The 50,768-nt window shown below is 67.8% G+C and carries 45 protein-coding genes (1 of these 45 running past the window's edge); 25 read left to right on the top strand and 20 right to left on the bottom strand.

The features are described from left to right. Nucleotides 1–899: 899 nt before the first annotated feature. Nucleotides 900–1,037: a hypothetical protein gene (locus K2R93_14840; GenBank protein ID MBY0491117.1), complete on the bottom strand. Its 138-nt coding sequence runs from the start codon at nucleotides 1,035–1,037 to the stop codon at nucleotides 900–902. A 989-nt stretch (nucleotides 1,038–2,026) separates the two neighbouring features. Between K2R93_14840 and K2R93_14835 the strand changes: the two genes are divergently transcribed. Further along, nucleotides 2,027–4,192 carry a recombinase family protein gene (locus K2R93_14835; GenBank protein ID MBY0491116.1) on the top strand — a complete coding sequence of 722 codons (2,166 nt, stop codon included), beginning with the start codon at nucleotides 2,027–2,029 and terminating at the stop codon, nucleotides 4,190–4,192. 47 nt (nucleotides 4,193–4,239) lie between these two features. Continuing rightward, nucleotides 4,240–4,875: a hypothetical protein gene (locus K2R93_14830; protein MBY0491115.1), complete on the top strand. Its 636-nt coding sequence runs from the start codon at nucleotides 4,240–4,242 to the stop codon at nucleotides 4,873–4,875. 28 nt (nucleotides 4,876–4,903) lie between these two features. Here K2R93_14830 and K2R93_14825 read toward each other — a convergent pair whose 3' ends face one another. Then, nucleotides 4,904–5,152, bottom strand: a complete 249-nt coding sequence (locus K2R93_14825; protein ID MBY0491114.1) for a hypothetical protein — start codon at nucleotides 5,150–5,152, stop codon at nucleotides 4,904–4,906. A 137-nt stretch (nucleotides 5,153–5,289) separates the two neighbouring features. Between K2R93_14825 and K2R93_14820 the strand changes: the two genes are divergently transcribed. From K2R93_14820 to K2R93_14805, 4 genes are read left to right on the top strand one after another with little or no spacing between them, the layout of a single operon-like run. Then, the gene (locus tag K2R93_14820) at nucleotides 5,290–8,520 is read left to right on the top strand and encodes a response regulator (GenBank protein MBY0491113.1); all 3,231 of its coding nucleotides are present in this window, start codon (nucleotides 5,290–5,292) and stop codon (nucleotides 8,518–8,520) included. Beyond that, nucleotides 8,517–10,298 (top strand): EAL domain-containing protein, encoded by a 1,782-nt coding sequence (locus K2R93_14815; GenBank protein MBY0491112.1) that lies wholly within the window; start codon nucleotides 8,517–8,519, stop codon nucleotides 10,296–10,298. The genes K2R93_14820 and K2R93_14815 overlap by 4 nt, the downstream gene beginning before the upstream one ends. Further along, the gene (locus tag K2R93_14810; GenBank protein MBY0491111.1) at nucleotides 10,295–11,152 is read left to right on the top strand and encodes an HDOD domain-containing protein; all 858 of its coding nucleotides are present in this window, start codon (nucleotides 10,295–10,297) and stop codon (nucleotides 11,150–11,152) included. Before K2R93_14815 ends, K2R93_14810 begins: the two co-directional genes overlap by 4 nt. 19 nt (nucleotides 11,153–11,171) lie before the next feature. Continuing rightward, the gene (locus tag K2R93_14805; protein ID MBY0491110.1) at nucleotides 11,172–11,498 is read left to right on the top strand and encodes a nucleoside triphosphate pyrophosphohydrolase family protein; all 327 of its coding nucleotides are present in this window, start codon (nucleotides 11,172–11,174) and stop codon (nucleotides 11,496–11,498) included. A 150-nt stretch (nucleotides 11,499–11,648) separates the two neighbouring features. On the opposite strand, the gene K2R93_14800 is transcribed toward K2R93_14805, so the two are convergent. The 3 genes from K2R93_14800 to K2R93_14790 form a co-directional block, all read right to left on the bottom strand. Further along, nucleotides 11,649–12,839 carry a hypothetical protein gene (locus K2R93_14800; GenBank protein MBY0491109.1) on the bottom strand — a complete coding sequence of 397 codons (1,191 nt, stop codon included), beginning with the start codon at nucleotides 12,837–12,839 and terminating at the stop codon, nucleotides 11,649–11,651. 4 nt (nucleotides 12,840–12,843) lie between these two features. Beyond that, nucleotides 12,844–13,680, bottom strand: coding sequence for an alpha/beta hydrolase (locus tag K2R93_14795; protein ID MBY0491108.1), 837 nt, complete (start codon nucleotides 13,678–13,680; stop codon nucleotides 12,844–12,846). Nucleotides 13,681–13,784: 104 nt separating this feature from the next. Beyond that, nucleotides 13,785–15,260, bottom strand: coding sequence for an alkaline phosphatase family protein (locus K2R93_14790; GenBank protein MBY0491107.1), 1,476 nt, complete (start codon nucleotides 15,258–15,260; stop codon nucleotides 13,785–13,787). A gap of 272 nt (nucleotides 15,261–15,532) precedes the next feature. Here K2R93_14790 and K2R93_14785 point away from each other — a divergent pair, with 272 nt between their 5' ends. Further along, nucleotides 15,533–16,285 (top strand): TIGR00730 family Rossman fold protein, encoded by a 753-nt coding sequence (locus K2R93_14785; protein ID MBY0491106.1) that lies wholly within the window; start codon nucleotides 15,533–15,535, stop codon nucleotides 16,283–16,285. Nucleotides 16,286–16,295: 10 nt separating this feature from the next. Here K2R93_14785 and K2R93_14780 read toward each other — a convergent pair whose 3' ends face one another. Continuing rightward, nucleotides 16,296–18,326, bottom strand: a complete 2,031-nt coding sequence (locus K2R93_14780; protein MBY0491105.1) for a response regulator — start codon at nucleotides 18,324–18,326, stop codon at nucleotides 16,296–16,298. Nucleotides 18,327–18,641: 315 nt separating this feature from the next. On the opposite strand from K2R93_14780, the gene K2R93_14775 reads away from it, so the two are divergent. The 3 genes from K2R93_14775 (at nucleotide 18,642) to K2R93_14765 (ending at nucleotide 22,338) form a co-directional block, all read left to right on the top strand. Continuing rightward, nucleotides 18,642–20,735 carry a TonB-dependent siderophore receptor gene (locus tag K2R93_14775; protein ID MBY0491104.1) on the top strand — a complete coding sequence of 698 codons (2,094 nt, stop codon included), beginning with the start codon at nucleotides 18,642–18,644 and terminating at the stop codon, nucleotides 20,733–20,735. A gap of 128 nt (nucleotides 20,736–20,863) precedes the next feature. Further along, a complete protein-coding gene (locus tag K2R93_14770; protein MBY0491103.1) occupies nucleotides 20,864–21,349 on the top strand; it encodes a GreA/GreB family elongation factor in 486 nt (161 codons plus the stop codon). A gap of 8 nt (nucleotides 21,350–21,357) precedes the next feature. Continuing rightward, nucleotides 21,358–22,338 carry a zinc-dependent alcohol dehydrogenase family protein gene (locus tag K2R93_14765; protein MBY0491102.1) on the top strand — a complete coding sequence of 327 codons (981 nt, stop codon included), beginning with the start codon at nucleotides 21,358–21,360 and terminating at the stop codon, nucleotides 22,336–22,338. A 126-nt stretch (nucleotides 22,339–22,464) separates the two neighbouring features. Here the strand turns inward: K2R93_14765 and K2R93_14760 are convergent, their stop codons facing one another. Further along, nucleotides 22,465–23,208 (bottom strand): SDR family oxidoreductase, encoded by a 744-nt coding sequence (locus K2R93_14760; GenBank protein ID MBY0491101.1) that lies wholly within the window; start codon nucleotides 23,206–23,208, stop codon nucleotides 22,465–22,467. Between the two features lie 2 nt (nucleotides 23,209–23,210). Then, nucleotides 23,211–24,872, bottom strand: a complete 1,662-nt coding sequence (locus tag K2R93_14755) for a glycerol-3-phosphate dehydrogenase/oxidase (GenBank protein ID MBY0491100.1) — start codon at nucleotides 24,870–24,872, stop codon at nucleotides 23,211–23,213. Between the two features lie 60 nt (nucleotides 24,873–24,932). On the opposite strand from K2R93_14755, the gene fadI reads away from it, so the two are divergent. The 7 genes from fadI (at nucleotide 24,933) to K2R93_14720 (ending at nucleotide 32,106) form a co-directional block, all read left to right on the top strand. Further along, on the top strand, nucleotides 24,933–26,228 hold the full coding sequence (gene fadI, locus K2R93_14750; protein ID MBY0491099.1) for an acetyl-CoA C-acyltransferase FadI: 1,296 nt from the start codon (nucleotides 24,933–24,935) through the stop codon (nucleotides 26,226–26,228). After that, nucleotides 26,225–28,396, top strand: a complete 2,172-nt coding sequence (fadJ, locus tag K2R93_14745) for a fatty acid oxidation complex subunit alpha FadJ (GenBank protein ID MBY0491098.1) — start codon at nucleotides 26,225–26,227, stop codon at nucleotides 28,394–28,396. The genes fadI and fadJ overlap by 4 nt, the downstream gene beginning before the upstream one ends. Nucleotides 28,397–28,461: 65 nt before the next feature. Continuing rightward, nucleotides 28,462–28,995, top strand: a complete 534-nt coding sequence (locus K2R93_14740; protein ID MBY0491097.1) for a DinB family protein — start codon at nucleotides 28,462–28,464, stop codon at nucleotides 28,993–28,995. 83 nt (nucleotides 28,996–29,078) lie between these two features. Then, the gene (locus K2R93_14735) at nucleotides 29,079–30,008 is read left to right on the top strand and encodes a proline dehydrogenase family protein (GenBank protein ID MBY0491096.1); all 930 of its coding nucleotides are present in this window, start codon (nucleotides 29,079–29,081) and stop codon (nucleotides 30,006–30,008) included. A 79-nt stretch (nucleotides 30,009–30,087) separates the two neighbouring features. Next, nucleotides 30,088–30,378: a hypothetical protein gene (locus tag K2R93_14730; protein MBY0491095.1), complete on the top strand. Its 291-nt coding sequence runs from the start codon at nucleotides 30,088–30,090 to the stop codon at nucleotides 30,376–30,378. Beyond that, nucleotides 30,375–31,322 (top strand): ribosome small subunit-dependent GTPase A, encoded by a 948-nt coding sequence (gene rsgA, locus K2R93_14725; GenBank protein MBY0491094.1) that lies wholly within the window; start codon nucleotides 30,375–30,377, stop codon nucleotides 31,320–31,322. The genes K2R93_14730 and rsgA overlap by 4 nt, the downstream gene beginning before the upstream one ends. 40 nt (nucleotides 31,323–31,362) lie before the next feature. Beyond that, nucleotides 31,363–32,106: an SDR family oxidoreductase gene (locus K2R93_14720; protein ID MBY0491093.1), complete on the top strand. Its 744-nt coding sequence runs from the start codon at nucleotides 31,363–31,365 to the stop codon at nucleotides 32,104–32,106. A gap of 26 nt (nucleotides 32,107–32,132) precedes the next feature. Here K2R93_14720 and K2R93_14715 read toward each other — a convergent pair whose 3' ends face one another. The 4 genes from K2R93_14715 to pdxH all read right to left on the bottom strand — a co-directional run bounded on the left by K2R93_14715 (nucleotide 32,133) and on the right by pdxH (nucleotide 34,695). Then, nucleotides 32,133–32,798 (bottom strand): hypothetical protein, encoded by a 666-nt coding sequence (locus K2R93_14715; protein ID MBY0491092.1) that lies wholly within the window; start codon nucleotides 32,796–32,798, stop codon nucleotides 32,133–32,135. Nucleotides 32,799–32,912: 114 nt separating this feature from the next. Further along, nucleotides 32,913–33,056 carry a hypothetical protein gene (locus K2R93_14710; GenBank protein ID MBY0491091.1) on the bottom strand — a complete coding sequence of 48 codons (144 nt, stop codon included), beginning with the start codon at nucleotides 33,054–33,056 and terminating at the stop codon, nucleotides 32,913–32,915. A 131-nt stretch (nucleotides 33,057–33,187) separates the two neighbouring features. Next, nucleotides 33,188–34,060 (bottom strand): phosphodiester glycosidase family protein, encoded by an 873-nt coding sequence (locus K2R93_14705; protein MBY0491090.1) that lies wholly within the window; start codon nucleotides 34,058–34,060, stop codon nucleotides 33,188–33,190. Further along, complete coding sequence (gene pdxH / locus K2R93_14700; GenBank protein ID MBY0491089.1) at nucleotides 34,057–34,695, bottom strand: pyridoxamine 5'-phosphate oxidase; 639 nt, start codon at nucleotides 34,693–34,695, stop codon at nucleotides 34,057–34,059. Before pdxH ends, K2R93_14705 begins: the two co-directional genes overlap by 4 nt. 148 nt (nucleotides 34,696–34,843) lie before the next feature. Here pdxH and K2R93_14695 point away from each other — a divergent pair, with 148 nt between their 5' ends. Continuing rightward, a complete protein-coding gene (locus K2R93_14695) occupies nucleotides 34,844–35,494 on the top strand; it encodes a DsbA family oxidoreductase (GenBank protein ID MBY0491088.1) in 651 nt (216 codons plus the stop codon). A 30-nt stretch (nucleotides 35,495–35,524) separates the two neighbouring features. Here the strand turns inward: K2R93_14695 and bioB are convergent, their stop codons facing one another. From bioB to K2R93_14665, 6 genes are all read right to left on the bottom strand, one after another. Then, the gene (bioB, locus tag K2R93_14690) at nucleotides 35,525–36,586 is read right to left on the bottom strand and encodes a biotin synthase BioB (GenBank protein MBY0491087.1); all 1,062 of its coding nucleotides are present in this window, start codon (nucleotides 36,584–36,586) and stop codon (nucleotides 35,525–35,527) included. A gap of 219 nt (nucleotides 36,587–36,805) precedes the next feature. Continuing rightward, the gene (gene bioD, locus K2R93_14685) at nucleotides 36,806–37,555 is read right to left on the bottom strand and encodes a dethiobiotin synthase (protein ID MBY0491086.1); all 750 of its coding nucleotides are present in this window, start codon (nucleotides 37,553–37,555) and stop codon (nucleotides 36,806–36,808) included. Beyond that, a complete protein-coding gene (locus K2R93_14680) occupies nucleotides 37,548–38,852 on the bottom strand; it encodes an adenosylmethionine--8-amino-7-oxononanoate transaminase (protein MBY0491085.1) in 1,305 nt (434 codons plus the stop codon). Before K2R93_14680 ends, bioD begins: the two co-directional genes overlap by 8 nt. Nucleotides 38,853–38,895: 43 nt before the next feature. Further along, nucleotides 38,896–40,095, bottom strand: coding sequence for an 8-amino-7-oxononanoate synthase (gene bioF, locus K2R93_14675; protein MBY0491084.1), 1,200 nt, complete (start codon nucleotides 40,093–40,095; stop codon nucleotides 38,896–38,898). A gap of 10 nt (nucleotides 40,096–40,105) precedes the next feature. Beyond that, entirely contained in the window at nucleotides 40,106–40,744 is a 639-nt protein-coding gene (locus K2R93_14670; protein MBY0491083.1) for an SCO family protein, read from the bottom strand. Beyond that, the gene (locus tag K2R93_14665; GenBank protein ID MBY0491082.1) at nucleotides 40,741–41,121 is read right to left on the bottom strand and encodes a transcriptional repressor; all 381 of its coding nucleotides are present in this window, start codon (nucleotides 41,119–41,121) and stop codon (nucleotides 40,741–40,743) included. Before K2R93_14665 ends, K2R93_14670 begins: the two co-directional genes overlap by 4 nt. Nucleotides 41,122–41,148: 27 nt before the next feature. Between K2R93_14665 and K2R93_14660 the strand changes: the two genes are divergently transcribed. The 7 genes from K2R93_14660 to K2R93_14630 all read left to right on the top strand — a co-directional run bounded on the left by K2R93_14660 (nucleotide 41,149) and on the right by K2R93_14630 (nucleotide 49,625). Then, complete coding sequence (locus tag K2R93_14660; protein MBY0491081.1) at nucleotides 41,149–41,787, top strand: phosphatase PAP2 family protein; 639 nt, start codon at nucleotides 41,149–41,151, stop codon at nucleotides 41,785–41,787. Nucleotides 41,788–41,806: 19 nt separating this feature from the next. After that, on the top strand, nucleotides 41,807–43,657 hold the full coding sequence (locus K2R93_14655) for a permease (protein MBY0491080.1): 1,851 nt from the start codon (nucleotides 41,807–41,809) through the stop codon (nucleotides 43,655–43,657). Nucleotides 43,658–43,661: 4 nt separating this feature from the next. Further along, nucleotides 43,662–44,597 (top strand): GTP-binding protein, encoded by a 936-nt coding sequence (locus tag K2R93_14650; protein MBY0491079.1) that lies wholly within the window; start codon nucleotides 43,662–43,664, stop codon nucleotides 44,595–44,597. Continuing rightward, entirely contained in the window at nucleotides 44,594–45,718 is a 1,125-nt protein-coding gene (locus K2R93_14645; GenBank protein MBY0491078.1) for a DUF2911 domain-containing protein, read from the top strand. The genes K2R93_14650 and K2R93_14645 overlap by 4 nt, the downstream gene beginning before the upstream one ends. 8 nt (nucleotides 45,719–45,726) lie before the next feature. After that, on the top strand, nucleotides 45,727–46,143 hold the full coding sequence (locus K2R93_14640; GenBank protein ID MBY0491077.1) for a copper resistance protein CopC: 417 nt from the start codon (nucleotides 45,727–45,729) through the stop codon (nucleotides 46,141–46,143). Nucleotides 46,144–46,378: 235 nt separating this feature from the next. Beyond that, nucleotides 46,379–48,280, top strand: a complete 1,902-nt coding sequence (locus tag K2R93_14635) for a serine/threonine protein kinase (GenBank protein MBY0491076.1) — start codon at nucleotides 46,379–46,381, stop codon at nucleotides 48,278–48,280. Nucleotides 48,281–48,284: 4 nt separating this feature from the next. Beyond that, a complete protein-coding gene (locus K2R93_14630) occupies nucleotides 48,285–49,625 on the top strand; it encodes a hypothetical protein (protein MBY0491075.1) in 1,341 nt (446 codons plus the stop codon). A gap of 82 nt (nucleotides 49,626–49,707) precedes the next feature. Here K2R93_14630 and K2R93_14625 read toward each other — a convergent pair whose 3' ends face one another. Together K2R93_14625 and K2R93_14620 are read right to left on the bottom strand one after the other, a co-directional pair. Further along, a complete protein-coding gene (locus K2R93_14625; GenBank protein ID MBY0491074.1) occupies nucleotides 49,708–49,953 on the bottom strand; it encodes a type B 50S ribosomal protein L31 in 246 nt (81 codons plus the stop codon). A 351-nt stretch (nucleotides 49,954–50,304) separates the two neighbouring features. Further along, nucleotides 50,305–50,768 carry the end of a hypothetical protein gene (locus tag K2R93_14620; protein MBY0491073.1) on the bottom strand. It continues 766 nt past the right edge of the window, so 464 of the gene's 1,230 nt are visible here — the last part of the coding sequence; its start codon lies off the right edge, out of view; the stop codon is at nucleotides 50,305–50,307.

The raw sequence follows: 50,768 nt of genomic DNA, 5'->3' as shown, positions 1-50,768 counted from the left end.
CTTGGGATCGGTCGGATCCGGGCGGTGGCGCCCAAAGTGAAACGGAGCGACGACAGGTCTGCTGCCCAAGGCCCCGACCCACACGCGTGTGGATGGGTATTTGAGCACTTGGGATCGGTCGGATCCGGGCGGTGGCGCCCAAAGTGAAACGGAGCGACGACAGGTCTGCTGCCCAAGGCCCCGATCCACACGCGTGTGGATGGGTATTTGAGCACTTGGGATCGGTCGGATCCCGTCGGTGGCGCCCAAAGTGAAACGGAGCGACGACAGGTCTGCTGCCCGAGGCCCGATCCACAGGCGTGTGGATGGGTATTTGAGCACTTGGGGCTCCGGCCGGAGCTCAGGGTGCCAAAGTGAATCGGAGCGACGACAGGTTTCCGAGTTCGGGCCGTAAGTCACCTTCGTGATGCTCCGCTTCAGGAAGCGGCAGGAGCCACCACGACCATTGAAACGCCACTTGGCATGAATCGCGTCGACGTCCACCTGTACGCCTGGAGGCGGCACCGGCGGGCGTTTGGGGACTTGGCCGAGCGCCGTCATGGTGTCAAGGCGGAGCGCCGAAGTTGATCCGGCGCTACCGACCTAACTCACTTGATCCTGGAGATTGAACGGTGCCCGGCGAAAACAAACGGTGCGGTCGACCGCCTAAGGTGAATGCTGAGATGCTCGCCAAGGTGGCGTCAACGCTCAGCGAGGTGACGGTTTCGGAGCTGAAGCGAGTAGCGAGGATCCATTACGGTCACGAGGGGAGTGCGACTCTCGTCGCGGAAGTTGCGCGTGCAGAGAAGATCCGGCGAAACACTCTCGGTTCAACGGCGGTGACCCTGCTTCGGGCAAGTATCAGCAATGCCGATGTGCGCACGAGCTTCCTGCCCCGGATTGAGTCGTACCCCGAAACCTCAAGCGGTCGGATTCCAGAGCCACTCTCTGAGGCGGCGGCTCGTATCGGCGAGAACGTGCGATGTGAAATTCTGAGGGCCATCGATATCGCGCATCGCGAGTTCGTCGATCGTCTCGTCTCCGAGCGTGACCGTCACCGGAAGGAAGTCGAAACTGCTCGTCAGTTAATCGTTGATCTTCGAGACGAGCTTAACTCCGTTCGTGCGATTCACACTAGCGCGAAGGTGGCTGCCTCAGCACCCTCACCTGCGCAGCAATCTTCCGCTCGCGAGAAGAATATCCTGTGTCGGTGCAACACGCAGCACGCCACTTTTCTATCGGGGAAATCCGTGGGAGAGGTCCATCGCTCTTCGGGAGAGCGTTTCCGCGATCCGCGAAAGACTAAAAAGCGGGACGTGCACCGGCGGGGCAAGCGCGGTGCTCGCAAGTCGGGGCGACGACGGTGTCGCTGATTCGTTGAGTTGGCTGGATATCGGCGTATCCGAAGGATCCGCGACCAAAGCCTTTCGGCCAGCTCTGGTCAGTAGAAGCAAATGTTTAGAAACGCTCAATTTCGAAACGGTCAGTTTCGAATCGATTTGGTTCTGATCTCGGTGTGTTCGCGGCGAGGTCCGCAAATAGCCTCGATTTCCTCAGCCTAACGGGATTTGAATGGCTCCATTTCGAAACGCAATGATTCCAAATGCATGTTTCGAATTGATGTGAGTCTTCGCTCCTCGAATGAAACGAGGCAACGAATTTGGCTCTTGGCTAGGTGCGTCAATTAGGATGGCTCGGCGCCCCCTACTCGCCGGCAATCATCTCATCCACCTGCAGTCAGTCCCCCGATGTATCGGACTGCAGAGTTGGAGCAGAGATGGCCGAGAAGAACGAAGCTGGTGTGCGCGATATGAAAAGTGTTGGACGGCATCGTGTGTTCGATCGTGTGAGTGAGCGTGCTCTAACGTTGCGAGCGGAATCGATCAACAAGCGTCGTTCGCATTCGAACCCGTACCTGGAGCTTGACGTCCTAAAGGCATTGGCGAATGCCCTAATGTCCATGACATAAGTCGGGGACTTGGCGTCGAGGATGAGCACCGATATGGTGTCCGCGAATCCAACCACTGCCCCTCTGGAGAGATCGAACATGGCCCGTGCGCTTGAAATCACTTGGCAGCAGCGCCTCGCAGCGGCGAGCGGCGAATTGCCTGCGCGAATTCGTTACACCCGTAAGTCCTCGGAGCAGGAGGATCGGCAGGTGACATCCTTCGGGCAGCAGATCGAGGCGATGGACAAGCGCTGGGGGTCGCTCTCAAGTAACTGGTGCTGGCAGGACAGCAAGAGCGGCAAGAACCTGAATCGACCGGCGCTAACGGATCTCCGCGCCTTCTGTCGCGCCAACCCACGCCCCAAGCAGTCGCCAGGTCACGTGGAGATTTACGATGTCTCTCGACTGGGACGACCGCTTGGTGACGACGGCAAGCCTGATACGCGGGCGCTAATCGTGCTCGAGGCTGAGCTCGAGGCATTCAATTGGAAGGTCCGCTACGTAACGACCGAAAAGAGCGGCAACTCGCTGCACGATACCGTCAACCTCATCTTCGAGACGCACGGAGCGAGCAGCTACCTAGCGCAGCTCAAGTCAAACATTCGACGGGGCAAGCGCTCGCGAGCCGCGAACGGGTTCTGGACCCATAGTCACTCCCCCTTCGGAACGAATCGCGCGGAGGTCGGCACTGGCCGCATCATTCCGACGGGGCAGAAGGCGACACCGGGAAGCGGCGGTCTGAAGCTGGTGCCGAATGAGGAGCAGCTCGCGGTGTGGGAGAAGGCTGCGCGGCAGGTGGTCGCCGGCAACTCGCTGAAGCGCGTATGCGAGATGCTATACGATCAGGGCGTGCGGGCGCCGCGAGGCGCTGGCACGAAGGGGTTCGGGCACAGTTCCCTCAAAAAGCTGCTCACCAATCGGGCGCTCATCGGCGAGGTCTTGCTGCAGACGGGGGACGGTGACGTCGCTGAGGGGTCCAGCGAGAAGTGGGTAAAGGCTCAGTGGTCGCCGATGGTAGACATGGAGCTGTTCAACAAGGTCTGCGAGGTGCTCGCGGAGCGCGGGGCGTCGCTGAAAGCAGGCTCCAATCGCAAGCGTTCCGACATCTTTCCACTTCGACCGATCTGTGCGCACTGCGGCCTTCCATACACCGGTGGACGCTACAGCCGTCGGCAGGGCGGCGCGCGGGCGTATACGCATCCGCGGCCCGGGATCACCCATCCCGAGGCGCGGCAAGCCTACGACGAAGCCGGATGTAAGGTGCGTTACATTGTAGCCGAGGACCTCGAGACACGAGTAAAGGATGCGATCTGCTCTCACCGCCTGACTCCGGAGTTTATGCAGTCACTGCGTGAGGTAGCGCTGAAGCAGTCCACCGGGGCCAACCGAGACGTCGCTCTCGCCGCCGTCTCGAAGCAGGTCACTGATACAACTCGCAGGTATCAGAACTGTTACAAGCTCGTGATGCTCCAGTTCGATCACGGCGAGGTTCCCGCTGACGATCCGATGCACGACGAGCTTCGCAAGCTGCGCGCAGAGCTCAGTGCGGCGAAGGACAAGCTCAAGGCGCTGGAGGCCTCATCAACAGCGAAATCGCCGGAGCAGAAGAGTGCCCGCATTGAGGAGCTCCTTCAGTCCAGCTCCTTCCTAGAACGCGCATGGAGCAAGATGTCGATCGAGCGGCAGAAGGCCTTGTTCGACTATTGGGTAGATCACGTCCTGATCGTGGTTGACGAGATCCCCGGTTACAAGCGCGCAAATCTGAAAACAGCGATCGTTGACCTCGCCATTCTTCCCAACGATCCGGTTCAGCTGAACCTCGAAACCGGCGCCCGCTATTTACGGAGCGCGGCTTCGATCTCCTCCAGCACCTCCGGAGATTCCTCGTCCAACCGTCGGTGTTTCAAAAAGGCTTCGGCCTCTGGAGAGCCAATCCTCCCCAGTGACCATGCCAAGTGCCGGCGTAACAAGACGTCCGCATCAGACCATGCGGCGACCAAAGCGGGAACGTCTCCAGCCGAGCCGGTATTACCGAGCACGATGGCTGCGTTGCGGCGGAGTCCGGAGCGCTTCGCGCGCTTCATGGCTGACCCGCGAAACAATTCGGTGTACTCGGAGACGTCCATTCCTAGTAAGCGGAGCGCTAATTCCCGAGGCGGAACGCCGTCCAAGAACGGTCGCGGACGGAAGGGCGAACCCTCCTCGAGTTCTCTGGAGAACTTACGGTTGTACGGGCACACATCGTTGCACACATCGCAGCCGTAGAGCCACGAGCCCATCGCCTCGCGCAGCGCTTCGGGAATGGCCTCGCGATGCTCGATGGTGAGATAGCTGATGCACCGGTTTGCATCGAGCACGCGCGGCGCCGGGAGGGCGCCGGTGGGGCAGGCGTCGAGGCAGCGGGTGCAGGTGCCGCAGCGATCGGCGTCGAAGGGGGCACTGACCTCGAGCGCGAACTCGAGCAGCAGCGAGGCGAGAAAGAGATGGGAGCCGGCCCGCGGCGTGATGAGCATCGTGTTCTTGCCGAACCAGCCGAGCCCCGCGCGCTGGGCGAGATCGCGCTCCAGAATGGGGCCGCTATCCACGTACGGCCGGGCATTGATGGGATGCCCCACTTCGGCTTCCAGCCACCGATGCAGGTCGCGCACGCGTTCGCGAAGCACGGTGTGGTAGTCGTCGCCACGCGCATAGCGCGCCACCGGACCGGCCGGCGCGCGCCCGCCGTACGAGGCCGCCACGACCACGGCGTGGGTGGCCCCGGGGTGCGGCCGGCGCGCATCCGCGCGGAGCGCCGCCCCGTCTCCGGCGAGATAGTGCATGGTGCCGTGGAGGCCCGCGTCGAGCCACGCGGTGAACGGCGCGAGCGACTCGGGCACGCCCAAGGCCGCGACGCCCACAGCATCGAATCCCAGGCCGTACGCGTGCGCCACCAGCCGGCGCGTGAGTGAGTGCTCCACCGGAACGCGGGCGGCCGACCTAGGGCTGCCGCCCCACCCAGCGCGCGAAGTTGATCAGATCGTCGGCGGGCGGCACCGCATCTTCACTCCCGTACGCCGTGTACATGCGCCACCGCAGGTAGCTCACGGCCGGCAGCGGCAGAAACGGAAACCGCCGGTACCAGTGCCGGTGCCGAAAGCGCCACGCCACGCGCAACAGGTCTACCGCGAGAAACGGATTGACCAGCGCGCGACCGGCGAGCGTGAGCGAAAGGGAGAGCCAAGGCATGACAAAATCTACATCGCTTTTGCCGCCGGATCGGCTCAAGGTTGCCCGGCGGCGAGGCGATACTCTCAGCCGGCTGCCGACGCGGGTGCCATTTCGCCTTTCGGACCGCGTCCGTGTCAGAGCCCGATCGCCCCTCCGTGTCCCATTTCCCTGAACAGCAGGCGCGCCGTCGCCTCTGGGCCTGGTGGCGCGATTCGGTGGGCATCACCGTGGCCCTCCTGCTCGCCACGCTGGCGCTCTACGAAGCCGTCTCCAGCGCCCCAGGCCTCCCCTCGGCCGTGCGCGGCTGGCTCGACGCCGTTGGCGTCGCCCTGATCGTCGGACCGCTGTTCTCGTTCACGTTATACCGGCGTCATGTCGACGGCAAAGTGCGGGAGGTGGAGGCGCGCACCACCGGTCGCGCCTCTGGAAGTCCGCACCGAAAGGTCCGCTGGGCGATCCTTGGGGCCCTGGCGGTCATGGCGGTCATCACGGGGCTCATGACGGCCGTAGAGCGTCACGCGACGCTTGGCATCTATGACATTGGCAACGCCCTGAACATGGCGGGGCGTCAAAGGACCTACAGTCAGCAGCTGATTCGATTGGCGCCGCTGGTCCGACGGTCACGAATCGACTCTACCGAGTTCTCGAGCGTGGCGCAGCACATGCGGAGCGAGTCCGACTCGCTCGATCGGCTCGTCGCACGGATGCTCTCCTTCGAGGACGCCGAAGCCCGCATTGCCGAGGCGGCGCGGCGGGAGTCGAGTGCCGAACGCGACGCCCTACTGGCGGCCAGCGTAGCGTTCCTGTCCGGGGCGACGACCGCCGAGCGGGTGGACGAGCGGGCCGATGCCATGCTCGTGGCACAGGAACAGTTCGTCTCACGGCTGGCGGACCTGGCCTCAGTGAACATCCGCCGGATGCAGCGCGCGCAATGGACCTTTGGGCTGCTGCTGCTGGCCATGCTCATCGGCGTGGCGGGGTTGGTGGTGGAGCCGGTCGTGCGCCTCCTCAAGCGTCAGCATCTGGCGGTCTCGGCACGCAGTCTGGAGTTCGAGCGGCTGGCGATGGTGGCTCAGCGCACCAGCACGGCCGTCGTGATCACGGACGCCAGGCGGCGCATTGTCTGGGTCAACGCGGCCTTCTCCCGACTCACGGGATGGTCGCCCGAGGAGGCATACGGAAAAACGCCCGGCAGCCTGCTGCAGGGACCGGACACCGACCCGACGACCATTGCACTCCTCCGAGAACGATTGAACGCTGGGCTCTCCGTGCGCACGACGATTCTGAACCGCTCGAGAGACGGGCGGCCGTACTGGCTCGATCTGAGCATCGAGCCGTTGCGCGAGCGCGGGGAGCTCACGGGCTTTCTGGCCGTCGAGTCCGACGTCACCGACGCGATCGAGGCCCGAGATGCCCTGAGTCGCGAACGGGAGGCGCTCACGCGCACCACCGAACTCCTCGAGGAAGCGCAGACGGTCGCGCGCATGGGGAATTGGTCGGTCGCACGCGATAGCGATGTGGTGGAGTGGTCGCCGGGTACCTACGCGCTCTTCGGGCGCCCGGTGTTCGCCGGTCCGCCGTCGCTCCGAGATGCCCTCGAGCGCTACGCGCCCGAGTCCGTACCGCCGATGCTCGCCGCTCTCGAGACGGCCCGGCGCTCCGGCACTCCGTTCTCGCTGATCTTGCGAACGGCCGATCACAACCCGGCCGTGCGCTGGATTCGCGCGGACGGGCGCGCACGCATCGATGACACCGGGGCGATCGTCGGCGTGTACGGTATTCTGGTGGACGTCACCGAGAGCGTGGAGCGCGAAGCGGCGCTGACCGACGCGCAGAGGCGCGCCGAGGCCGCCAATCGCAGCAAGAGCGAGTTCCTCGCCAACATGAGTCACGAAATCCGTACACCGCTGACGGCCATCATCGGATACGCGGACTGGCTGCGCGACGAGGCGGCCCACGTGCCCAGCCTCGAGCAACAACACGCCCTCTCTACGATTCACCGGGCCAGTACCCATCTCCTGTCGGTCATCAATGACATTCTGGACCTGTCCAAGATCGAGGCGGGCAAGGTGGTGGCCGAACAGGTCGAGACCGTGCTGCCGTCGGTGCTCCTCGATGTCGAGAGCATCGCGCGAGCCCGGGCGGCCGCGAAGGGGGTGTCGCTCGAGACGCGTCTGCTCACCCCGATTCCTGAGCGAGTTCTGACGGATCCGACACGGATGCGGCAGATCCTGATGAATCTGGTGGGCAATGCCATCAAGTTCACAGAGCGCGGTCGGGTGCGGGTCGAGGTCGGCGTGCTGGTCGACGCTGGATCGCCACGCCTGCGCATCACCATCGATGACACCGGGGTCGGCATGACAGCCGAGCAGGTGCGCGAGCTCTTCCAACCGTTTCATCAGGCCGATGCGACGGTCACCCGTCGATTCGGCGGTACGGGCCTCGGCCTGTCCATTTCGCGGCGCCTCGCGCTGCTCCTCGGCGGCGATGTCTCGGTCGTCTGGTCGACGCCGGGGCAAGGATCGCGCTTTGCCGTGGAACTCCCGCTGCACGCGGTCGACGATGCGCGGTTGATCGAGCGCCTCGAGGCGATCGAGCCGGCGCGCGTCGATACGCCACGTCCGAACGCCTTGGCGGGAGTTCGCCTGCTCCTCGCCGAGGACGGTGAAGACAATCAGCGGCTGCTGCGCGTGCTGCTCGAAGCCGCCGGCGCGAACGTGACCGTGGTTGGGAATGGTCGCCTCGCGCTGGAGGCCCTGGACTGGGCGGCCGCGGCGGCGGCGCCGTACGACGTGCTCCTCTCGGACATGCAGATGCCCGAGATGGACGGGTATACGTTGGCCGCCGCATTGCGGGCGCGTGGCAGCCGTCTTCCCATCATCGCGCTCACGGCCCACGCCATGGCCGACGATCGGCGCCAATGTCTGGAGGCGGGGTGCAGTGATTATGCCGTCAAGCCGATCGATCGGGCGGCCCTCATTGCCACGATCGCGCGGTGGACGCGTCGTACGCCCCGCTCGGTTCCGGCGCTGGTGGCATCGACGACGGCCATGCACCGCGCGGCGACCGACGAGCCGGACCACCTCATCAGCGATCTCGCCGACGATCCGGATCTCGGACCGCTCGCTGAGGCGTTCGCCCAAGTCCTGCCCGATCGGATCGAGGCGATTGCCCTGCAGCGCCAGCAATCAGATTCGAGCGGTGGACGCCGTCTGCTGCACCAACTCAAGGGCGCTGCCGGTAGTTACGGATTCCCGACGATCAGTGAGACCGCCGGTGCCTTGGAGCTGGTCTGGGAATCCGAGGAGAACGCCGCTCCACTGCTGGAGCGACTGAGTACGCTCGCCGCGCAGGCCGGCCGGAGCGCCGGGCAGGGAGTGTCATGATGATCCTCGATCGACGTCAGGCAAATCATCACGCGTCGCAGCCGGTGGCGCAGCGGGTGCTCCTGATCGATGACGATGCGGATCTGCATCCGCTGGTCATGGGCATGCTGCGGGCCATCGGCGTGGAGACGGCGGGGGCGTTCGATGGCGAGGGGGGACTGCTCGTCGCGCGCGAACGGTTGCCCGACCTGATTCTCCTCGACCACGATCTCCCCGACTGCAGCGGCTTGGAGATCCTTGCGCAGATTCGGGCCGACAACCGACTGAGTGCCATCCCCGTGGTGATGGTGACCGGCACCGATAATCGTGATCTGCTGACGGCGTGCTTCAACGGGGGCGCGTCGGACTACCTACACAAGCCGTTTCACGGTGCGGAATTGCGCGGGCGCGTGCGTTCGGTGCTCGAGCGACAGCGGCTCCTGGCGGAGCTTGGACGCGCCGCGCACCTCGATACGTTGACGGGGCTGCCCAATCGCGCCCTGCTGCAGGCGCGGGTCTCCGCACAGCTCGACGCGCTGCGGGAGGGGCGGGCGCGTCCGTTTGCGCTGATGTTTCTCGATTTTGATCGCTTCAAGCTCATCAACGACAGCCTTGGGCATGATGTCGGTGACGAGTTCCTGCGTACCATCGCGCAACGATTGCGGAGCAACCTGCGGGCGGACGATACGATTGCGCGCGACGTGGACGGCTCCACAGTGGCCCGACTCGGCGGTGATGAGTTTGTCGTCCTCCTGCACGACGTAGACGACGCGGGGGCGCTGCTGGTGGCGGAGCGCCTGCGCGGTGCGCTGGAGCAGCCGTACGACCTGGGGGGACACCGTGTGCAGTCGAGCGCGAGCGTCGGCGTGGTCCACGTCACTCCGGCGTACGCCTCGACCGAGGCGCTGCTGCGCGACGCGGATATCGCGATGTACGAGGCCAAGGCGCGCGGGCGTAATTGCGTCGTGATGTTCACCGCCGCGATGCGCGAAGCGGTGCACGCGCGTGTCAATCTCGAGAACGCGCTGCGGGAGGCGGTTGGTACCGAACAGATCCGCCTCGTCTTCCAGCCGATCGTGTCACTGGAGACGGGCGAAATGATGAGCATGGAAGCCCTCGCGCGCTGGCGGCATCCCGTCCTGGGCGATATTGCGCCCGGGACCTTCATCCCTATCGCTGAAGAGACGCGGCTGATCGTGCCGCTTTCTGAGCAGGTGCTGCGCGAGGCCTGTCGACAGTTCGCCGAATGGCGACGGTCGATCCCGGGCTTCACCGCGCAGTACGTCAGTGTGAATCTTTCCCGCATCGAACTGACGGATGAGGGGCTGGTCGATCGGGTCCTCCGCATCCTCGAGGCCCACGGCCTTGAACCGGGGGCCTTGCAGCTCGAGGTCACCGAGTCACAGCTCATGCCGCAACGGCTCCTCGCGAGCGTGTACCTCGAGCGACTCAAGGCGGCCGGCATTCGCCTCGCCATGGACGATTTCGGCACCGGCTACTCGTCGCTCTCCTGTCTTCAGGAGTTTCCATTTGACGTGCTCAAGCTCGACCGCGCCCTCACCGAGAATGTCAGTCGCGGCCGCGGGTATGCCGCCTTGCTGCAGGCGGTCACGACTCTTGGCGAAAACCTTGGTCTGGAAGTGGTGGCCGAAGGCATTGAAAGCGCGGAGCAACTCGCGCTCCTGCAAGCACTGGGCTGTACCTATGGCCAAGGGTATCTGATCTGTCGGCCCATCGCGCCCTCGGCGCTGGTTGAATGGATGCGGCAATCGGCTCCTCCGATGTCGAGGCCTCTGTGACGACCCTCCTCGTACGTTCCGCGATTTCCCGACTGAAAGGGCTGGGGACCATCCCCACCGCGGCCATGCGACTGCTGTCCATCGCCGATGATCCGGCGGTCACGGAGGACCGTTTGAATGAGGCCATCGAGCTGGACCCGACGCTCAGCGCGCGCGTACTCAAGGTCGTGAACTCGGCGTTCTATCGTCGGCAGCGCGAGATTGCGTCGACGCGCGAAGCGACCCGCCTGCTGGGCCTTGCCGCCGTTCGCAACATCGCCATCGCGTCCGGCCTTCACCGGCTCTTCCGCGGGAATCGTTCGGTGCTGGGCTTCGACGCGGTCGAACTCTGGTCCCATGCCCTGGGCGTGGCCGCGCTCTCCCGGGAACTGGCTGTGGCCACGCGTCGCGTAGCGCCGGAGGAGGCGTTGTTGGCTGGGCTGTTGCACGATCTCGGTATCATTGCCGAGGCGCAGCTCTGGCCAGCGGAGTTTGCGCACGTGATTCAACGGATGACGGAAGGGGCGGTGACCACCTTCCGCGACGCTGAGCGGGACGCGTTGGGGATGTCGCACGATGAGACCGGTGCCCTGTTGTGCGAGGCGTGGAACCTCCCGGAGCGATTTGTTCACGTGTGTCGCTATCACCACGATGTCGGTCCGGCGGTCGCGGAAGGACTCGTGCTTCCCCTCATCGTGCACGTCGCCGACGTGCTGGCCGCGCGTGCCGGGCTGGGATTCTTGACGACCGCCGAGACGGCCGCGCCGGACCCGGCCGCGTTGGCGGCACTCGGTCTCTCGGAGGCTGATCTGACGCGTATCCTGGAGGTCGCGCAGGAGAGCGCCGATGTGCTGGCGGCCACCCTCGCGGACTAGTTGCGTGTAAATTGGCGCCATGGACTTCGCCGAATACCAGGAGCTGGCCGCCCGCACGCTCGGCCGCGACCGTACCCACGAACAGCAGCTGGCCAATGCCGCCCTCGGCCTCACCGGCGAGGCCGGCGAGACCGCCGAGATCATCAAGAAGCACCTCTTTCACGCCACGCCGCTCGATCAGGATGCGCTCGTGAAGGAACTCGGCGACTGCCTCTGGTACATCGCCGCCTTTGCCACGAACCTCGGTCTCTCCATGGACGACATCGCCCAGCGCAACATCGACAAACTGCGCAAGCGATATCCGGACGGGTTCTCGGCGGAGCGCAGCCGGAATAGAACGGAGTAGCGTATATGTGGGGCGCACACGTGTTGCGCATACATGCTGCGCATACGTACCGCGGGCACCGCGACACGTCTGCGCTCTACGTCTGCGCCCCACGTATGCGCGCCACGTATGCGCGCCACGTGTGCGCAACTCGTATACGCCGTTCCCCGCTCACCCCTCCGCCCCCGGCAACTCCACACTCACCTGCGTCCCCGCTCCCGGCGTACTGGCGAGTCGGGTGTTGCCGCCGAGCGCGTTGATGGCGCCGTAGACCATCGAGAGCCCCAGGCCAGAGCCGCGACCGGGGCCCTTGGTCGTGAAGAACGGATCAATGGCCCGCGCGAGCACGTCCGCGGGCATACCGCAGCCCGTGTCGCTGATCACGAGGCGCACGCCGGGGCGGGCGTCGGGGGCGATGCGGATGCTGCTCGTGGAAATGGAGATCAGCCCCGGTCCCCCGCTCTCGCGGATGGCGTCGCGGGCGTTGAGCACCAGTTCGGCGAGGATGTGCTGCAGCTGGTCACGCCCCGCGAACACGCGCGGGATCGTGGGGCAGAGGCGTTGCTGCCAGGTGATATCGCGCCCGAGCGCGGGGCGGAGCATGGCGTCGGCCTGCGCAATCACCTCGTTGAGATCGAGCGCTTCGCGCGCCACGATCTTGCGGCCGGTGAAGGCGAGCAACTGCGCCACGAGCGCGACGGCACGGTCGGTGGCGGTAAGCACGTTCGTGAGGTCGGCGCTGATGCGCGCGCCCCCGGCCAGTTCGTCCGCGTCCTGCTGGGCGAACACGACGTTGCCGCGGATGATGGCGAGCAGATTGTTGAACTCGTGCGCAACGCCGGCCGCCATCTGCCCGACGGCCTGCATCTTCTGCGCATGTGCCGACGCGACGACGGCGGTCAGGGCCGCTTCGGCCTCCTCCTGCGCCGTGCGCAACTGCCGCTCGTACTGTTCGCGTTCGCGCACGTTGAGCAGCGCCATCTCAATGGGCGCGCGCCCCGCACGCTGGATCGCGTTCATGACGACCGGAATGGTCGTGCCATCCACATGGCGCAACGTGAGAAATGCGCCGTCGATGCTGCGCCCCAGCGCGAGCACCGGGCGTAGCTGCGTTTCGAAGAGCAACTGGCTGGGCGCCGTGAGCAGGTCGGGGAGCGCCGCTGGTGGCGGTCCCTCCTCGCGCCCCACCCACTGCTGCAAGGTGGCGTTGATCGCGAGGATCTGGCCGTTAAGGGCGCAGGAGAGCAAGCCGCAGGGCGCCTGCTGCCACGCCAGATCGGTCGTCGCCGGCGTCTCGGCGGATGGCGCGCCAACGGTCGTGGATTCCGCCAGGCGCCGATCGCGAAAGAGGCTGAGCGGCATGGGGCTATCCTGCCGCGGCGAGATCGAGCAGCGGCGCACCGGCCGGGCTGTCGAGGTAGGCGCGGATGGCCGCGATCGTCTCCGCCGGTTCGGTGAGCTGCGGGCAGTGCCCCGTGGCCGCCATCGCATGATAGGTGCTCTGCGGCAGATGCCGTGCGAGCCAATGCCCCACGGCTTCGGGGGCGATGGCGTCGTCGGCGCATTGCAGGATGAGCGACGGCACGGGCACGAGTGGGACGTCATCGCGATGATCGGAGAGGAAGGTCACCTCGGCGAAGCGTCGCGCGATGACGGGATCGGTGGCACAGAAGCGCGCTTCCAGCTCCGCCGCGTGCTCCGGCCGATCCAGATTGCCCACGACCAGAGGCGCCAGCGCCTGCGCCCAGCCGCGATAGTTCTGCTCCATCATGTCGAGGAGCCCCACGATGTCCGCGCGCGACATGCCGCCGGCGTACGTGGGCGGATCATTCAGATAGCAGGGCGACGGCCCTACGTGCACCAGCCGCGCAAAGCGCGACGGGCGCCGCGCCGCGGCGAGCATGCCGATCGTGGCCGCCACCGAGTGGCCGACGAACACCGCGCTCCGCGCGCCGACCGCCTCGAGTACCTCGAGCAGATCGGTCGCATAGCCCTGGAGCGTGCCGTACCGCGCCGGGTCGTACGCGCGCACATCGGAGCCACCGGCGCCGACGAAATCGAAGCGCACCACGCGGTGCGTGGGCTCAAAGGCGGGCGCCACGAAGCGCCACATCGCCTGATCACATCCGAAGCCGTGTCCGAAGACGAGCACGGGCTCGCCGCTGCCGGACACGCGGACGTTGTTGCGGAAGAGAATCGACATGCACCACACCAGCCGAAACCACGGGAACGCAACCCCGGGCCATCGTCGGTCCGAATGCCGCCGACACCACTCGTCCGCGCATCGCGCGCCAGGCGCGACGCGGCCTACGTCAGGAACGAACGGCCGTCATAGGGAGTATCGGCCGCCACGCCAAGAAGCTGCAGTGCGCTGGGCACGACATCCGTCGTTCGTTGTGGCAGTTGTGCCGGTGGTGTATCGATGAGGAGCGGCACGAGCATCTGATCCCGCAGGAGCGCGCCGTGGGTCGATACGTGTTCCACCGGTTCAAAACGCGCCCGGAGGTCCCAGTCCGGCGCCGCCGACACGATGCAATCCCCGGCGCGCGACGAAATCGCCAGCCAGCTCAATTGCACCACGGCGTCGGGATACGGTGAGGCTTGCGTCACCTCCCATGCGGCCTGGAGGTCGAGCCGGTCGTGCCGCCCGCCGAGGCAGAGCGGATCGCCACTGGTGGGCTCATACGTCCAGCGCGTCGTGGCGCGGTCGCCGTGTCCGTCTTCATGCAGATGGACATGCGCCGAGCCCCGCGTGGCATGGCGCACCTCGACATCATGGGCACTGTGGGCGACCATCAGCAGATCCACCGACGCGCGCTGCAGCAGCCGGTCGGCGAGCCCGGACCAGCGCGGGGCCAGTTCCCCCCACCAGCGCCGCGTGCGCTCGGCGGGCGCGAGATACAGGTGCGCCATGGCATTGCCGCCCACCATGAGCGCCACGTCGGGGCGTCGCGTCCCAAGCTGCGGATGCGCCAGCACGCGCAATCCTTCCCGCTCGAGCCAGCCGTGCAGGTCGTCGTGCTGCGAGACCGGCGCATGGCCGTGATCCCCGACCACCCACACATGCAATGCGTCGCCCCAGCCGTCCCGCTCGGCGAGGGCGAACGCCTGCGCGGCCGCGGCGTCGACATCGCCGATCGCACTACGCACCGCCGCCGAGCGACAGCCGAACTTGTGCGCGAACTTGTCGGGGCTGGTAATCGCCAGCACCGAAAAGCGTGGACGCACGCGGGCGAACCGCTTGAGGAAGCTGGCACTCGCTTCGCGCTCCACGCGCTGCCACCCGTGCAGATCGCCGCGGAAGTGGGCGGGCGAGGCGCGGCACATCCAGTAGACGGAGCGACCAATGCGGCCGTGCGTCGCGCCGCGGCCGATCATGCTCATCCCGGCCAGCGAGGGCGTGGCCAGCTCGAGCAGGGTCGGGGCGGTGGCCGTGACGTCCCCGTCGATGTGCCAGATGTCGATACCCGCGTAGCTGCGCGCCTGGTACGGCGACCAGCGGAGCGAGCGCGCGCGGTCGTACCAGCGGAGTCCGGGGAGCCCGACGTTGGCCGGGTGCCGCCCCATGAGGAACGGGACGTAGGCCGGGCCGGTGACTGACGGAAACGAGGACGACACCGCGTGCAGCCCACCGCGCTCCCGCAGGCGCTGCAGGGTGGGCGTGTTGCCGGCGTCCATCTCTTCCTGCATCACGTCGGGGCGTACCCCGTCGGCCACGATCAGCAGGAGCCGACGGTGCAGTGACTGCGCCTCGGTGATATCATGCGGGGACTCAGGCGACACGGGCGCGCGTCCTGACATGAGCCGCTCTCCGCCGTGTGCCACGCGTCGTCGTCGCTGTCCTGTCTCCCACCGTGTTCCTCATGGCGAAGTCCCGTCGCGCTCCCCGTACCGCTACCGGCAAGCAGGCCTCGCCCGTTACCCGGGCCGAAGCGGAGCACCAGTCGCTCGAAGGCCTCATTGAACGTACTCAGGAAGGCCATCGCAAGGCGGGGCGTGAGCCCGCCAGCGACAAGGGGATGATCTCGAGTGGCGCCCGTGTGGTGCGCCGCCGGATGGATCCCCGGAAGGTGGATCAGGCCATCCGTGACGTGCCAATGCTCACGGAAGACGAAAAGTTGCTGCAGATGCCGCGCGGCGAAGCGTCGGCCTTCACCCGTAGCGACCCGTGGCGCGTCATGCGCATCACGTCGGAGTTTGTGGAAGGGTTCGACGCGCTGGCCGATATCCAGAAAGGGGTCACGATCTTCGGGTCGGCGCGCACGGGGCCGGATGACCCCCAGTATCAGGCCGCGCGCGAGGTGGCCCGCTTGCTCGGGCAGCACGGTTTCTCGATCATCACCGGCGCGGGCCCCGGCATCATGGAAGCCGCCAACCGCGGCGCCAAGGAAGGCGGGGGGCATTCGGTCGGGTGCAACATCGAACTCCCCTTCGAACAGGGGGCCAACCCGTACGTCGATACGCTGGTGAATTTCCGCTACTTCTTCGTGCGGAAAACGATGTTCATCAAGTACTCGAACGCGTTCATCATCTTCCCGGGCGGGTTCGGGACGCTCGACGAGCTGTTCGAAGCGCTGACGCTCATTCAGACCGGGAAGATCTATCAGTTCCCCGTCATTCTCTTCGGGCGCCACTACTGGGCCGGTCTCGTGCGGTGGATCAGCTCGCGGCTGCTGGCCGAAGGGAAGATCTCGCCGGGCGATCTCGATCTGCTACTGATGACGGATGATCCGGCGGAGGCGGCGCAGGCGGTGATCGACGCGCACGCCGCGCAGACGGCGGCGCAAACGCTGCGCAACGACGGCTGACGCGCGCGGCTCAGTCGGCCGCGCGCTGCAGCAACGCGCGCACTTCGCGCAGCAGTTCTCGGCGCGTGAAGGGCTTGCCGAGGAACCGCGTGGGACCCGTCAGGTCCTTGTCGGTGAGCCCGCCTTCGACATAGCCGCTCATGAAGATGGCCGGCAACGCCGGCGCTTCGGCACGCAGGAGCTCCAGCATCCGGCGGCCGCCAAGCGTCGGCATCACCACGTCGCTGATCACGAGATCGATGCCTTGCCCGGCGGACGCGCACTCGCGCCAGCAGCGGAGCCCGTCCTGTCCGTTGGTAGCCACGAGGACGTCGTAGCCCGCATCGCGCAGAATACGCTGGGCAATCTGCCGCACGCCCTCTTCGTCCTCGACAAGTAGCACGGTCCCCGCGCCGGTGGCGGGCACCTCATCGGCGACCGACACCGGCTCCGTTGCTGCACCGCTGGCGAGCGGGAAGGCGATCGTGACCGTCGTGCCGACCCCCACCGCACTGTCGAGCCAGAGGCAGCCACCGTTGGCCTGCACGATCTCCTGCACGGTGGCGAGTCCGATGCCCGTCCCCTGGCCCTCGGCCTTGGTCGTGAAGAACGGCTCGCACGCCCGTGCGAGCGTATCGGCGTCCATACCGGCGCCGGTGTCCTGCACGATCACGCGGGCATGCGTGCCGCGCGTCACGCACTGCCCCTGGGCCGCGGGCGGCACGGGCTCCTGCGAGATCTCCGTGCGGATCGAGAGCCGCCCGCCGTCGGGCATCGCATCGCGAGCGTTCACCGAAAGGTTCACCAGCACCTGCTCCAGCTGACCCCCGTCGATCTCCACCGTACTCGTGCCGAGTCCGGTGTGCACCTCGAGGGCGATCTGCTCGCCAATCACACGGCGGAGCAATTGTTGCACGCCGCGCACGATCTGGTCCGGCTCCACCAGATGGCGTTGCAGGACTTCGCGACGGCTGAAGTGCAGCAGCTGCCGCGTGAGATCGGCCGCCCGCTGCACGGCCGCCCGCACTTCTTCGGCGTCGGCGTGCGCCTGGGTCGTGGGCGGTAGCTCGGCCAGCAGCAGCTCCGTATTGCCACCGATCACGGTGAGCAGGTTGTTGAAATCGTGCGCCACGCCGCCGGTGAGTCGCCCCATGGCTTCCATCTTCTGCGACTGCTGCAGCTGGCCCAGCAGCCCCGTCAGATGCGCGCGCTCGCGTTCGAGCTGCCGCATCAACCGGATCTGCTCCGCCTCGGCCGCCTGCAGTGCGGTGACATCGTGAAAGGACCAGAGGCGGCCGCGATGCCGTGGCGAGCGCACCGGGCGCGTATTGACCAGTAACGTGCGGCGTCGCGGGTGCAGCACATCCCACACCCAGTTCAGGCGCACGCCATCGCTGCTCGAAAAGAGCTGCTCCGCCTCCTGCTCCACATCGCGCGCGTTGCTCATGCGCTCGTGCAGCCCGCGCATGCCCTGGGCAATCGTGGCCGCCGGCACCACGCCGCTGGGAATGTCGAGCAACTCGCTGGCCGCTTCGTTCACGAGCGCGGTGCCGTGCTCCGCATCGGTCAGCACGATGCCTTCCTGAAGCGAGGCGAGGAGCACGTCGAGGCGAATGCGAGCGTGGCGATTGTCGCTGGCGGCTTCGACGAAGTCCAACTGCTCGCGCAGGGCGGCGGCGACGGTGCCCGGATCGTGCAGGACGTGCGCGGGCGGCTGATGGGGCTCTTGCCAGAGAACGTAGAGCGCGAGCTGGCCATCGCCCTGCATGGCGGGGGCGCTCACGCCCAGGGCACTGCCGCGGGCGCCCGCGAGCACCCAGCCGATGGGAGAGCGCTGGATGCGATCGGCATCGAGCAGCAACACGGGCTCGCGCTCCGGCCACAACGCCGGGTGCTCGAGGGTGAAGGGCTGGCTGGGGAGCTGTGGCGGATCGGCGAGCGCGAGCGCCGGATCGTGCCGATCGCTGTCGCGCACAAACAGCAGGACGTGATCGGCCGCGAGCAGGGTGCGCAGGTTGCGCAACGGCCACGATCCGGCACGCACCACGCGCCGTACAGTCATTCGAATCGCGTCCCGGGTAACCTGCGAACTGAGGAGGGTGCGGTGGCTGCCACGGGGCAGCCAGCGCGGATGCGCTCGTCGTCGGGCGCCACAACCATGCTCCCATGCATGGTGCCAAGACCGGCCCGGGGGAGCAATGGACTTTCCCTGACCCGGTCAGAAAAACTGGTACGAGCCGAACGGGAATCTTCGGACGCGGTTGTAGGGAAAAATACCGATTGATCAGATCGGGATTAGGTGGCTATACTCGATCACGTTAGTTGAGAGTCGTTCTCAAGAGAGATGATCGATATGCCCGTCCCCGTCCTATCACTCATGCTTGCGGCAGCCCTGCAGCAAGACACCACCACAGCGCCACGCGATTCGGCTGCCCGCCGAGCCGCTCCCGCGCGCCCCGCGGCCCAGGCGCTCGGGCGCGTGGAGGTACGCGCCGACGGGGCTCGTGCTGGCAGCTACCGGCCCGCGACCTCCCGCTCGAGCACCAAGACGCCCACGCCACTGCGCGAGATCCCGCAGGCGATTACCAGCTTCTCGGCGCCGCTGATGCGCGATCTCAACCTCACCAACCTGCAGCGGGCGGTCGAGTACGTCCCCGGCGTCGTCATGGGGCAGGGCGAGGGGCATCGCGATGCGCCCACGATTCGTGGCCAGAGCACGACGGCGGACTTTTTCGTAGATGGCGTGCGCGACGACGCCCAGTACTACCGTGACACGTACAACGTCGCGCAGCTGGACGCGCTCAAGGGGTCGAACGCGGCCATCTTCGGCCGCGGCGGCGGCGGCGGCGTCATCAACCGGGTCATGAAACAGGCGACGTTCACGCCGGTGCGGAACGGCCGGGTGGAGACGGCCAGCTGGAATCAACGACGCGTCACGCTTGATATCGGACAGGCGATTGCCCCCGGCACGGCCGCGCGACTTAATCTGCTGCATGAAGCGGGGAGCGGATTCCGCCGCGAGTTCGGCTACGACCGGAGCGGTATCAACCCCACCGTCGCCTTGCTCGTCGGCCCGGTGTTGCTGCAGGGAGGAGCGGAGCGATTCCTGGACCACCGCGTCGTGGATCGCGGCTTACCCAGTTGGAATGGACGGCCGTCGCCAATGGATGCCCGGCGGTTTGTCGGCGACCCGCGCTACAACACGTCACGCCTGACCGCGAACAGTGGCTACCTCATGGCGACGTGGAGCGTCCGACCGGGCCTCGAGATCCGATCGCACACGCGTGGCGCGCACTACGACAAGTTCTACCAGAACACCTTTGCAAGCAGCGCGCTCAACGCGGCCGGCACGCAATTCACGCTCGGCGGGTACAACACCGCCAACGATCGCCACAATCGCTTTCAGCAGACCGACGTGATCTGGCAGGCCGCGCGTGGTGGCTTGCAGCACACGTTGCTCCTCGGCGCGGAGCTCAGTGCACAGCGCACCGCGAACCGTCGCGAAACGGCCTACTTCAACAACGCCAGCACGACGTTTGCCGCCTCTCCGCTCACCCCCACGGTGACGGTCCCGGTGACGTTTCGCCAAAGTGCGACTGACGCCGACAATGTGACCGAGGCGCGCGTCGCGGCCGTGTACGCGCAGGAGCAGCTGCGCGTGGGGCGTCATGTCAGCGTACTCGGCGGCGTGCGTCACGATCGCTTCACGTCGCAGCTGCGCGATCGGCGCAGTGGGGCGATGTTCTCGCGGACGGATCACCTGTTGGCGCCGCGCGGGGCGCTGGTGCTGACGCCGGATTCCTCGCTGTCGTTCTACGGGGCGTGGTCGATGGCGTACCTGCCGAGCAGCGGCGATCAGTTCAGCGCGCTGACCGCCAGCACGGCGACGCTCGCCCCGGAGGCCTTTCGCAATCGGGAAGCGGGCGTAAAGTGGGCTGCCGCGCGTGGGCTCGACGTCACCGCCGCGTGGTTCATCCTCGATCGCTCCAACACGACCGCACCGGACCCGCTCGATCCGACACGGCTGGTGCAGACGGGGCGTCAGCAGAGCCGCGGGGTGGAGCTTGGGCTGCAGGGGGCGGTAACGGCGCGCTGGGATGTCATGGGCGGCGTGGCGGTGCAGCGCGCTCGCGTGGTAAGCCGCACGAGCAGTGCCGCAGCGGGCGCGAGTGTGCCGCTCGTGCCGCACACGACCGCGTCGCTCTGGAACAAGGTCCGCGTGACGCGCCGCACGGCCCTCTCGCTGGGGGTGGTGCATCAGGGCGACCGCTACGCGGCGATCGACAACACCGTGCGTCTGCCGCGGTTCACCCGCGTGGATGCGGGCCTGTTCCTGGGGCTCCCCCTCGGGCTCTCCACGCAGCTGCAGGTGGAGAACCTGCTCGATACCCGCTACGCCGCGACATCGAACGGCAACAACAACATCATGCCCGGGAGTGGGCGGGCGCTGCGGCTGAGCCTCTCCTACTGAGCGGCCACGCGCCGGCACGGCCCGTCGCACGCCGGTTGCCCCCTCGGCCCGCCTTCTGCACATTTCTCCTGTCCGCGCGCCCGGCCCCCCCGCCGGGCGCTCGCGTTTTTTTCTGGCCGGTACCCCGCATGTTTCAGGATCTGATCGCCAAGATGGCCCGCGAGGTTGAGACGCTGCAGTTCGAGCTCAATGTCACGCTGCCCGCCGAAATCCGCAAAGCCGTGGAGCTCGGTGACCTCAAGGAAAACAGCGAGTACAAGGCCGCGCTCGAACGGCAGCAGTTCGTGCAGGCGCGCCTCGGGCAGCTCACGCAGCGCGTGACCAAGCTGGCCAATATCGACATCGCCCAAATCCCTGCCGACAAGGTGGGGCTCGGGTCGAAGGTCGTCGTGCAGGATGAGGCGACCAACAAGCGCGAAACGTACGAACTCGTGTTCGGTGATGCCGGCGAGCTCGACGACTCGCACGTGACGATGGGCTCGCCGATCGGGCGGGCGCTGCAGGGGAAGGGGGTGGGCGATCAGGCCATTCTCAAGCTGCCCACCAAGGTGCGCCGCCTGCAGATCGTCGAGCTGCAGACCATTCACGATCGCAACGCCGACGATCTCGTCTAAGGAGCGGTATGCATCGCGCTGAGTACGCGGCACGCGGGCCGATCCCGCAGGACGTCATCGCTTGCGTCGAGCGGCCCACACCCGCGCCCGGCGCTGGTGAGGTGCTGCTCGAATTGCTGGCGGCCCCGATCAATCCGTCAGACGTGCTGACGCTCACCGGACAGTATGGCATGCTGCCGCCACTGCCCGCCGTGGGAGGCAACGAAGGGGTCGCGCGCGTCGCCGCGCTTGGCGAGGGCGTCACCGGCGTGGCGGTGGGCGAGCAGGCGCTGATGCCTGTCGGCACCGGGACCTGGACGTCGCACAAAGTCGCGCCCGCGGCCGGGCTGATGCGCCTGCCGCCCGGTGGCGATCCGCAGCAGCTCGCCATGCTCACCGTGAACCCGCCCACGGCTTCGCTGCTCCTCTCGGAGTTCGTGCTGCTCGCCCCGGGCGACTGGGTCATTCAGAATGCCGCCAACAGCGGCGTGGGCGAGTATGTGATTCAGCTCGCGAAGCGTCGCGGCCTGCGCACGGTGAGCGTGGTGCGTCGCGACGACGCCATCGCGCCGCTCCAGGCGATCGGTGGCGATGTGGTGCTCGTGGACGGGCCGGATCTCGCCAAGCGCGTCGCCGATGCCACCGGGAAGGCCAAGATCCGCCTCGGGCTCGACGCCGTGGGCGGCAGCGCCACCGATCGCATCGCCCAAAGCGTAGCGGTGGGCGGCACGGTCGTGAACTACGGCGCGCTGAGCGGCGAGGCGTGCAAGATCGCGCCGGGCTCGTTCGTCTTCCGCGACATCACCCTCAAGGGCTTCTGGCTCGCGTGGTGGTTCCGGCAGGCCACGCCACAGGCGCAGCAGGCGCTCTTCGGAGAACTCGCGGGGCTCGTGCTGCGCGGTGAGCTCAAGACGCGCGTGCATCACGCCTATCCGCTCGCGCAGATCAAGGACGCCGTCGCCGCGGCGGCGACTGGCGGGCGCGACGGCAAGATTCTTCTGGTGCCGTGAACGAGATGAACTGATTGCATCCAAGGCATTCGAGCGATCCAAGGCAACCTGGCACCGCGGTGCTCAGGCGTCTTGGATCGCTCGGATGTCTCGGATGTGATCAGTGAAAAGGCCGTCCCGCCAAACTCACCCCGCCGTCAGCCCGCCATCGATGGCCAACGCATGCCCGTGCATGAAGGCGCTTGCCGGCGAGAACAGGTAGAGTACGGTCTCGGCGATCTCCTCGGCGGACGCAATTCGGCCGGCGGGGATGCGCTCCTCGAGCGCGGCGGCCGGCGTCCCGTTGTCGATCATGCGCTGCACCATCGGTGTCATCGTGAAGCCCGGGCAGAGCGCGTTGATGCGGACGCCTTTGCGCCCGTACTCCAGTGCGGCGGTGCGCGTGAGCCCCACCACGCCGTGCTTGCTGGCGGCGTAGGCCGCGTGGCGCGGGAAGCCGTTCAGGCCCGCGACGCTCGCGATGTTCACGATCACGCCACCGCCGGTCATGAGCATGGTGGGGATCTCGTGGCGCATGCTGCGATAGACGCCGGTGAGATTCACATCGATCACGATGTCCCACATCTCGGCTGGGTACTCCGCGGTTTTCTCCTGCACGCCGCCGATCCCTGCGGCGTTGAGCGCGAAGTCCAGGCGCCCATGCTTCTGCACCGTCGCGGCAATGGCCGCCGCCACCGAGGCATCGTGGCGCACGTCACAGGTCACGGCGGCGGCGCCGATCGCATCGGCCACTGCCACGGCGGCGTCGTACTGGACATCACCAAGCACGACGTGCGCGCCGCCGGCGGCGAGCGCGCGCGCTGCGGCGGCGCCGATGCCCGAGGCGCCACCGGTGATGAAGGCGACTTTGTCGGCGAAGGGCTGCGGCATGGTCAGAGGGAGTCGATGGTAAACAGGCGCGTCACGTCGGCCTCATAGGCGGCGAGCTGGTGGGCACGGTCGGCGTCGCTCCACCCCAGCGCGGTCTGCAGCAGCGGGGCGATGCGCGCGGCGGCGGCGCGACCGTGATCGCGCGTTTCGAACGCCACGTGCATGCGGCGAATCAACACATCGCTCAGGGTGCACGCCAGTTCACGCTCGGCGGCGTACATCACTTCGGCGAGCAGGTAGGGCAACTGTTCCGACAGCCGCGCGCTCAGCGCCGGGTCGCGCTGCGCGTAGCTCCACACCGAGCGCCACCGGCTGCCGTACGCGTGCACCAGACGCTCGGCCACGGCGGCGTCGTGCACCGTCTCCCGCGCCTCGCGCACGGCGTCAGGGACGGAGGCCAGGTCGCCCCCCGGCAGCGGTGTGGCATCGCTGGGGTCGGGGTCATGCAGCCGTGTGGCCGTCGTATCACCAAGCGCGCGCGAAGCGGCCTTGAACACGTCGGCCGCCATGGCGCGGTAGGTCGTGAGCTTGCCACCCGTCACCGAGATCAGGCCGTCAGCGCGTGTGGTGATGGCATGCTCGCGCGACGCCGCGTTGGCCGAGTGTTCGCCGGCGCGGGAGGCGGCGAGCGGGCGGATCCCGCACCAGGCGCAGATCACGTCGTCGGGAGTGAGCATCGCATGCGGAAACAGGCGATTCACCGACTGCAACAGGTAGGTGACGTCAGCCTCGGTGGCCCGGATCTCATCGGGGCCGTGATGGGCGGGGCGTTCGGTGGTGCCGATGATCGCGTGCGGACCCGCCGGAATGACGAACATCACGCGCCCATCGAGCGGGCTGACGAGGGTCACCGCGTCGCGATTGCCGAGCCGTTGGCGTGGCACCGCGAGGTGCGCACCTGCGGAGCCCATGACCTGCGGACCGCCCTGACTTGGCGAGCCCCCGGTCAACAGGGCGGTCGCATCACTCCACGGGCCAGTGGCGTTGATCACCACCCGCGCGCGCACGGCGAAGGCGTCGCCGGTGAGGCGATCCAGCGCCTCGACCCCCGCGAGGTGCTCCCCTTCACGAAGGGCGCCAGTGACGGTGCAGTGGTTCATCACGACGGCCCCTTCGTCGCGCGCGGCCAACGCCGTGGCGAGCGTGAGGCGCGTATCATCCGTGGCCGCATCCCAATAGCGCGCCCCACCTTCGAGCCCGTCGCGCGCCAGCGCCGGTTCGTGCTCGAGCACGGCCGCCGCGTTCAGCCCCTCGTGCGCATGCACATTGCGGAAGAGCGCGAGCGCGTCGTACAGCAGCAGTCCGGCGCGCACCTTCCACTGGGGGACGCGGGCGCCCGCATAGACCGGCCACGTGAAGGCGAGCGGGCGGACCAGATGCGGTGCCAGCTGAAGCAACAGGCGCCGCTCCCGACTCGATTCGAACACCAGCCCGAGATGGCCGTGTTCGAGATAGCGGACGCCACCGTGAACAAGCCGGGAGGAACGGCTCGAGGTGCCGCTCGCAAAATCGTCGCGCTCGAGCAGCGCCGTCCGGAGGCCGGCCAGCGCGGCCTCCCGGGCCACGCCGGCGCCGGCGATGCCGCCGCCAATGACGAGGACGTCAAAGGGTGTGCGACTGAGGGCGAGCAGGGCTTCCTGGCGGGCGGCAACGGCGGGACGCATACCGCACATTGCGCCGCGGCACCGAGTGCCGCCAGTCGGCCCGCTGGTTAGCTTGGGCGCATGCCCACCTTTGGTAACGGGCGGCGCGTGGCCATTGTGGCCGGCGTCCGCACGCCGTTCGCCCGCTCGGGGACGGCGCTCAAGGAGTACACGGCCATCGATCTTGGCCGCCTGGCGGTGAGTGAGCTGGTGCAGCGCACGAGCCTCGACGGGGCGACGGTCGATCTGCTCACCTTCGGTACTGTGGTGCAGTCGGTCCTCGCGCCGAATATCGCGCGCGAAGTGGCGCTGCTGCCGCACTTCCCCAAGACGGTGCAGGCCTACACCGTCGGGCGCGCGTGCGCGTCGGCGAATCAGGCCATTACCGATGCGGCGGATCAGATCGCGCTCGGTCACGCCGACGTCGCCATCGCCGGTGGCAGCGAGTCGCTCACGCAGGTACCCATTCTGCATTCCCGCGGGATGAGCGATATCCTCGTCGCCGCGTCCAAGGCCAAGAGCCTGTCGCAGCGGCTAGCGACGCTGGCGCGCATCCGTCCGAAGGACTTCGTGCCGATCACGCCGGCCATCGCCGAGCCCAGTACCGGCGAGTCGATGGGGCAGAGCGCCGACAAGATGGCCAAGCTCAATGGCATCGCGCGCGAGGCGCAGGACCGTTTTGCCCTTCGCTCCCATCAGCGGGCGGCGGCCGGGCTCGCCGACGGGCGACTGACGGCGGAGATCGTACCGGTTCCGGTGCCGCCCGCGTACACCGAGATGCTCGCGACCGACAACGGCGTGCGACGGGACTCCACCTACGAACAGCTCGCCGCGCTCAAGCCGGTGTTCGACCGGCAGTACGGCACGGTGACGGCGGGGAATGCGAGCCCGCTCACGGATGGCGCGAGCGCGGTGCTGCTCATGAGCGAGGAGCGCGCCAAGGCGTTGGGGTACACACCGCTGGCGTATATCCGCAGTTATGCCTACGCGGCGGTCGATCCAGGCGAGCAGCTGCTGCAGGCGCCAGTGCTGGCGGCGCCGGTGGCACTCAAGCGCGCCGGCCTGTCGTTGCGCGATCTCGACCTGGTGGACATGCACGAAGCATTCGCCGCGCAGGTGCTCAGCAACCTGCAGGGTCTGGCCTCGAAGGCGTGGGCCGAGCGCGCGGGATTCAGCGAACCGGTGGGGGAGGTGGACCCGGAGAAGCTCAACGTGCTGGGGGGATCTCTGTCGATCGGTCATCCCTTTGGCGCGACCGGCGCGCGCATCGTGACCACGTTGTGCAACGAACTGGTGCGGCGCGGCGGGCAGTTCGGCATGCTGACGGTGTGTGCCGCGGGTGGCATGGGGCACGCCATGATCGTGGAGCGCGCATGAGCGACGTGACCGGCACGGTGCTGCTGGACGACAGCACCACGGGGATCACGCTGTTCGCCACCGATGGCGTGGCCGTGCTTCGGTATGACCAGCCCGCGTCGCCGGTGAACACGCTCAACACGCGCGTCGCGCCGATCATCGAGCAGATCCTGGCGCGGGTGCAGGGCGACAGCAATCTGCTTGGGCTCGTACTGCTCAGCGCGAAGAAGGACACGTGGATCGCTGGCGCCGATATCGACGAGCTGGCGAAGGTAACGAGCGCGGCGCAGGGCGAGGCGCTGTCGCGCGGCGGGCAGCAGCTGCTCGATCGCGTGGCGGCCTTCAGCAAGCCGGTGGTGGCCGCCATACACGGCGCGGCGCTGGGCGGCGGGCTCGAAGTGGCACTCGCGTGCACGTATCGCATCGCCACTGAGCATGCCAAGACGGTGCTCGCACTCCCCGAAGTGCAGCTGGGCCTCATTCCCGGCGCCGGCGGGACGCAGCGGCTGCCGCGGCTGGTCGGGCTGCAGGCCGCGCTCGACATGATCCTCACGGGCAAGAACATCCGCGCCCGGAAGGCCTGGCAGATGGGGCTCGTGCATGAACTGGTGCACCCCGCCATTCTGCAGGAGGTCGCGCTACGCCGCGTGCGCGAGCTCGCGCGAGGCGCCGCGCCGGCCGTACGCGAGCGTCCGCACACCGCCACGGCGATGTTGCTCGAAGAGAACGCCCTCGGTCGCAAGCTCGTGTTCCGCAAGGCGCGTGAGACGGTGCTCAAGAAGACGCGTGGGCACTATCCGGCGCCGCTTGCGGCCCTCGACGTGGTGCAGCTGGGCTACACGGAGGGTATGGAAGCCGGCTTGCTTGCCGAGGCGGCGCAGTTTGGGCAGCTCACCGTGTCGCCGCAGTGCCGGCAACTGGCGTATCTGTTCTTCGCGACCACCGCGCTCAAGAAGGACTCGGGTCTCGCCGCCGATGTGAAGGGGGCGCCGCGCCCGGTCCGCAAGATCGGCATTCTCGGGGCGGGCTTCATGGGGGCGGGCATTGCCAGCGTGGCCGTGCAGGCCGGCACGCTCGTGCGCCTCAAGGATGCATCGGTGGAACGCGTCGCGGCCGGCTACAAGGCGGTGCGCGACGTGGTGCGCGAGAAGCTCAAGCGGAAGCGCCTGACCCGGCTGCAGTTCGACGACACGATGGCGCTCGTGGGCCCCACCACCGACTACCGCGGCTTTGCGAACGCCGATCTGGTGATCGAGGCAGTCTTCGAGGATCTCGCGGTGAAACACACCGTGCTGCGCGAAGTGCAGGACGCGGCGCCGAACGCGATCTTTGCGTCGAACACCAGCACGATCCCCATTCGTGACATCGCGAAGGCGGCCGCGCACCCCGAGCGGGTCATCGGCATGCATTTCTTTTCGCCGGTGCACAAGATGCCCCTGCTCGAAGTCATCGTGACCCCCGAGACGAGCGCCGAGACCACGGCCACCGCCGTGGCGTACGGCAAGCAGATCGGGAAGACGGTGATCGTGGTGCAGGACGGGGCGGGCTTCTACGTGAACCGCATTCTGACGCCGTATCTGAACGAAGCGGGGCGCCTGCTCGATCAGGGGGCCTCGGTGGACGCCATCGACGAGGCGATGGTCCGGTTCGGATTCCCGGTCGGGCCGTTCACGCTGCTGGATGAAGTGGGGCTCGATATCGCCGGCAAGAGCGGGCCGATCATGGCCGCCGCCTTCGGCGATCGCCTGCAGGCGCCCGCGGCCCTGCGCAACGTCATCGAAGGCGGCCGCCTCGGTCGCAAGTCCAGGAAGGGCTTCTATCGCTACGACGACAGTGGCAAGCGCCTCGGGGTAGACGACGGCGTCTACGCGCTGACCGCTGCCGGTACGAGCCGCCTCACCGCGAGCCCGGAGGACATTCAGCGGCGGTGTGTGCTCCCGATGCTGAACGAGGCCGTCCGCTGTCTCGAGGATGGCATCATCCGGTCGCCGCGCGATGGCGATATCGGCGCCGTGTTCGGCATCGGCTTTCCGCCATTTCTGGGCGGGCCGTTCCGCTACCTCGACACCCTGGGTGCTCGAGATGTCGTGCGCCAACTCGAGGAGATCGAGGCCCGCCACCCCGGTCGCTTCACGCCCGCCCGGCTGCTCATGAACCACGCCGACAGCGGGCGCCCGTTTCACCCGTAGAATTCAGCAGCGGGGGACTCTTCCCCCTCCCCCCTCCCCCCTGTCTCCCGACCGCCGATCCCGCCATGCTCTCCCTCCATCCGCGCATTGCCGAAGTCGTCGCCGAGCTCGAATCCGCGCAGGCGCAGATGCACGCGGCCATCGCCGCCGTGCCGGCGAGCGCGCACACCGCGCGCCCGAACGCCGAGTCGTGGACCATCGCCGAAGTCATCGAGCACTTGATGATGCTCGAAGACAGCACCGGCCGGTTGATTGGCGGGATGCTCAAGCAGCTCGAGGGCACCACGGATAGCGAAACCGATCCAATTGGCCCCACGATGGCGCGCTTTCAGGTCGAGAAGCCGCTCCGGAAGCTCGCCGCGCCCGATATGGTCAAGCCCACCGGGGTGCCGATGGCCGATGCGCTGGCCAGACAGAGCGCGTCGCGGGAGCGGCTGATCAGTTCGCTCAAGGCCGGGTCGGGGCGCGCGCTCAACACCAAGACGTACCCGCACCCCTTCCTGGGCGAATTGAACGGGTATCAGTGGGCCCTGCTCGTGGCGCAGCATCAGCGGCGCCATCTCGTGCAGATCGACGCCATCGCGGCGGCGGTCGCGTGAGGCATGGGCCTGGCCGGGGGCGAAGGGGGCCGGACGCGGGGCGGAAAGCTCCCGTGGCAAGGGTCGTCCGTTAGCTTTCCCCCATGCTCCGGTCTTCCCTGCTGTATCTCTCGCGCCAGCAGCGCATTTTCAGTCTGATCAAGAACGTCGGCTTCGCGCGGAAGATGGCGTCCCGCTTCGTGGCCGGCGAAACCATTGCCACCGCGCTCGACGCGGTGGCGCAGCTCAACGCCAAAGGCATCTCGGCCTCGCTCGATCTGCTCGGCGAAAGCGTGCACAGCGAAGCCGAGGCCCGCGCCACCGGCCGCCACTATCTCGAGATCCTCGACCGCATCGCCGAGCGCAAGCTCAATGCGAATGTCTCGGTCAAACTCACGGCGCTGGGGCAGGACATTTCCGATGACCTGGGCGTCGAGGTCGTGCGCGAGGTGATTGGCCGGGCGAAGCAGTACGACAGCTTTGTCCGTCTCGACATGGAGTCGAGCGCCTACACCGATCGCACCCTCGACACCTTCGAGCAGAAGCTCTATCCGGGGCACGAGAACAACGTCGGCGTCGTGCTGCAGAGCTCCCTGCGCCGCACGCTCGACGACGTGGCCCGTGCCAACCGGCTCCAGTGCCGCGTGCGCATCTGCAAGGGCGCCTATCTCGAGCCGCCCACGGTGGCGTTCCCCGACAAGGCCGACGTGGACAAGAACTACGTCGCCGCCATGCACCAGCTCATGGAGCACGGGCGCTACCCCGGCATCGCTACGCATGACGAGGCGATCATCGCCGAAGCCAAGCGATTCGCGAAGGAGAAGGGGATCAGCCCCGATCGCTTCGAGTTCCAGATGCTCTACGGCGTCCGGCGTGACCTGCAGGAACAGATCGTGCGCGAGGGGTACCGCATGCGCGTGTATGTGCCCTTCGGGAGCCAGTGGTACCCGTACCTGATGCGCCGCCTGGCCGAACGTCCCGCGAACATTGCGTTCATGGCCGGTAACATTGTGAAGGAGAGTTTCCGTCGCTGAGGTCCATCTGAGCGGCCACGCTGGCCACCACCTCCCGCCCGATCACGACGCGGGAGATGAACGCACCTTGGGCGGCTACATGGCCGTCCACAAGCGTCCCGCTGCCTTCGAAGGCGCCGATGGCGCGTCGTATTCGGCGGACATCCTCACCGATACCACCGGCGATCGTTCGGCGCCGTGGGGCGCGTACCTGTTCTTCGTGCGCTGGGGCGCCGGTGAGCCGGAAGTCACCGGCCATCTCGAAACGGGCTTTCTGGTGACGGGCGCGAGTGAAGGCGTCGTGCGCCACCAACTCGGCGCGATGCGGTTGGAAGTGGTGAAGGCCACGCTCGACGGCCTGATTCGCGGTCGCGGCGAGGGGAGCACATGACCGCCGTCGTGTTCCCCATGCCCGATGGCGAGATCGTTGTCGATGGCGTCGTCATTCAGGGGACCGGGGGCGTGTGGGACGTGCGCACCGATTCCGGCGCGGTGGTGCAGGCCTCCATGCGCGGCCGGCTCAAGCGAGAAGACCAGGGCATCCTCAAGCTCGCGGTGGGTGATCGCGTCACCATGACGGTCGACCCGAACGAAACCGTGGGGTGCACGATCACCACCATCCACGAGCGGCATGGCAAGCTGTCACGGCGAGCGCCCGGCGGTGCCCGCGGCGAGCGCGTCGTGGTGGCGAATCTCGATCAGGTGCTGGTGGTGTTCGCCGCGGCGCGTCCCGATCCGCATCCGCGCATGCTCGACCGCTTCCTCGTGATCGCCGAAGCGAACGATCTCGCCGCGCGCATCGTGGTGAACAAGTGCGATCTGGTAAGCGAGCAGACCTCGCACGCCTGGTTCGCCGATCATGCGGCGGCCGGCTACCCGGTGCACTACACCAGCGTGAAGACGGGCGAGGGGCTCGATGCGCTGCGCGCCGAGCTGCAGGGGCGGTGCAGTGCGTTGAGTGGTCCCTCCGGCGTGGGGAAGAGCTCGCTCATGAATCATCTCTTCCCGGGGCTCGATCTCCGCACGGCGGAGGTGAGCGACAGCGTCAACAAGGGGCGCCATACCACGGTGGGCGCGGTGCTGCATCCGCTCCCGGGAGGCGGCTTCATTGCCGACACGCCGGGGCTGCGCGAGGTGGGCCTCTGGGGTATTCACGCCGACGATGTGGCGCACTGCTTTCCGGAGTTCCGGCCGCTCATGAACACCTGCCGCTTTGCCGACTGCACGCATCGCGTGGAGCCCGGGTGTGCCATTCTGGACGCGGTCGAGTCCGGAACGGTCTCCCGCGCACGGCACGAGAGCTACCGCAAGCTGCGCGAGGAGCTGTCGGCGTAACTCGCAGGAACCGCCTGCCGGGGCGAGCGATTGGCTCCGCATGACGGCTCCTCTTGTTCTCATCGTGGGCGCGACCGGCGGCATCGGTCAGGCGCTCGCGCAGCAGCTCCACGCGGCCCAGGTGCCGCTCTTTCTTGCCGCGCGTCGCGCCGATCCCCTGGCGACGCTCGGTGCCGAACTCAGTGCGCCGACGCTCGTGACCGATGCCACCGACTGGGCGCAGATCGATGCCCTCGTGGACGCCGCCGCCGCGCACGCCGCGGCGCAGGGCACGACGCTCGGCGCCATCGTGAATACCGCGGGCTCGCTGCTGCTCAAGCCGGCGCATCTCACGCGCGCCGAGGAGTATGCGCAGGTCATCGCGCAGAATCTCACGACGGCGTTCGGTGTGGTGCGGGCCGCGGCGCGGGTGATGACCGGCGGCGGCAGCGTGGTGCTCTGCAGCACCGCGGCGGTTCGCATCGGGCTCGCCAATCACGAGGCGATCGCCGCCGCGAAGGGCGGGGTGGAGGGGCTGGTGCGTTCGGCGGCCGCGACATATGCGCCGCGCGGGCTGCGCGTGAATGCGGTCGCGCCCGGACTCGTTGACTCGCCGCTCACGGCGCGCATCACGGGCTCGGCGCCGGCGCTCGCGGCCTCGCAGGCGATGCATGCCCTGGGGCGCGTGGGGACGCCTCGCGAGGTGGCGTCGCTCGTGGCGTGGTTGACCGGTCCGGATGCGCAGTGGGTGACCGGTCAGGTCTTCGGTATTGATGGCGGGTTGGGGAGCGTGCGGAGCAAGTAGCGCCGCACGCATCCCCCGGGATCGACTTACCAGCTCTTCAGGTCGCCCCACGTGCTCCAGCGGAGCGCGTTGGTCTGAAAGAGATCGGCGAGCTTCTTGACCTGCGCCGCCTTGGCGGCCAGCACGGCTTCTTCGTCGGGCGTGAACTTGCCTTCCGATCCCTTTGCGATCGATGGATTGGCCTGCGCCATCGCCCACAGCGCCGCCCGTTCACGGACCATGCCGAACTCCTGATACGACATGACCTTCTTGGCGGCCGGCCCGGGGTCGAAGGACCCGTTGTTGTCGCTGTCGTCCGATCCGGCACGCGGGTTCTTCTCGGCGGCGGCCTGCGCCTCGATCATGGCCGCTGGCATGTACGGATAGGTGCAGTTCGCTCCGATCGTCATGATGCCCTGCATCATCGTGAGCACCATCGACGTGTCGCGCAGCGCAATGGCGTTCTTGAAGTCGTCCTTCGCCATCGCCGCCTGCGAGCGCTTGTTCACGGCCTCGAGCTGCTTGGTGAGGGCGTCGACGCGCGCCTGCCGCTTCTCGTCCATGCTCATGGCCATCGGATTGAACATCTTGGTCGCGCGCTGCAGGCAGGCCTCGGCCGCCTCCTTCTTGGCGGTGTACTCGGCTTCCGCCTTCCGACCGGCTGCCAGCTTCTCCGCATCGGCGACGAGCGGTTGCAGGCTGGCGAGCAGCACATCGAGTCGCTCGGTGGTGATGGAGTAGTCGGCCTTCTTGGTTGGCGCACTGGCCTTGGCGGCCGCCGCGGCCGGTGATCCGGCGGCCGGCTTCGTCGTTTCCGGCTCGCTCCCCTACGCCTTGGCCTTGGCCGCTTCCTTGATGGCATCGGCGCCGAGCTTCTTGAGCTTGCCCAGCTGCGCGTGCGCGGGCGTGGCGGTGGCACTCAGGGCCGCGCCGGCGAGCAGCGCAGCGGTCATCAGTCGGGAACGGCGCATTGGGCACTCCGGCGTGGGCAGACGGTGAAACGGACTGTCACTAATCAACCAGTCGTGACGCTATCGGCAAGCGGCCCGCGCCGGACGGGTCGGATGACCGGGGCGCGGTGGGCGGCCTCGCCGATCGTGGCTCAGCGGACGCGGCCCACGAGCGCCAAGGGGACGGCGCGAAGCCCGGGCCACCGCTGCTCGGTCGTACCGTCGCGCACGAGGAGCTGCGCCGAGAGGCCGCCGTCGAGCATGAGCGCGTCCACGGCGCCCAATCGTCTGGCGACCTCGGCCATTTCGGGTGTCGTCGGACCGATCGGCACCCGTTCCATGCCGGGGGCCATGCGGCTCCCGGTGCCGGCAAAGCGAGACATCACGATCACGACCGTGCCGTCGGTTCGCACGCCCACCACGAGACGTGCATCGCGGTGCGTGAGGTCGAGCGCATCGCCGCCGCACACCGCGGGTAGTGGGGCGCCACCCGCGAGCAGTTGGGGATACGACTGCACGGCCTCACGCCAGCGCGCATCCTGCCGCGCCGCGGCGAGCTGCGCGGCCGGGAGAATCGCCACGCGACCGGTGGTGTCCACCACGAGCGCGCCCGCGAGGGTGCCGCTCCCCGGCGCCTGTTGGTCGCGACCGTTATGTCGCACCCACCCCCACGGGCCATCATCGGTGAACTGCCCCGCATTGAGTGCGAGGGCCACATCGGTCGGGGCCACGTCGATGTTCCACGGCGCGAGCGCGTCGCCGCGGCGCGCGATGTCGAGCGACACGGCAACGCGTGCCGGATCGACCAGCACGACAATCAGCCGGTTGCGCACGCGCGTCGCGCCGAGCTCCACGGGCCACTCGGCCCAGCGCACGGCGGTGCCGCGCCAGCGCAGTGTGGGCGCAGCCGGTTTGGTGCGCGCCGTGCTGCAGGACACCGCGCGGATGGACGTCGCCTGCGCGCCCAGCTCGGGGGCGCCAGCCACGACCAGCGCACCCAGCAGCAGCGCGCGCCCACCCCTCACGGCGACAGGCGTCGCTTCACCCACATGCCGGCTTCCCGCCGGAATTGCACGCGATCGTGCAGCCGACTCGACCGCCCCTGCCAGAACTCGATTTCCTCCGGCACGACGCGGAAGCCGCCCCAATGATCGGGGAGCGGCACATGGCCGTCGGGCCCAAAGCGCTGCTCGTTGGCGGCGAGCTGCGCCTCGAGTACTTCACGGGACTCAAGCACACTGCTCTGCGCCGACGTCCACGCCCCAATGCGACTGCCACGCGGGCGCGACTGGAAGTACGCGTCGCTCTCGGCGCGACTCACGCGCTGCACTGCGCCGTTGATGCGCACCTGCCGCTCGAGTTCCGGCCAGAAGAAGCAGAGCGACGCGCACGGATTGTCGGCGAGCTCCTGACCCTTACGGCTGCGATAGTCGGTATAGAACACGAATCCGCGCGCATCCACGTCTTTGAGCAGCACCGTACGCGCGCTCGGGTAGGCATCGGGCGTGGCGGTGGCGAGCGTCATCGCATTCGGCTCGAGCACCTCGGCCTTCAGCGCGTCGTCGAACCAGCGCTGGAACTGGACAATGGGATCGTCGGCGACGTCGTGTTCGGAGAGGGACGCCTTCCGATAGTCGGTTCGGATATCGGCAATGCTCATGCGGAGAAATCTACCCCGGCACTTCGGAAGCCTGCACTCCGGAAGCTGGACATCGGGAGCTGGACATCGAGAACCGCGGTCCCCGGTGTTAAGCTCCCGCTGTCCAGCTTCCGCCGTACAGGCTTCCGCCGTCACCGCCCGCCAACCCATGCCCATCTCCCTCGAGCTGTACGCCGACCTGGTGTGTCCCTGGTGCTGGATCGGCGACCGCCGCCTCTTCACCGCGCTCGCGCAGGTCCGGACCGCGCACCCCGAGGAGACGTTCGAGGTCACGTGGCGTCCCTTCCAGCTCGACCCGACGATGCCGGCGGAGGGACGCGATTTCGACACGTTCGTGTCCGAGAAGTTCGGGGGACGTGCCGCGGCGGCGCCGATGTTTGCGCGCGTGACCGAGGCCGGCGCGCCCGATGGCATTCCGTTTCACTTCGAGCGCATCACGCGCTTTCCCAACACCGTGCGCGGGCACGCGCTGGTGCTGCACGCGCAGCAGTCGGGGCGCGATCCGTGGCCACTGGTGGAGGCGCTCTTTGCGGCGCACTTCGAGCTCGGCCAGGATACCGGTGACCTCGAGACGCTGGTCGGCATCGCCACCGCGCATGGCTTCACCGACGCCGACGCGCGCGAGGTGCTCACCAGCGGCCGTTACGATGTGGATGTGCAGCAGAGCCAAAACGAAGCGGCACGCCTCGGAATCCAGGGCGTGCCGTTCGTGGTGCTCGATGGGCGCTACGGCGTGAGCGGTGCGCAGCCGCTCCATGTCTTTGTCGAAGCGCTCACGCGCGTCGCCGCCGACAAGTAGTCTCGCACGTAGTCTCGCCCGTCATCTCGATCAGACTTCAACCAGCGGCAGCGGCGCGCGCGGGTAGGCGTCGGGCACGCCTTCCATCGGGTCGCCCGTGTACTCCTCGCCTTCGGGCGTTTCGAGCACAAAGCCGGCGTCTTCGATCATGCGCAGATCTTCGCGCGCCGTCTGCCCCTGCGTGGTGAGGTAGTCGCCCACGAAGATTGAGTTGGCGGGGTAGAGCCCCATCACCTGCATGCTGCGCAGGTGCACTTCGCGTCCACCAGAGATGCGGATTTCCTGCGTGGGGAGCAGGAAACGATAGAGGCAGAGCATGCGCAGGCAGCGGCGCGGATTGAGCGCGTTCTGCCCTTCGAAGCTCGTGCCGGGCACCGGGATCAGGAAGTTCACCGGTACGCTTTTCACGTCGAGCTCCCGGAGCGACAGCGCGAGATCGATCACATCGTCGTCGCTTTCGCCCATCCCCAGAATGCCGCCGCTGCACGTCTTCATGCCGGCCTTCTTCACGGCTTCCACGGTGTTCACGCGATCTTCGAACGTGTGCGTGGAGACGATCTCCGGCGTGTAGTTGGCCGACGTGTTGAGATTGTGGTTCACCGTCTCGACACCGGCCTCCTTGAGGCGCAGCACCTGCTCTTCATTCAGGAGCCCCAGGCAGGCGCAGATCTTGAGATCGTGCTTGGCGCGCACCGCCTTCACGGCGTCGAGCACCTTGCCGAACACCGTCTCGCCCGGCGCGCGCCCGCTGATCACCATGCACAGCGTCCCCGCCTTGAGCTGCGCCGCGCGATCGGCCGCCTCCATGATCTTGTCCTGCGCCATCATGGGGTACTTCTCGATCTCCGCCGCCGAAATCTTGCTCTGCGAGCAGTAGCCGCAGTCTTCGGGGCAGAGGCCGCTCTGGGCGTTGAGCAGGAAGTGCAGCCGCACCCGGTTCCCCCACGCCGCCCGCCGCACGCGATAGGCGGCGGCCAGCTGGTCGAGCAGTTCGCTGTCGGGCGCGTTCAACACCGCACGCGCTTCGTCACGGGTGAGGAGCTCTCCGGCGAGCGACTTGTCGGCGAGGGACTGCCAGTTCGGCTGAGACATGCGTGTGTGCTTCGGATGGGGTAGCGCGGGCTGCTGGATCGCTGAACAGCTGGTGCTCGCTTCGCTCGCGAGCAACGGGGGAACGGGGGGATCGCAGCGTTCCCGCTGCATCACCAATAAACCACCAAAAAGAATGAAAAAACACTCTTGAATTGTGGCTCTGCGCCGTGCCCCCTCCGTTCCCCCGTTGCTCGCGAACGAAGCGAGCACCAGCTGTTCCTACAGGCCGTCCGCCTGCACAATGCCAGTCGCCAGCACCGAATCGAGCCCCGCCCCCGCCGCCGCCACGGCCAGCGCCTCGAGGTCATCGCACCGGTCAATCCACGGAAAGCGATACAACGGCACCGACGGCACGAGCTGGCGCAGCGCGTCGTAGTTGGTCGCCTCGGCCAGCGACGCATCGCGCGGCGAGATCGAGGTGAGCACGACCCCCGCCACCGGAATGCCCACCGACTCGGCGGCGCGCAGCGTGAGCAGCACGTGGTTCAACACGCCCAACCGGTTTCCTGCCACGAGCAGCAGCTCGCACTCCCAGCGCGCGAAGAGGTCGAGGTAGTTCAGGGACGGCGTGATCGGCACCATGAGCCCACCCGCGCCTTCGACCAGCAACAGCTCGCGATCACGCTCCAGCACCAGGCGCGCACGTTCCAGCTCATCGAGTGAAATGGCCACCCCCGCGCGCTGCGCCGCGACCATCGGCGCCAGCGGTTCACGCAGCACGTAGGGTCGCACGTCCGTCAACGAATCCACCGATCCGCACGCCCGCCGCAAGCGCTCAGCATCACTCGCGAGTCCGTCCTCGCCAATCGGGCGCTCTTCGATGCCGCTTTCGAGCGGCTTCATGGCGCCCACGCGCATGCCGCGCTCGCGGGCCAGCGCGGCGAGCGCGCAGGCCACCACCGTCTTGCCGATGCCAGTGTCGGTCCCGGTGACGGCCAGGCGACGGACGCCGGTGAGCAGCTCAGTCATCGATCGGCCCACCCGGCGTGAGGGGGGCCGCACGTTCGCCGGAGAGGAAGCGCTGGAGCACGGTGTAGACCTGCTGGAGTTCGTCGTCGGTGGTGCAGTACGGAGGGAGACAGTAGGCCACGTTCCCGAGGGGGCGGATGAGGACCCCCTGCTCGAGCGAGAACGCCGCGAGTTCGCGGCCAATATCGCTCAGGTAGCCCGGTGCCGCGTCGAGCTCGACCGCGGCAACCGTACCCAGCTGTCGCACTGCTTTCACCCCGCTCGTGTCCGCGAGATCCGCGAGGTGCCGCGCCTGGGCTACCTCGATCCGGATGCGGTCGTCCTCGCTGGCTTCGTCGAAGAGCTCGAGGCTGGCCAGCGCCGCCGCACAGGCGATCGGATTGGCCGTGTACGAGTGCCCATGGAAGAAGGTCTTCCGCCGGTCCTCGCTCCGGAACGCGTCGAAAATGGCCTCGGTGGCCACGGTGGCGCCGAGCGTTAGCACGCCGCCGGTGATCCCCTTGGAGAGGCAGATCAGGTCCGGCTGCACATCCGCCCGGTCGCAGGCAAAGAGCGGCCCGGTACGCCCGAAGCCCGTCATCACCTCGTCGGCGATGAGATGCACCCCCGCGGCCCGCGTCCGTGCGCGGATGCCCTGGAGTACCGATTCGTCCCAGACCCGCATACCGCCGGCGCCCAGAATGAGCGGCTCCACGATTACCGCCGCCAGCTCGCTCCCGCGGTCGACAATGAGCGCATCGAGCGCCGCCAGCGTATCGCCCTCGCTGGGGTCGGGCAGGCGCGCCACCTCGAAGAGCAGCGGCTCGTACATCTGCGTGAACACGCCGCGCGCCCCGGCCGCCATCGCTCCGAAGGTATCGCCGTGATACGCGTGCTCGAGCGCCGCGACCAGCCGCCGCGGCGTGCCGGCGTTCGCAAAGCTCTGCACACTGAGCTTGATCGCGACTTCCACCGCCGTCGACCCGTTGTCGGAGAAGAACACGCGGTTCAACCCACGTGGCAGTCGCGACACCAGCGCACTCGCCAGCAGCGCCGCCGGCTCATGGGTGAAGCCGGCAAAGATCACCTGATCGAGCGTGCGCGCCTGCTCGGCGATCGCCTGCACGATCTCCGGGCGGCAGTGCCCGTGCGTGGTCACCCACCAGCTCGAGATCGCATCGAGAATGCGCGTGCCATCATCACGGTACAGCCAGCTCCCCTCGGCGCGCGCGATCGGCACCGGCATGGGGCTCTGGTAGTGCTGGGTATAGGGATGCCACACATGCGCGGCATCGTGCAGCAGGAGATTCTCGCTCATAACACCAGGGCAGGGCGCGCGCACGCGCCGACAAATCGAACGATCAGACGCGCGTCAGCACGTCCAGCACATTCACCGCGAGCGCATCCACCAGCTCCACCGGATGCACCGCACTCACCGAAATCCGCAGGCGCGACGTCCCCGGCGGCACCGTGGGCGGACGCACGCCGCCCACCAGGAAACCGCGCCGACGCAGTTCCGCCGTAGCGGCCATGGTTCGCACCGCGTCGCCCACCACCACCGGCACGATGTGCCCATCTTCGGGGCCGGTAATCGCCAGACCGCCGACAGCGAGCTTGGTGCGGAGGCGCCGCGCGCGATCGCGCACCGCGTCCCGCCGCCACCGCTCGACATCGGCAATGCGCAGCGCTTCCAGCGTCGCCGCGGCGAGGGCCGGCGGCGAACCGGTGGTGAAGATGAACGACCGCGCCTTGCTCACGAGATACTCCACGAGCTCCTTCGATCCACCGACATACGCGCCCGACGTGCCGAGCGCCTTGCCGAGCGTGCCGACGACGATGTCGACCTGCCCCTTCATGCCGAAGTGCTCGATGGTTCCCGAGCCCGTCTCGCCCAGCACGCCGGTGCCGTGCGCGTCGTCTACATACGTCCACGCGTTGTGCGTGCGGGCGATCGTCACCAGTCGGTCCAGCGGGCAGAAGTCGCCGTCCATGGAATAGACGCCTTCCACCACGATCAGCGCGCGGCGATAGCGGTGCCGCTCTTCGCGCAGCATGGCATCGAGCGCGTCGAGATCGTTGTGCGGAAACACGCGCACCGCCGCCCGCGCCAGGCGGCAGCCATCAATGAGCGACGCGTGATTGAGTTCGTCGCTGTAGATCACGTCGCCATGCTGCGCGAGCGCCGGAATGGCGCCCGTGTTCACCATGTATCCCGACGGGAACAGCAGGGTGAAGTCGCACCCCTTGAGGCGCGCCAGCGTGTGCTCGAGCGCTTCGTGAATGGGGAAGTTCCCCGAGATCAGGCGCGCGGCGCCAGCGCCCACGCCCTCGGCTTGCAGGACGGCCATCGCCGCCCGCGCCACACGCGGTTCGCTGGCCAGGCCGAGATAGTCGTTGCTCGCAAAATCGGAGACGCGCTCATTGCCCAGGAGCACGGTGCCGGCGCGGCGTTGCTGCACCTGGCGGAGCGAGCGCTTGAGGCCGGCCGCCTGCAGCGCACGCAGCTCCTCGTCGAGCGCGGCGTTCATGGTGCTCGGCGGCAGATGGAGTTTGGTCGACATCGCCACCGCCCTACAACAGCGCCTGCAGATCGGCGAGCAGCGTCTGCCACCCCGTCCCCGGGGGATACATCGCTACCAGCTGGCCCTTCCGATTGAGCAGGAAGGCCTGCGACGAATGGCCAATCAGCTTGGTCGTGTCGGCGCCGTGCATGTGCTGCATGTTGGCCATCGATGGCCCTGAGGGCATCGGCACCGGCATCGGCTGCTGGGTCTGCGCGTCATCGGGAATCACGGCGACGCCGAACGTCTTCACCATGCGCCACACCGTGGCCGTGTCTCCCGCGAGGCCGATGAACGACGGGTGATACCCCGCCGCGTACTGCTGCGCGATGGCCGGTGTGTCGCGTTCGGGGTCGATCGACACGAAGACGAAGCGGACCTTGGCTGTGTCGTCGCCAAGCTTGGCGTGCACGCGCTTCCAGTCGGCGAGCGTCGTGGGGCAGATGTCGGGGCAGTGCGTGTAGCCGAAGAACAGCACCGTGAGCTGATCCTTCGACGGGCCGGTGGAAAAGTGCGAGCCATCCGCGCGCGTGAACTCGTACGCGGGCAGATCGCGCGCCGGAGTGACCGCTTCCCCCTTGAGCTCCGGGGAGCAGGCGGCCGCGAGCGCGAGCGCTGCGGTGGCGAGCAACGTGAGGGCACGAGTCACGACGCACCTCCGGCACAACTGGCGCAGACGCCGTAGAGCACCACCTCGTGTGCTTCGAGCACAAACCCCGCCGGCGTCAGGTCGGCGAGGTCGCCCGGGCACCCCTGAATCTCGAACACGCGATCACACGAGCGGCAGCGGAAGTGGTGATGGTGGGCCGCGCCCGAGCGCTCATAGCGCGGCGCTTCGCCCGGGAGCTCCACCGGCACCAGCCACCCGCTTTCGACGAGCGAGTTGATCGTCCGGTAGACCGTCGCGATCCCCAGGCCGGCGACCTGCGCGCGCCCCGCTTCGAGCACTTCGGTGGGCCCCAGGGGCCGCGCCGTGCGCTCGAACACCTCGCGAATGGCATCGCGCTGCTTCGTGTTGCGTTCCATTCACCAAATATGGGTAGATTCCCGCGCATGACGCGACCGCCGTCGGAGCACTCGTCGCATTTTTCGTGGACGCGCTGGCTGATCGTCTCGCTGGTGGTGATCGCCGTGGCGCATGGGGCCGACCCGCTCGCGTGGCGGGCGCTGCGCATGCCCGACGTCTACGACAAGGATTGGGGGCGCCTGCTGCGCTCTCTGGGCTATCTGCCCACCTGGGGCGCGGTGGCGCTGGCGTACTGGCTGCAGCTGCGAGACCGACCGCCGGGCGGCCGCGTGGCGGCGTATCTGGCCCTCTCTCCCACGGTTGGCGGGATCGTGGCGGAAGTGGGAAAGATCCTGTCCCGCCGGCTGCGCCCCGACGACACCACCTTCGGCTACGCCTTTCGCCCCTACAGCGACCACTTCTGGTCCAACAAGGGGATGGGGCTGCCGAGCAGTCACACACTCGTGGCCTTCGCCGGCGCGGCGGCGCTCGCGCGGATCTTTCCGCGGGCCCGCTGGGTCTTTTACGGCCTGGCGGCCGGGTGTGGGCTGACGCGGGTCATGGCGAACGCCCACTTCCTGAGCGACACGGTCGTGGCGGCCTGCCTGGGGGTGGCCGTCGGGGAGCTGCTGGCGAGCCGACTCCGCGTTCCGGACCCGGGTGCCGGCGGGTTGGATCCTAGCTGATAATAGGTTAGCATAAGGCATGTCGTCCGCGCTGCTGTTGACCAGTCTTGGAGCCCTTGGCTCGGGCCCGCTACTGGCGCGGTCGGCGCGGACGCGTCCGCAGATGCTCGCCTTCATCGACGGCTTCGTGCTCGTCACGATCGGCGGGCTCGTGCTGCTCGACATCATCCCGCACGCGCTCGAGCACCGCGATGTCTTCGCGGCGCTGTTCATGGTGCTGGGCTTCGCGCTCCCCACCATCGCCGAGCGGCTCTTTCACTACGGCGTACAGCGGACGCACACGGCGGTCCTCACGCTCGCGATCATCGGCCTCGCCATCCATTCCGCGCTCGATGGCAGCGCCATCGCGCAGAGCGATGCCGATACCCAGAACCTCTTGGGCTACGGCGTGCTGCTGCATCAGCTGCCGGTGAGCCTGATGATCTGGTGGGTGCTGGGCGACCGTCCGAAGGTGTCGTGGCTGGTGCTGGCGGGTATGGCCATCGTAACCGTGCTCGGGTACCTCGCCGAGCCCACGATCTTTGCCGTGCTGCCGGAGCGCGCCGGCTTGTGGTTCGAGGGACTCGTGGGCGGATCGCTGCTGCACGTCATCGCGCATCCGGCGCACGATCATGAACACGACGCGCATGATGATGAGCGTCATGTCCATGCGCCTACTGCCGCGCACGATCACGATCACGATCACGGTCATGCGCATGACCATGCGCATGACCACGCGCATGACCACGCGTCGGCCGACGCGCACGGGCATTCACATGCACCCGCGCCGTGGCCCAATGGTGTGGGGGCGTTGCTGGGGATCGCGCTGCTCGTGCTGTTGTATTTGAGCAAGCGCGACGAAACCGGGGCCATCCCCATCCTCGAGACGTGGCGCACACTCTGGGGGCTTGCGCTCGATAGCGCCCCGGCGGTGCTGCTCGCCTATGTCGCTGCGGGGCTGGTGCACGCGTTCGTGCCGGTGGGGAGCCTGAGCTGGATGAGCCGCGGGTCGCGCCTGCGCCAGGGCGTGGCCGGCATGGCGGTGGGATTGCCGCTCCCCGTCTGTTCATGCGGCGTCGTGCCGCTGTACCAGCAGCTCATTCAGCAGGGCGCAAGCACCACCGCGGCAGTTGCCTTCCTCGTGGCGACGCCGGAGCTCGGCATTGACGCGATCATGCTCTCGATCCCGCTGCTGGGTACGCCGTTCGCCATCGTACGTGTAGTGGCCGCGGGCGCGGCGGCGCTTGGTGTAGCGATGGTGATGGGTGCGCGGATCACCAAGAAGCCGCGCGGCCTGCCGATGGCCGCGCCGGTCGTTGCGCGGACGTTGGGCGACCGGCTCACGCAGGCGGCGCGGTCAGGCTTTGGGGAAATGGTGGATCACACCGCGCCGTGGATTCTCGTGGGGCTGCTGCTGGCCGCCATGGCCGCTCCCATTCTGCAGGGCTCGTGGCTGGCCGCGCTGCCCCGGGGGCTCGATGTCGTGGTGTTCGCCATGATCGGCCTGCCGCTCTACATCTGCGCCAGCGCCTCCACGCCGCTGGTGGCCGTGCTGATCGCGGCGGGCGTATCCCCGGGCGCCGGTCTCGCGCTGCTGCTCACGGGGCCGGCGAGCAACGTGTCCACGATCGGTATTCTCACGCGCATGCACGGACGCGCCTTCGCGCTCGGCTTCACCGCCGCCATGATCGGCTTTGCCATCGCGCTCGGTGTGCTGGTGAATATCGCCCTGCCCACACTCGCCGCGTCGCAGCCGGCGCTCGCGACCGAGACAACCGGCACGCCGATCCAGCTGCTGTCGGTGATCCTGTGCGGTGTGCTCTACGCGGCCAGCGTGATTCGCCGCGGCGCGCGCGGGTTCCTGGGCGAACTCGCCTTCGCCGAGGCGTGAGCCGATGATCCCGCTGGTGTTGATGGCGGGGTTTCTCGGGGCGGGGAAGACGCGCTTTCTCACGCAGCTCGTGCCCGCGCTGGCCGCGCGTGGTGTGCGGTCGCGCATCATTCTGAACGACTTCGAAAACGCGACCATCGACGCCGCGCGCCTGGGTGCCCTCGATGCGCTGGTCACGCCGCTCAACGGGGAGTGTGTCTGCTGCGGGTCGCTGCGCGAGCTGCTGCAGCAGCTGTACGACACGCCGAACGATCCGGGCAGCGTGATGCTCATCGAGGCGAACGGCGCGACCGAAACCGACGAACTGCTCGGTCACCTCACGACCGACGCCCGGCTCGGCCACTTCACGCTGCCGCTGCAGCTCACGATCGTGGACGCCGCCAAGTGGCAGAAGCGGTGGTTCAGCAATGCGCTCGAGCGCGCCCAGGTGCGGACGGCTACGCACGTGCAGCTCAACTGGATGGAGCGCCTCGGCGACGCGCGACGCACCGCCGTGCGGGCCAGCGTGCGCGAGGTCGCGCCGAACGCCGCCTTGGTGCAGGTGGATGACTATGCGGACACCCTGACCGCTCTCTCGCAGGAGGTGCACGCCGCGGCCGATCGCGGCGGTCGGGCACCGGCCGCAGCGCCGGCGCACCGGCACGGGCATACGCACCCGTTCGGCAGTCTCGCGCTGCCGCTGCCGCGGGTGGTGGATCGCGCGGCGTTCACGGCGTTCGTGCGCGATCTGCCGGCCACGGTGGTCCGTGCCAAAGGGATGATCCGCTTCGCCGACGCACCCACGGCCATGTGGGTCTGGCACAAAGTGCCCGGCCGCCGCAGTCTCAAGCTCGATCGCTCGGAATTTCACGACGACGCCGAGTCCACCGCGCTGTTCATCGGCGTGGGGATGGATCCGGATGACCTCAGCGCCCGCATTGCGGGCCTTTCTCGCCCATGAAAGCTCTCCTCTCCGTTCTGCTGGTACCGTGCGCGCTTCAGGCGCAGCCGGCGTCCTTTGTCTATCGCCTGGGCAAGGATACCGCCGCGGTGGAGCAGTACACACGCACGGCCACGTCGATTGCCGGCGACATGGTGCAGCGCAACGGCCCGGCGGTGGCACGCTATCGCTACGCCATCACGCTCGGCAAGGATGGCCGCCCCACGGCGGCGTTGTTGCAGCGCCTCAATCAGGATGGCAGCGCGGCGCCGGCGCCGAGCACGACGCGCTTCACGCTCACGCCCGATTCGATCGTACGGGAGATCGTGTTTGCCGACAGCACCCAGCGGCGCGCCTTTGCCGCCAAGGGGGCGCTCGTGAACTGGCCGACGTTCATCTACGGCCCCACCGAGCTGCTGGCCGGGCTGCGCGCGAAGAAGCTGGCCGTCGATTCGCTGCCGGCGGTGGGGAGCGCGGGCAATCAGGGCTTCACCGGCTTTACCACACTCGGTGGTGACTCCGTGCGCTTCCGTGGCGGTGCCTACGCCATGGTCCTGCGCCATGACGCGCAGCAGCGCTTGCTCTCGGTGGACGGCAGCGGGACCACGAACAAGGTCATGGCCACGCGTGGCGGCGCGGTGGACTTCGAGGCGATGGCCAAGGGCATGAAGCCCACTGGCGTGCTGTCCCTGCGCGACGATGCGCGCGCCGCGTTCGGCCCCGGCGGCATGGTGATCGTGGACTACGGCCGCCCGCAGGTGCGTGACCGCAGTGTGTGGGGCGGCGTGCTCGTGCCCTTCGACAGTGTGTGGCGCATGGGCGCCAACGATGCGACGCACCTCTTCACCACGCGCCCGCTCACGATGGGGTCGCTCACGCTCGCCCCGGGGATGTACACGCTGTGGGTGCAGCACACGAAGAGCGGCACGATGCTCATCGTGAACAAGGGCACCGGTCAGTGGGGGACGCAGTACGACGCCAGCCAGGACCTGGGCAAGGTGCCCATGACGCTGGCCGACGCGCCAGGCTTTGTCGAAACCATGACCATCACCGTGAAGGCGCAGGGCGCCACCCGCGGATCGATCGAGCTGGCGTGGGGTGATAAGGTGGCGAGTGTGCCGTTCACGGTCGGGAATCGCTAAACTGTTCGGTGTCCGCTCTTCGTCGCCTCTGCCCCACGCGTCTCATGTCCTTCGCTCGCGCTGCTCTCGTGCTCGCCGTCACCATCGCTGCGCCGCTCACGCTGCGCGCGGTACCGCTGCCGCATCTCAAGCTCACGCGGAGCCTGCCGGCTGCCGACGGCACGGTGCCCCAGGCGCCCAAGCAGCTCGAGCTCTGGTTCTCGGAAGCCCCGGAGCTGCCCATGACCAAGGTCACGCTCGCCACGAGCGCCGGTGCCGCCGTGGCTGTGGGGAAGCTGGCCAGCGCCGGCACGCCGAGTGAGCCGGGCGTGGTGGTCCCGATCACCGGGGCGATGGCCGCGGGCAAGTACACGGTGACGTGGCGAGCCGCGTCCAAGGACGGCCACCCCATGAACGGGACGTTCAACTTCACCGTCGCCAAGTAGCCGGGAAGATCGGGCCTCCGACATCGGAGCCCTGATCAGACATCAGACTTCGGTCTCGGCAGCGGACATCTGATGTCGGACTTTGGGACTCGGACCTCGGCGCCGAGGTCCGAGTCCCGAGGCCAGTGTCAGACTGCCGAGCCCGAGACCGAATTCCGATGTCCGATCGGGCACTGAGGTCGGAAGTCCGACAAACGGCTGTGACGGCTTGGGACTCGGGGGCGTCTATCGTCGTATGGCGCCCACCCCTCCCGACGCCCTGTTCCTGGCCTTTCAGCAGGCCATCGCCGGCCGCTACTCCATCGACCGCGAACTCGGTCGGGGCGGCATGGGCATCGTGTATCTCGCGCGCGAGGTGCACCTCGACCGGCTGGTGGCTATCAAGCTGCTGCCCCCCGAGCGCGCCGCCGAGCCGGCCATCCGGGCGCAGTTCCTGCACGAGGCGCGCACCGCCGCCAGCCTGTCGCATCCGCACATCGTGCCGATTCACGCCGTCGATGACATCGACGGCTTTGTGTTTTTCGTCATGGCGTATGTCGAGGGCGAAACGCTTGCCCAGCGCGTACAGGCACGCGGGCCCGTCTCGCCGCGCGAAGCGACCCGTTGGCTGCAGGAAGTGGCCTGGGCGCTGAGCTACGCGCACAGTCGCGGTGTGGTGCATCGCGACATCAAGCCCGACAACATCCTCCTCGAGCGCGAGAGCGGGCGCGCGCTGGTCGCGGACTTCGGCATCGCGCACGCGCTGGGCACGGATGCCCATGGCGTGCACGGCACTCCCGAGTTCATGGCACCCGAGCTCGCCCTCGGGAGTGAACCAAGTGCGGCGAGCGATGTCTACGCGCTTGGCATTACGGCGTTCTTTGCGCTGAGTGGGCAGCTGCCCTTCACCGGCCCCGATGCCGCCGCTGTCCTGACGCAGCATTGCACGCAGCCGGTGCCGCCGCTGGGAGGTCGCGGGCTGGTGGTGCCGCGGCGTTTGGCGCACGTGGTGCAGCAGTGTCTCGCCAAGACGCCGGATGCGCGCTTCGCGAGTGCCGATGCCATTGCCACGCAGCTGGGCGCCGCGCTGGAGCAGCGCCGTGAGCTGCCGGCGCCCCTGCGCGCGTTCGTAAAGCGCGATGGCCGCGCCGATGGCGCGGGGACGGTCCTCACACTGATCGCGTCACTCGGCGCGTCCATTGGCGCCGCGTCGCTCCTCGGTCCCGTCGCCGGCGTGGTGACACTCGTCGGTGCCGGTGCGCTGGGCGCGGCGGCCTTTGGCGTGCTCGCGGCGCGGCGACTGCTCGCGCAGGGATACACCGCGGCCGACGTTGGCCCCGCCTTCGATGCCGAACTTGAATTGCTGCGCGAGGAACGGAGCGCGTCGCCGGGCCGCGTGCTCCGCTGGCTCGAGCGCATTGCCCGTGGCGTGGTGCGCATTGGCGCGCGCACGTCGCTGGCGTTGGTGCCCTTCGCCATCGCGGGCGCGGTGAGCCCACGCTTCAAGCCCGTGGCGTCATTGCTGACCTTCGTGGCGATCGGGACCGGCGTCACCGTGCTGCCGTGGCTGGTGCTCCAGCAGATGCGCCGTGATATCGACATCCCCTTCTGGCGCGCGCTCTGGACCGGCGCATTCGGACGGACGGCCTTCGCTGCCGCGCGACGCGTGCGCGGGGCGGCGGCCGACACGCCGATCGTCACCCATCGCGCGACCGAACTGTCGCTCAGTCTCGCGGCCGAGCAGCTGTTCGAGCAGCTGCCGCGCGAGACGCGCGCGGCCCTCGGTGATGTCCCGGCCGTGCTGCAGCAGCTGCAGGGGGATGCGCTCGCGCTGCGGAAGCAGTTGGCCGCCGTCGTGGATGTGCTGGCCGATGCGAACGCGCTGAGCGACGACGCCCGTACCGTGTGGCAAACCGAGCGCACGCAGACCGAGCAGCGGCTCCAGCAGACCGTCGCGGCCCTCGAGGGGCTGCGTCTGGGCTTGCTGCGCCTGAGCGCGGGGAGTGCGACAGTGGCCAGTGTGACCACGCACGTCGATCTCGCCCGCGCGCTGTCGGCCGATGTGTCACGGCTCGCCGACGCGCACGAGGAAACGCACGCGCTGCTTGGCGAGTATCGCCCGGCACCGGTGCAGGATATTGCCACATCACCGGTCTGATGACATGACGACTCCCGACGCGCGTCTCGCGACTCCGCTCGAGGCGGCCTGGCAGCCGGCGATGGGGGGACGGCTCGCCGTGCCCACCGCATCGGCAGCGCCCCGCACCACCGGCGACGCAGGCGAAATGACGGCGACGCCGCGCACCTGGTGGCGCACCGGCCTCCGCGTTGTACGCGACCTGGCCATCGGCTTTGCCGTGATCGCGGCGATTCCGCTCGCCACGATCGCTTTTGTAGGGCCGGCGGAATGGACCACCAACAGCACGCGCGATCGCGTGGCCGAAGTGGAGCGGCTGCGACCGCTCACGCTCAGCTCGCGCGCCGGCATTACGCCCATCGAGGCTGGGGAGGCGCTGTACCGTCTCGCGCCGCCTCGCGTGGATCAGGCGATTGCGATGCGCCCCGTCGTGCCCGACGTGCTGCCGTGGGACGGGGTCCCCGCCGATGCGGCGCTCTTTGCCGACCACCGCAGCAACCGCTGGCCCGGCCCTCTCGCCACTAAGGTCATCGAGCGAGCCGCGCAGGGGTACTCGGCGGCGGAGATTGCGTGGCTTCGCCAGATCGCCGAGGCGCCGCTGTGGCGCGATGCCGATCTGGTCGCCCGCGCAGCGCAGATCGATATCGATGGCGCCCGATTGGCGAAGCCGTTGGACCCGGAGACGCCGTGGTTGTATCCGCCCACGACGGCCACGCAGCGCCTGCGCAAGATCGGCGACGCCGGGGTGGCCCGCGCGGCGTACTACGTCACGCAGCACGACTACGCCAAGGCGGAAGAGGCGCTGCGCACGGTGGTGTCACTCGGTTTTGCGCTGGTGGACAACGGCACCTCGTTCCTCGACGCGCTCACCGGGCGTGTCCTCATCGACATCGGGCGCGATGGGCTGCACCAGCTCAGTGCGCTGACCGGACAGCGCGACCTGTTCGCGCGCTCAGAGCCGTTCCGTTCGAATCCCAACGCGCAGCGCATACCGATCGCCGTGCGGGAGGCCGACGCCGCGCGCAATCTGGCGGATGCGTCGCTCTCCCGCGCCTTCCGCTTCGAGCAGTACGGGCTCATGTCGTACACCTCCTGCAGCAGCGTGGGGAAGGTGCTGACGGGACTCAGTGACGCCGAGCGTGCCGCCATGGACGACGCCCGTCGCACGCTCCCGCGTTTTGCGTCGGAGCGGAACATGCTCGACCTGCAGGGGCGTCGCGTGGATGTGATTGCGAAGGTGGTGGCGCCTACCCACACACTCACGAGCATCATCGTCGGCGCGGGGGAGGTCACCGCGGCCGTGACGGGCAATCCCCGCATCGCCACGTGCACGCGCTTCGCCGCGGCACGATTGGACGGGCACTGAGCGTCGGACAGCGCCGCCATGAAACGCACAACGCCCCGCCGATTGGCGGGGCGTTGTGTCATGGAGCCGAATCGCTGGCGGCTTAGCGGCCGTAGCGCTTCTTGAACTTGTCGACGCGACCCTGCGTGTCGATCAGGCGCTGCGTGCCCGTGTAGAACGGGTGCGAGTCGCTCGTGATTTCGAGCAGGATGAGCGGATACTCGTTGCCGTCGTTGAGCTTGATCTTGATGTCGCTCGTCATGGTCGAGCGGGTCAGGATCAGCGCACCCGTGGAGGCGTCCTTGAAGACGACCGGGTGGTACGGCGGATGAATGCCTTCCTTCGCCATCGGTAACTCCAGCTGGCGCCACCATTTCCGGCGGTGAGCGCGTCAAATCATGGGGGCCCGGAGTGGGGCCCGAAGGCCCCGCGGGTTGCCGGTTTTCGGCAGAGCCTGAAAATATCGCCAAGCCCCCCCGCCCATTTCAACCCGTGGAGGAATCGGAATTCGGAATTCCGAGCCGTGGCGGGCCCTCGGACGTCGGTCTCGGACGCGGGTGTCGGAGGTCGGACCCTCGGGATTCTGGCCTCGGCTCCGAGCGTCCGAATCCCGAAATCTGACCTCCGATTCCCGCGCCCGAGACCGAATTCCGATGCCCGACTGGTTCTGAATTCCGAAGGTCCGATCACCTCAGTCACATCACAAATCTGGTGTGGAGCGGCGCATGACCTCGAAGTACCCGCCGAGCGTGCCGGCCGCCGAGGCCTGGGTGATCTCCAGAATCCCGCTCGTCAGCTGGTTCATCAGGAACCCCCCGGCGCCCCGCTGGCCGAAGCCGCCGGTGCTCGAGCGGATGAACCGGGCGGCGGTGTCGATGGGCATGGCGGCGACGTTCGCATAGAAGCGGGGCGCGTCGTCGCCCTGTTGCCAGAGATACTGCTCCACGTTGCTCGTGTAGAACACGTTCACGCTGGCGCCGCGCTCGCGGAGCCAGGCGCCCACGGCGCGCAGCGCCTTGGGGCCGGAGAAGTTGCCGACGAGTGGGATGAGCAGATTGCGGCGCTCGAGATCGCGCACCACGCGATACTGCGCTTCGGTGCCGAGGAAGCCGAGGTTTGTGCCGGTCGGATCGGTCATGCGGGCGATCTGTGAAAAGCTCGGCA

The organism is Gemmatimonadaceae bacterium (assembly GCA_019752115.1).
Taxonomy (GTDB): Bacteria; Gemmatimonadota; Gemmatimonadetes; order Gemmatimonadales; family Gemmatimonadaceae; genus Gemmatimonas.
This window is presented reverse-complemented; position numbering and strand designations above follow the sequence as displayed.

Excerpts from the sequence above, each read along its gene's own strand:
- K2R93_14655 (MBY0491080.1), top strand. The coding sequence starts at position 41,807 with ATGTCGTCCGCGCTGCTGTTGACCAGTCTTGGAGCCCTTGGCTCGGGC.
- K2R93_14760 (MBY0491101.1), bottom strand. The coding sequence starts at position 23,208 with ATGCCGCAGCCCTTCGCCGACAAAGTCGCCTTCATCACCGGTGGCGCC.
- K2R93_14795 (MBY0491108.1), bottom strand. The coding sequence starts at position 13,680 with ATGTCGATTCTCTTCCGCAACAACGTCCGCGTGTCCGGCAGCGGCGAG.
- K2R93_14825 (MBY0491114.1), bottom strand. The coding sequence starts at position 5,152 with ATGCCTTGGCTCTCCCTTTCGCTCACGCTCGCCGGTCGCGCGCTGGTC.
- K2R93_14765 (MBY0491102.1), top strand. The coding sequence starts at position 21,358 with ATGCATCGCGCTGAGTACGCGGCACGCGGGCCGATCCCGCAGGACGTC.
- K2R93_14660 (MBY0491081.1), top strand. The coding sequence starts at position 41,149 with ATGACGCGACCGCCGTCGGAGCACTCGTCGCATTTTTCGTGGACGCGC.
- fadJ (MBY0491098.1), top strand. The coding sequence starts at position 26,225 with ATGAGCGACGTGACCGGCACGGTGCTGCTGGACGACAGCACCACGGGG.
- K2R93_14630 (MBY0491075.1), top strand. The coding sequence starts at position 48,285 with ATGACGACTCCCGACGCGCGTCTCGCGACTCCGCTCGAGGCGGCCTGG.
- K2R93_14755 (MBY0491100.1), bottom strand. The coding sequence starts at position 24,872 with ATGCGTCCCGCCGTTGCCGCCCGCCAGGAAGCCCTGCTCGCCCTCAGT.
- K2R93_14625 (MBY0491074.1), bottom strand. The coding sequence starts at position 49,953 with ATGGCGAAGGAAGGCATTCATCCGCCGTACCACCCGGTCGTCTTCAAG.
- K2R93_14830 (MBY0491115.1), top strand. The coding sequence starts at position 4,240 with ATGCTCGATGGTGAGATAGCTGATGCACCGGTTTGCATCGAGCACGCG.
- K2R93_14645 (MBY0491078.1), top strand. The coding sequence starts at position 44,594 with ATGAAAGCTCTCCTCTCCGTTCTGCTGGTACCGTGCGCGCTTCAGGCG.
- bioB (MBY0491087.1), bottom strand. The coding sequence starts at position 36,586 with ATGTCTCAGCCGAACTGGCAGTCCCTCGCCGACAAGTCGCTCGCCGGA.
- K2R93_14800 (MBY0491109.1), bottom strand. The coding sequence starts at position 12,839 with ATGCCGCTCAGCCTCTTTCGCGATCGGCGCCTGGCGGAATCCACGACC.
- K2R93_14805 (MBY0491110.1), top strand. The coding sequence starts at position 11,172 with ATGGACTTCGCCGAATACCAGGAGCTGGCCGCCCGCACGCTCGGCCGC.
- rsgA (MBY0491094.1), top strand. The coding sequence starts at position 30,375 with ATGACCGCCGTCGTGTTCCCCATGCCCGATGGCGAGATCGTTGTCGAT.
- K2R93_14775 (MBY0491104.1), top strand. The coding sequence starts at position 18,642 with ATGCTTGCGGCAGCCCTGCAGCAAGACACCACCACAGCGCCACGCGAT.
- K2R93_14770 (MBY0491103.1), top strand. The coding sequence starts at position 20,864 with ATGTTTCAGGATCTGATCGCCAAGATGGCCCGCGAGGTTGAGACGCTG.
- K2R93_14665 (MBY0491082.1), bottom strand. The coding sequence starts at position 41,121 with ATGGAACGCAACACGAAGCAGCGCGATGCCATTCGCGAGGTGTTCGAG.
- K2R93_14695 (MBY0491088.1), top strand. The coding sequence starts at position 34,844 with ATGCCCATCTCCCTCGAGCTGTACGCCGACCTGGTGTGTCCCTGGTGC.
- K2R93_14680 (MBY0491085.1), bottom strand. The coding sequence starts at position 38,852 with ATGAGCGAGAATCTCCTGCTGCACGATGCCGCGCATGTGTGGCATCCC.
- K2R93_14835 (MBY0491116.1), top strand. The coding sequence starts at position 2,027 with ATGGCCCGTGCGCTTGAAATCACTTGGCAGCAGCGCCTCGCAGCGGCG.
- fadI (MBY0491099.1), top strand. The coding sequence starts at position 24,933 with ATGCCCACCTTTGGTAACGGGCGGCGCGTGGCCATTGTGGCCGGCGTC.
- K2R93_14815 (MBY0491112.1), top strand. The coding sequence starts at position 8,517 with ATGATGATCCTCGATCGACGTCAGGCAAATCATCACGCGTCGCAGCCG.
- pdxH (MBY0491089.1), bottom strand. The coding sequence starts at position 34,695 with ATGAGCATTGCCGATATCCGAACCGACTATCGGAAGGCGTCCCTCTCC.
- bioF (MBY0491084.1), bottom strand. The coding sequence starts at position 40,095 with ATGTCGACCAAACTCCATCTGCCGCCGAGCACCATGAACGCCGCGCTC.
- K2R93_14785 (MBY0491106.1), top strand. The coding sequence starts at position 15,533 with ATGGATCCCCGGAAGGTGGATCAGGCCATCCGTGACGTGCCAATGCTC.
- K2R93_14710 (MBY0491091.1), bottom strand. The coding sequence starts at position 33,056 with ATGCGCCGTTCCCGACTGATGACCGCTGCGCTGCTCGCCGGCGCGGCC.
- K2R93_14635 (MBY0491076.1), top strand. The coding sequence starts at position 46,379 with ATGGCGCCCACCCCTCCCGACGCCCTGTTCCTGGCCTTTCAGCAGGCC.
- K2R93_14735 (MBY0491096.1), top strand. The coding sequence starts at position 29,079 with ATGCTCCGGTCTTCCCTGCTGTATCTCTCGCGCCAGCAGCGCATTTTC.
- K2R93_14720 (MBY0491093.1), top strand. The coding sequence starts at position 31,363 with ATGACGGCTCCTCTTGTTCTCATCGTGGGCGCGACCGGCGGCATCGGT.
- K2R93_14730 (MBY0491095.1), top strand. The coding sequence starts at position 30,088 with ATGGCCGTCCACAAGCGTCCCGCTGCCTTCGAAGGCGCCGATGGCGCG.
- K2R93_14780 (MBY0491105.1), bottom strand. The coding sequence starts at position 18,326 with ATGACTGTACGGCGCGTGGTGCGTGCCGGATCGTGGCCGTTGCGCAAC.
- K2R93_14740 (MBY0491097.1), top strand. The coding sequence starts at position 28,462 with ATGCTCTCCCTCCATCCGCGCATTGCCGAAGTCGTCGCCGAGCTCGAA.
- K2R93_14650 (MBY0491079.1), top strand. The coding sequence starts at position 43,662 with ATGATCCCGCTGGTGTTGATGGCGGGGTTTCTCGGGGCGGGGAAGACG.
- bioD (MBY0491086.1), bottom strand. The coding sequence starts at position 37,555 with ATGACTGAGCTGCTCACCGGCGTCCGTCGCCTGGCCGTCACCGGGACC.